We start from the raw sequence: 57671 nt of genomic DNA, 5'->3' as shown, positions 1-57671 counted from the left end.
CCTGACATCGAACATCGGACGGCCTTCCGCCCTCCGGTACAACACGAACACATGGTCCGTGCTCGTCATCGAGTCGAAGACGTATTGGTCCAGCTCCGGAATTTGGCTGCCGAGCTGTTCGGCAAGCTCCGACGGCGAGAAGATGATCCTCGTATCGACCGGCGTCTGAAGCGGCTTCTCCTCCGCCGCCTCCTTCTCGTTCCGGATCGAGTACGTCAAGTCATGCAGCTTCGGCGTCTCAAGCGGAAGCGCGGCGGTCAGCTCGATGCCCTTCTGCTTCATCAGGCTAAGCGTCTCCGCCGGCAGCTCCGCCGTCGTGTTGCTCGTGCTGAGCTGCTCCTCCAGATTGTCCATCAGCTGAAAGCCAAGCAGAATGTTGAGCAGCAGGAAAGCGAAGATCAGCACGGTTTTCGCCCTACCCCAATCCATGCAAGCTCACCTCCGCCTCTCCCGGATCGACGGCCGCGCCCGGCACGCCTTCCGGCGAATCCGTCGCTCCCGGCGTTTCCGCCGGCGCGTTAGCCGCATCCGCGGTCTCGCCGCCCGTTTCCCCCGCCGCATCTCCGCCATCTTCGCCATCTTCGCCATCGCTGTCCTGGCCGGCGTCGTCCGGCTGCGTATTCTCCGTCTCCGGCGGCGTGTAGCCGGCCGGGTACGCCTCCATCAGCATCTGCTGCGTGCCGTCCTTCAGCCGAACCGCCCATACCGGCACGAAAGCGATCTTGCGGCCTTCCTGCAGCACCGCTTGAAACGCCGGATACAGCGACTGCACCTCGGCGCGCTTGTCGTAGGCGTCCAGGGCTGCCGCAAGCTCGTCGCCTCCGGGCAGCCAGCGCGTCGCCCGCTCGTCCGCCTTGTCGGAGAGCGTGATCAGGGACCGGTTGTATTCCGTCACCGCGCCCTGCTGCAGGGACAGCTGCAAGTACCCGTACGGCGCCGCGGAGGATGCGAGAACCGGATAGCTTTCCATATACTGCTGGAACCGGACCACGGTACCGTCCGCGCCGTTCGCCAGCTCCGAGAACCGGTAGCTGCCGTCCCAGCCGCCATGCTGGTTCACGAACTCGACGGCGGCGTAGAAGTTGTCGCTCAGCACATTTTGCCCGCTTTGCGGCGCGGCGGGATCGGTGTAGGATATCCACGTTCCGCCCTGCTGCACTTGAAGCCCTCTTTTGCCGTCGGTATAAATTTGCGAGCCGTTCCGTCCTTCGACCGCGCGCGTCGTGCCCGGATCGAAGAACAGGTTGCGCCGCATCAGCTCCGGCGCGAACGTCTCGTAAGCATATTTCACCTGCACGGAACGGATCGGCTTCACCGGCACGTACAGCCCGTCATCGGTGATCCGGTAACGCGTCTGGTACTTGCCGAAGTTCACGTAGTCCTGCACGTCCCGCACCGTCAAATCCGCCTGAACCGATTCATAGACGGCTTGGCCGTCGGCGCTGAAGAAGAATGTCCGCACCTGCTCCGTGTTCTGCATCTTGAAGATCCAGATCCGGTCGACCGTGTCGCCGAAAAACAACGTGTCCCCTTTCAGCTTCAGCAGCTTCTGCAGCAGCTCGACCGGCACGCCGACATCGTAGCGAAGCTCGACGCCTATCGCATTCTGCCGTATCGCATCCCAGTTCAGCAGATCGGCCGAAGTGCGCCGAAAATCTTTAAATTCCCGTCCTTGGATACGCTCCTTCAAGATCATGTCGTAGAACGACGTTCCGGGATATAGAACGGTATGCTCGTCGCCTCCGAAATGAAGCACCAGCCTATCCGGAAAAACAACGTTCTCCACGCTTAGTTCCGTGCCCATCGGCTCGGTATTGACATAGTCCTGGTCGCTGCTTACCGTAGCTCCGAGCGTCGGAGGGCTGTACATGAGAAAATACGACTGGATCAGGCTCAGCCCGACCAGCACGACGAGCGCAATCGATTTGGCTTTTTCTATCACGCCGATTCGCCCTCCTCTTCTTTCAGCGTAGGAAGCGTAAACGTGACCTTCGTGCCTTCGTTAAGCTCCGATTCCAGCGCGATCGTACCGCCGTGCGCCTTGACGATTTCCCGGGCAATGGAAAGGCCGAGTCCCGTCCCGCCCATATTGCGCGAGCGCGCCTTGTCCACCCGGTAGAACCGATCGAAAATGCGGCTCAAATCCTTCTTCGGGATGCCGATTCCCGTATCCCTTACGCTGATCGCGACGGAGCCCGGATCGGGCGCCGAGGCGCTCAGCTCGATCTCGCCGCCGTCCAGCGTATATTTGATCGCGTTGGATACGAGATTGTCGAGCACCTGATCGATCTGGTCGCGGTCGAGCCACGCGCTTTTCAAGCCGGGGGCCACCTTGACCGTCGCCCGGATCGACTTCTGCCGCAGCTGGAACGAGAACCGGTCCGACACTTCGTCCAGCATTTCCAGAATGTCGGTCTGGCGCCGCCGCAGCTGCGCCTGATTCGAATCGAGCCTGGATAAGTGAAGCAGGTCGGTGACGAGCCGGATCATCCGCTCCGTCTCGCTCTGGATGACGCCGACGAACCGTTCGGACAGCTCCCGCTCCTCCAGCGCCCCGCCGGCAAGCGCCTCCGCGTAGCTTTTGATCGTCGTCAGCGGCGTGCGAAGCTCATGCGACACGTTCGCCACGAACTGGCGGCGCGACTGCTCCAGCTTCTCCTGCTCGGTCACGTCCTGCAGCACCGCGATCATGCCGGTAATGCCCCGGTCTCTGCGGTGAATCGGCGAGAACGTCACCCGAAGCACGCTTTTGCCTTCCGGCAGCGCCTCGTCTTCGTCCCAGCCGCGGGACAGCACCGCCGTCTTCACAGGCCCCTTCAGCATCTCCTGGATCTGCTGCCCGCTTAAGCCGAGCAGCTCCGTCAGCTTGCAGCCTTCGCCGGTATCGAGCCCAAGCAGCTCCAGCGCCCGTCTGTTCCAGACGATGACGCGCCCGTTCTCGTCGGCCGCCAGCACGCCGTCGCTCATATTCGAGAGGACGGAGACGAGCTTCTCGTTCTCTTCCTCGTTGAGCGACAGCGCCTCGCGCAAGCGGGACGTCATATTGTTAAACGCCATGCTGAGCCGGCTGATCTCGTCGTCGCCGTGGACCGGCGCCTGCAGGTCGAACTTGCCCTCCGCCACCGCCGACGCATGGCGCGTCAGCCCTTTGATCGGGCTCGTGATCGTATGGGAAAGCACGACGCCCAGAACGCCGGTCAAGCCGAGCGCCATGAGCGTGCCCGACACGAAGATGCGGTTGACCCGCTCCACCGTGTCGTACATGTCGTTCATCGACGCCACCATGTACACCGCGCCCACCACCTTGTCGTTGTAGATGACGGGCTGGGCGATCATCTTTTTGCGCACGTTGTCGTCGTCGATAATTTCGTCCTCGTTGTCGGTTATGCCCTGAAGCGCGCGGCTGACGGCAAGCGACGTGTTTTTTTTGCCGATGTACGATTGGTTCACCTGCAGCGATGTGGCCACGATCTTGCCTGTCACGTCCAGCACCTGCACCTCCGTGCCGCTGATGCTGAACAGGTTCTGGACGACAAGGCTGAGATCGGCCGTCTGCTCGCTCGGCTCGCCGCCTTGCTCCGGCTTCACGGCGAGGCTTTGCGCGGACAGCTTCGACAGAATATCCGCCTGCTCCTTCAAGTTGTTCGTGAAGCTTTCGGTCAGCGAGCTTTTCACCGTGCCGATGAAATAAACGGCGATCAGCTGCATCGCCACGAGGATGAGCAGCAAATAAATGATGACGAGCTTGACCTGGATCGTACGGGCAAACCGCATCCCTCTCATGAGACGCCGAACCCTCCGGACTTGGCGCCCCGCATCATATAGCCGAGCCCTCGCCGCGTCATAATATATTCCGGACGGCTCGGGTCGTCCTCGATCTTCTCCCGCAGCCTTCTGATCGTCACGTCCACCGTCCGCACGTCGCCGAAATATTCGAAGCCCCATACCGCCTGCAGCAAATGCTCGCGGGTCATCACCTTGCCGCTGTTGCGCGCCATGTAATGGACAAGCTCGAATTCGCGGTGCGTCAGATCAAGCGGCTCCCCGTTTTTGTACACGACGTACATGTCGGTATCGATAAACAGGTTGAACAGATGAAGCCCCTGGCTTTCCCGCTCCTGGTCCTCCGCTTGGCCGTTCGTCTGGGTTGCCGCCTTCTGGCGCCTCAAATGCGCTTTCACCCGGGCCAGCAGCTCCCGCGTGCTGAACGGCTTCGTTACGTAATCGTCGGCGCCGAGCTCCAGCCCCAGCACCTTGTCGAGCTCCGTATCCTTCGCCGTCAGCATGATGATCGGCATTTGCAGCCGCTGCCTCACTTCCCGGCACACGTCCATGCCGTCCTTCACCGGCAGCATCAGGTCAAGAAGCATCAAGTCCGGCTGCTCCTCGAAGGCGAGGCGGACCGCCTCGCCGCCGTCGAAAGCGCATACGACCTCGTAGCCTTCCTTCTCCAAATTGAACTTCAAAATATCCGCAATAGGCTGTTCATCGTCGACCACCAGTATTTTGCCGTGCATCGTTTCACCGCCTGTTCTTGTCCTTGTTTACTGCCCCTATTTTACCATACCGAGCAGCCCGGTTCACAATGGAAGATTCCGATACGGAATCGATCTTCCGGTTCTTGTCAGCGGATAAACCGGGTTCGCCTGCGCTTCTTAGAAAAAAGCCCCGCCGGAGCAAGCGGTTGGGCATGCCGAGCGGAGCTTTATCGAGGTATTCAGCCTATAAATAATTCAGAGGATTCTTGATCGTGCCGTTCTCGTGGATTTCAAAATGCAGATGGACGCCGGTCGAGCGCCCCGTGCTTCCCATAACGGCGATCACGTCGCCCTTCTCGACGATGTCGCCCTCCTCCACGTTAAACGACTTCAAATGGCCGTACAGCGTTTCGTAGCCGTTCTTATGGTTGATGACGATGGTGTTGCCGTAGCCGCTTTTCGTTCCGACGAACTCGACGACGCCGTCGTCCGCGGCCATGATGCTCTTGTCGCCGGTAATGTCGATGCCTTTGTGCGTCCGGCCCCAGCGGCTGCCGTAGGAGCTCGAAATCGTCGCGTCGGATACCGGCCAAGCGAACGTACCCGTCCCTTCGCCGAGCACGACCTTCGTGCCTTTGACGACGATCTTCGAGACCGCTTCCTTGGTCACTTCCTGATCGATAACCTGCTCGCTGACGACCGTTCCGTTCTGCTTGACCACGCGGTACGTAATCGTCTTGGAGCCTTTCACGCCTTCGCGGATCACTTTCGATTCGCCTACGCGCATGGCGCTGTTCTTCTGTATTTCGACGGCCGGCTCGACGGCAACCGTCTCGGTTACTTCCTCCACCGTCTTGACGGTCAGCTCCGGCTGGCGCACCGTCAGGTCGAGCTGATCGCCTTCCTTGATCATATCGTTCTTGATCCACGGGTTGTTCTTATATATCACGTCGGAGGAAATATCGAATTTCTCCGCGATGCAGCCGACGCAATCGCCGGGCTGAACCGTATACGCCGTCGGCTTCACGCTGCCCACGACCAGCTTCTTGTACACGTCTTCGGCATCCATCATGTCGCCGGGATCGGTCTGCACCGGCTCCAGCGAGACGTCCTCGACGAACGACACGCTGTTCAGCGTCGTCCCGTTCTTAGGCTTCGCCGTGCCGCTCTCCTCCTTCTCCTTCGATTCGCCGGCGGTATAAGCGAGCGTCGTGACGGCCGCCGCCTTGTTCTGCTTGGCCGCAAGCTCCGGCGCGTATTTGGCCTGGATCCGTTCCAGAATGGCGTCCGCCGTCTCCTGATCCTTGACGGTGCCCATCGGCTTGCCGTCCACGATCAGCTGGACGCCCGCCGCCTTCGCTTCGATCAAGCCGTCGAGCTTGGCCAGCGTTTGTTCCGTAGCGGGCGCCTCTTTATATCCGCTGTCGCTGAAATAAGTAATCGTACCCGTATCCAGCACCATCGTCAGATCGGGGTTGTCTTTCCGTGCCGCTTCCGCTTTCTCCTTCAGAAGCTTGTCCACGTCGGCCGGGCTTGCGACCGTGCCGATCTCCGTACCGTTCCGGTATACGTGATAATAATCCACCGTGTTCGCATGCACGTATTGGATCGCGCCCACCGTTACCGACGCGAGCACGACGAGCGCTCCGCCCGCGAGCATCGCCGGCTTCTTGCGCCAGAAGGGCGCCGAAGCCGCGCCTGCTTCTTGCTCCGCCTTGCCTTTCAGTTGCGCGGGGAGCAGCTTGGCCATGCGCCCGGTCCATTTCGCCCAGACTTGCTTCCGCTGATCCTTGTCCCTGAAATCGGTCATGATGTACTCCTTTTCCTGTTGGATGTGCTGTATCGACATATATGGCTTGCTTTGCAATGCTTGTCCGGTCTCTGCCGCCGCGGCTCAATTAAACGCCTTCAAAGCGGGACTTTAGACCCTGCTCTTCTCATCATTAAACTAACAAAAAGCGACAATATCCGCCAAGCATCCACGCCAAAAAGGCGAAGATCCTGTCGGATTCATTCGCCTCTTACTGTACCATACCGCAAAATACGGGGGCAACTTTCCTGCCGCCCCCGCCGGATTAATATTTTTTCAGAATCTCCATCATTTGTTTATATTCCTCGGAACTGAGATGCTGTGCCATAATTTGTTCCACGTCCGTAAGCTCCTCGTCCGTCAGGCCGTTCTCCACATAAGCCGAAATGCTCTGCCACGCTTCTTGAGGCAATTTTTCCATCAGCAGGCCGAACAGTTTATTTTTGTCCGCGTCGCTCATCTGGTTTTTGATTTCGGTCATATTGTCCGTCGTAATCGCCACTTCCGTATCGTCGGCCGGAAGCGTCGACGCCGTACCTTCCTCAGGGCTGTCCGGCGACGCGTCCGGCGCGTCCGCCGACCCGTTCGCCGTTCCTCCCGGCGTCTCGCCGCCGAATGCCCCATCCGCAGCCCCCGCGCCGTCCTCCGGCGGCTCCGCGCCTGCCGATGCGCCGCTGCCTCCGCCGATGCCCGTCAGCGGCCCGGGAGACGGCGACGGTTCATTCCCCGCCGAAGAATCCCGCTCCCCGGCTCCCCCCTGCTTCCCGGCCGCGCCCTCTATCGTCCCTTCGGACGGAGAGTCCGGCGTTTCCCGTTCCGCGTCCGTATCGGAGTCCGTATCGGAGGGTGCCTCCGCCGTAACCGGGTCCGCGCCCCACAGCTTGCCCCATACGCCCGACAGCGCCATCGGCTGCGTCTCCAGCGGAATGTTGAACTGCTTCAGCAGCGTCTCCACATAACTGTTGACAACATAACCCGTCGTCCAAATCGACAGGAAGCTTATAATCAGTCCGGCAGCAACCAGCTTGGCCAACCACACCGTCATTCTCCGCATGCCAAATCTCCTTCGCCTATCGCCGCGCCCATACTTCTTCTTCCGAGAAAAGACGCGGCAACCCCGTATTGTTCTTGTTTACATTATGGGCGAAAAGAGACGGCCGTATTCCGAAACGATGGAAACTATTGCATGAAAGCGAAAAAATTGCACACGCTATTCGTGACCGATTGGAGGAGAGATGGGAATGTCTGGAAACGAAAATAGAGGAGACGGCCGCATGCCGGGGCCAATCGACTGGCCGGGCGTCCTTCCTCCCGCCTCTCAAGTTCAGCAAGTATTGGAGAGACAGCGGGAGCTGCTTGCCCGTCCGTTGACCGATAAGCTGGCCGACAATCTGGAGGGGCTTCGGGAGCTGTTTCGGAACGGGTCGGACGTCGTTATCCACGAGTTTTTCATTAAAGACGGCACGGTCGCCGCGCTGATCTATATTGACGGCATATCGGACATTCGCGAGATGGACATGCATATCCTGTCCCCGCTCCAGAACGCCGGCACCGGCGGAGCGACCGATTGGGTATCGGTGCTGGCGCGCGTATCCATCTCCTCGCATACGCAAGTCCGCACGCTGCAGGAAGCCGTCGACCAAGTGACGTTCGGCGACCCGGTTCTGCTGATGGACGGCGCGGAAGCAGGTTTTGCCTTCAGCTTGCAGCAATGGAATTCCCGGGCCATAGAGGAGCCGGAAGCCGAGACGGTCGTGCGAGGGCCGCGCGAAGGGTTCGTGGAGACGCTGCGCCTGAATACGGCGATGGTTCGCCGGCGCCTGCAGACGCCCGCGCTCAAGCTGAAGCCGATCAGCATCGGGCGGTACACGAAGACATCATGCGTCATCGCCTATCTCGAAGGCGTTACCGACCCGAAGCTCGTCGAGGAAATGGAAACCCGGCTTCGCCGCATCGATATCGACGGCGTTTACGACAGCAATGTGATCGAAGAGATGATCGAGGACAATCCGCTGTCCCCGTTTCCGCAGCTGCAAACGACGGAACGTCCGGACGTCGTCTGCGCCAACCTGCTGGAAGGCCGGGTCGCGCTCATGATCAACGGCACGCCCTTCACGCTGATCGCGCCGACGTCGCTGTTCAGCCTGATGCAGTCGCCGGAAGATTATTACCAGCGGTGGTTCGTATCCACGCCGATACGCTGGATCCGGATGATGTTCGCGTTCATCGCCGTGTTCATGCCGTCGATTTATATCGCGGTGCTGTCGTTCCATCAAGAGATGGTCCCGACGACGCTGCTGCTCACGATCGCCAAATCGCGCGAGCAAATTCCGTTTCCGGCGCTCGTCGAAGCGCTGCTGATGGAGGTCACCTTCGAGGCGCTCCGCGAAGCCGGCGTCAGGCTGCCGAAGCAGGTCGGCGCGGCCGTCAGCATCGTCGGCGCCCTCGTCATCGGGCAAGCGGCCATCGCCGCGGGCATCGTCTCTTCCCCCATGATTATGGTCGTGGCGATTACGGGGGTCGCATCGTTCCTTATTCCGAACTACTCGCTTGGGATTGCGCTGCGGCTAACGCGATTCCCGATCATGATCTGCGCGGGGGTGCTCGGCTTGTACGGCATCGTTCTTGCCGCTCTGCTCGTCCTTATTCATATGATGACGCTCCGTTCGTTCGGCGTCCCGTATCTATCGCCGGTCGCTCCGCTGCAAGCCGGACAACTGTCGGACACGCTGCTGCGAAAGCCGCGCTGGATGCTGAAGACCAGGCCGCATTTTACCAGAGCCTTCTGGAACCGCCGCCGGCTTGGGCCGTCCTATCCGGGCAAAAGGAATGATCAGCATTAGACGTTTACGTTTAATCCGAATCCTGCTATGTTGCGCCGCCGCCTCCGGCTCGGCCGTTCTTCTCGCCGGCTGCTGGGACCGCGTGGAGGTTAACGATCTGGCAATCGTCACTGCGGCGGGCTTCGACGCAGCCGAGAACAACCGGATCAAGCTGTCCGTTCAGCTCTTCGTGCCTACCGCCTCTTCGACCACCCAATCGATGGGAGAATCGACCTCGACGGGCGGCGGCACGCAAGTCATCGTCAAAAGCGCGGTCGGCATCAACACGGCCGATGCCGCGTCCAAGCTGCAGCAGCTGTTGTCCCGGCGTCTGTTCTGGGGCCAAGCGGATTCGTTCATATTCGGGGAGTCTCTGGCGCGAAGAGGCTTGAAAGACCCGTATGATTTTCTTATCCGCCACCCGCAGCCGCGCGAGCGGGCCGACCTGTACATCAGCAAAGGGGACGCCGAAAGCGTATTGGCCTGGCAGCCCGCAATCGAGCGAAACAGCTCGGAAGTGCTGCGGGAAATGTCCAATCTGAAGACGGCGGTCAACGTCACGCTGCTGCAATCCGTCGTTCAGTTGACCGACGAGGCGCACACGACGCTCATCCCTTTGGTTTCGATGAAAAAAGTGGGCCAAGAGAAACCGACCATATACATTAACGGCTCTGCAGCGATCAAAGACTTGAAGATGAAACATCTATTCAACACGTTCGAAATGAGGGGACTCATGTGGCTGCGCAACGAAGTCGAAACGACGACCTTGTCCGTGCGGGTGCCGGAGGAGGACGGCGTCGCATCGCTCCGTTTATTGAGCAGCCACACCAGGCTAAAGCCCGCCATCCGTAACGGGGAATGGATTATGCGGATTAAGATGGAAGCGGAAGGCAACATCGACGAGAACTCCACGACCGTCGACGTATCTTCCGCCGAGAAGCTGGAGGAATTCGAAACGTTGTTTGAAAACGAGCTGAAACGGCGCGTCGCCAAAGCCATCGAAAGCGCGCAGCAAGCCGGAACGGACGTAGTCGGGTTCGCGGAGCAATTCAATCACCGTTATCCGCATCAGTGGAAAGCCCATAAAGCGGATTGGGACCGGTTATTTCCGACCGTGAAGACCGAATACGACGTCACCGTCAACATTCTTCGCTCCGGGCTGATCGGCCGGAACGAGGTGTTAAAGCTGTCGGAGGAAGAACAATGACATATATCGATGTCGACTTGGGCGAGCTGCTCGCCATAACTTTGACGATTGCGGCCGTATGGCTGCTGGAGTGGCGCGGCATCAAGGACGGGAAGACGCGGGCGGTATTTGCGTTTCTGCTTATAACATTATGGGTGCTCGGGATGCTGATTTCGCTCATTCCTGATTTACCCGGGCCCCCGCAGTTGATCAAGGCCATGATTGAACCGTTCATGCGAACGGAAATTTGACGAAAGGAGCTGCCGCCATGGGACAAGCGAAGCCGCGCATAACCGGGTATCAGCTGTTTCTCACGGCGTACGTTTCGGCCAATGCCACAGGACTGCTCTCGCAACCGACGATGATGGCGAACGCGGCGGGCGAAGATTTATGGATTCCGCCGCTGCTCGGCTGCCTTGGCGGGTTGCTGCTTTCCTGGGCCGTTTACAAGCTGCATGCGCTATATCCCGGGCGCTCGCTCGTCCAGGCGGCGGAGCTCGCATTAGGCAAGGCGGCGGGGAAGCTCGCTTCCGCTTTCTATTTGTTGTTCATGCTTTATACGACGTCGCTCGTGCTAAGGCAGTTCAGCGATTTTATCAGCCAAAATTTCCTTGTCCAAACGCCGACGGTCGTCGTCGCGTCTAGCCTTCTTGCGGTGTGCGCCATCGCGTCGAAATCCGGGGTCGAGGTCATTTGCCGTATACCGGTCGTCTTTATTCCCGTCTTGTTCGGCTTATTGGCGCTTATATTCGTTCCGACTTTCTCCGCGCCTAACCACTACCCGATTTCCTGGCCGCACAACCCGGGAGGCTGGCTGCTCGGCGCCTACGTCATGCAAGTGTGGAACGCGGTTTTTGTATTCTCGACCTTCTACCTTCCGTTCGTGGCTAAAGACAGCAAGCCGTTTCTATGGACGATGCTGACGCCGGTCGCTTTCGCCGTCACGATGTCGGCCTTGAATTGGGTCGTGCTTCTCGCCATGGGTCAGGCAACCGCCATGTACAACTATCCGTTCATGACGATTTCCCGGAACGTCAGTTTTTTTGAATTTTTCGAGCATCTCGAATCGATCGTTATGATGGTATGGGTCGTTTGTATCTTTGTTCGATTTGCGTTTACGCTGTACGCCTTAGCGGTCGGACTCGCCCAGCTGTTTCAGCTGCCCAGCGAGAAACCGCTCATTTTTCCGGCGGCGCTGCTTCATATTCTGTTCGGCTTCTGGGGGATTAAGAACGTGCAGTTTGCTTCGAAGCTTAACCTGGCCGACCCGACGATTACGGTTCTGGCCGGAATGCTGCTGCCGCTTCTGATCTGGGCCGCCGCCCATGTCCGCAAAGCCGCCGGCTCGAAATCCCGGAAACCGAACCCTACCGCCTAGAAAGGAGCGTTTAGGCATGCGTTACTCGCCTGTATGGACCATCTTGGGGGTTGCCGGCGCGGCGGCCTTGATGCTTTGGGTCGACTATCGCGAATTAAAGGATCCCAAGCAAAAGACGGCCTATTCCATTCTTTATGCGGGAGCGCTGCTTCTCGCCGTCGCTTTGCTTCTGTATCCAAGCTTGCCGGGGCCCTCGCAATTCAATCGATTCCTCTTTAACCCGCTGTCCGAAATGCTGCTGCCGAAGAATGACCAATGAGGAGGGAGTGCCGATATGCAGGATCGGGGCAAAATTACAGCGACTCAAATGGCTTGCGCACTGTTCCTGTGCGTCATTGCCACAGCCGTTCTGGCCGCGCCCATCTTGACCTATAAGTGGGCCGGCAACGCCATGTGGATCTCCTCGATCGCAGCGTCGCTCGTCGCGCTTGCAATCGCCTACATTATGGTCGAGCTCCATCGGTTATTTCCGGGCAAATCGATCGTCGAATACAGCGTAGACCTGTTGGGACGGACGGTCGGCAAGCTGTTCGGCCTCTATTATCTTTTGGCTTGCCTGCAAATGTCCGGAAGCGCGCTGCGCCAATTCGGCGAATTTATGTCCATCTCTTTTCTGAGCCAAACGCCGTCGATCGTTCTGATTCTCAGCATCTCGATCGTAGGAGCGTGCATGGCCCGCTCCGGCATCGAAACGATCGGGCGCTGCGCCGTGCTGTTTACCCCCGTCATCGTCGGCATCTATCTTCTTCATTTGCTGCCGGTCTTTCCGCTGCTGAAGCCGGACCGCCTGCTTCCGCTGCTCGAGAACGGATGGACGGCCATGCTTCAAGGCGCGCTGCAGCTTCAGAACTGGTATCCGCTGTACATGATGCTTACCTTTCTGCTGCCTTTTGTGGCCGATAAGGAGAAGCCCGGAAAGTGGAGTTATGTCTCCGTCCTTTGGACGGCTTCCGCCGTAACGGGGATGATGCTGATTACGATTATGATGTTCGGAAAAGCGACGGGGCAGTTCAATTTCCCGATGCTCGTCATTAGCCGCTACGTGGTCGCTTTGGAATTTTTCGAGCATATCGAGTCTTTGATGATGTTCTTCTGGGTGCTTGACGTGTTCGTTCGCACGATCGTGAACCAATACATCATTTCCGTCGGCTTCGCCCAATGGTTCGGAGCGCCTTCCTTTAAGCCTTTGGTTCTGCCCGTATCGGCTCTGATCGTCTTGTTTACGTATTGGTCCACCCCGAATTATGCGGAGCTCGCGGACATATCTACGACCCATCAACCGATTTACTATATGGTCAATTTCATCCTCTTCCCCGCCCTGCTGCTCCTCATCGCCAAATTCCGCCGGGCGGCGAACGGAAAGCAGACGCAAGAAGCGCCCGCAAACGGATCGTAAGGTTCAATCCGCTGCGGGCGCTTAAATAGTGCCTTCGCTATTCGTTTATTCGCTTATTCGTAAATCGGGCGAACCTGGTTCGTCTGCTCGCGGTTGCGGCCGACGGAGAAGATCGCGATCGGGATACCCGTCAGCTCGGATACGCGCTCCACGTAGCGGCGCGTATTCGCCGGCAGATCGTCCAGCGTCTTCGCGCCGGAAATATCCTCGGACCAGCCCGGCAGCTCCTCATACACCGCTTCGCATTCCGCCAGCATCTTCAGGCTGGCCGGATAATGCTCGATCACTTCTCCGCGGTACTTGTACGCGGTGCAAATTTTGACCGTCTCAAGACCGGACAAGACGTCCAGCGAATTGAGCGACAGCCCGGTAATGCCGCTGACGCGGCGGGCATGCCGAACCACGACGGTGTCGAACCAGCCGACGCGGCGCGGACGGCCGGTTACGGTACCGTACTCGTGGCCTTTGTCGCGGATCAAATCGCCGATCTCATTGATTTGCTCGGTTGGGAACGGACCGTCGCCGACGCGGGTCGTATAAGCCTTCGCTACGCCGATAACCTGCTTGATTTTGGACGGGCCTACGCCGGAGCCGATGCACACGCCGCCGGCCGAAGGGTTCGAAGACGTGACGAACGGGTACGTACCTTGGTCGATGTCCAGCATGACGCCTTGCGCGCCCTCGAACAATACTTTCTTCCCTTCGTCGATCGCGTCGTTCAGCACGACGGACGTATCGGTCACGTATTTGCGGAGGAATTCCGCATATTCCAAGTATTCCTGCACGATTTGTTCGGCGTCCAGCGGCTCGCCGCCGTATACTTGGGCGATCATTTCGTTCTTGTCCGCCACGAGGCGGCGCGCTTTCTCGGCGAACTCTTCGGCGTCCATCAGATCGGCAATGCGAATGCCGCTCCGTGCCGCTTTATCCATGTAGCAAGGACCGATCCCTTTGCGCGTCGTGCCGATCTTGTTCTCGCCTTTCCGCTCTTCCTCCAGTCCGTCCAGGACAAGATGATACGGCATGATGACATGGGCGCGGTCGCTGATGCGCAGGTTGTCCGTCGAGAAGCCGTTTTCGTGAATGTATTTGATTTCCTCGATAAGCGCTTTCGGATTGATAACCATCCCGTTTCCGATTACGCAAGTTTTATTATTATTGAAAATCCCGGAAGGAATCATGGTCAGCTTGTATTTCTTATTATCGATCAGAATGGTGTGTCCGGCATTGTTTCCGCCTTGGTAACGAGCGACGACGTCGGCTCCTTCCGCCAAGTAATCGGTGATTTTGCCTTTTCCTTCGTCTCCCCATTGCGTACCGACAACAACTACCGTTGACATTATAAACATACCCCCATCCGGTGTATTGGCGCACACCGAAAATTACTGTTCTTCGGCAACCGTTCGCTGGAACCTTTACTTCACCGCGAAACGGAAGCTTTGCCGCATCAGCCGGCGACAGCCGTTTACGCTTGACTGCCGCGATAACGCAGCAAAGGAATAGCAGAAGACAGCAATTATAGTGTACCAGCCGCTCTATTAGAAGTCAAACGAAAAAACGAACAATTGCACGGCCGCCCATGCAATTGTTCGGATATTTTCACGTTTTAAATTATGAGGCCTGCGACGGATCGACATGCGTCCGATCCAAGCTTACGAATTTGTTGTAGTTTTTCAAGAACACCAGCTCGACCGTTCCGACCGGACCGTTACGCTGCTTGGCGATAATGATTTCGATAATATTCTTTTTCTCCGAATCCTGATTGTAATAATCGTCCCGGTACAGGAAAGATACGATATCGGCGTCCTGCTCGATCGAGCCGGATTCCCGCAGGTCGGACATCATCGGACGCTTGTCCTGACGCTGCTCGACGCCGCGGCTCAGCTGCGACAGCGCGATAACCGGCACTTCCAGCTCGCGCGCGATTTGCTTCAGCGTACGGGAAATTTCGGATACTTCCTGCTGGCGGTTCTCCCCGGGTTTGCCTCGGCCTTGAATGAGCTGAAGGTAATCGATCAGAATCATGCCGAGTCCGCGTTCTTTCTTCAGCCGCCGGCACTTGGCCCGGATGTCGGCGACGGTGATGCCCGGCGTATCGTCGATATAGATCTGCGCCTCGGACAACGCACCGATCGCCATCGTCAGCTTCTCCCAGTCGTCGCCTTCGAGCTGACCGGTTCTCATCCGGCCGGCATCCACGTTCGACTCCGCGCATATCATCCGCTGCACAAGCTGCGCCGCGCTCATCTCGAGGCTGAATATCGCGACCGTCTCGCGCGCCCGGACGCCTACGTTCTGAGCGATGTTCAGCGCGAACGCCGTTTTGCCGACGGAAGGACGGGCCGCCACAATGATAAGGTCGCTTCTCTGGAACCCCGACGTCATCCGGTCGAGATCGGTAAAGCCCGACGGAATGCCGGTTGTGCCGCCGCGGTTGGAATACAGATGCTCGACCTTCTCGAACACTTCCATCAGCACATCGCGGATGGAGATGAATCCGCTGCTCGAGCGGCGGTTGGCAATTTCCATAATCCGCTGCTCGGCTTCGCTAAGCAGAACGCTGACTTCCTCCGATCCGGCGTAGCCGTCGGTCACAATGTTGGTCGCCGCCCGAATGAGGCGTCTCATCATCGACTTCTCTTCGACGATTTGCGCGTAATAATCGACATTGGCCGCCGTAGGAACGGACGAGGCCAGCTTCGTTAAATAGCTGACGCCGCCGACCTCGTCCAGCAGCTGCCGGTCCTGCAGATGCGCCGTCAGCGTAACGAGATCGATCGGCTGGTTCGCTTCCGCGAGCTCGATCATCGCTTCATAGATGCGCTGATGCGCCGTGCTGTAAAAATCTTCGCTTCGCACCCGCTCCATCGCCGTAATGAGCGCTTCGGCCTGCAGCAGTACCGCACCGATGACCGCTTGCTCCGCCTCCAAATTTTGCGGCGGCACGCGGTCAAAGGCAAGGGCGTTCAGTTCGGTGCTCATTCTTCCTTCGCCTGCACGCTCAGTTTCGCTTTCACTTCCGGATGAAGCTTAACTTCAACCTGCGTCACGCCCAGCGCGCGGATCGGCTCTTCCAGCTCGATCTTCCGCTTATCGATCTTGATCCCTTCTTGCGCCGCAAGCGCTTCGGCGATCTGCTTGCTCGTAATCGCGCCGAACAGACGGCCGCCTTCGCCCGCTTTCGCCTTGATGACGACGGTCAGCTCCTCGAGGCGTTTCCCCAGCGCCTCGGCGTCTTCCTTCTCCTTCTGTTTCCGCTTCTTCTCCGACAAAGCTTGCTGTTCCAGCGTCTTCATATTGCCTTGCGAAGCTTCCTTGACAAGCCCTTTCGGAAGCAGGAAATTGCGAACGTAACCTTCGGACAAATCTTTGACTTCGCCTTTTTTCCCCTGTCCTTTAACATCCTGCAAAAAGATCACTTTCATTCAAATAACCCCTCTTCCTTTTCAATTTGCGCAAGCACTTGCTTCAGCTTCTCCGCCACTTCGTGGACGGTGCCCTCATACTGGCACGCAGCGTTCGTCAAATGCCCGCCTCCGCCGAGCCGCTCCATGACCACTTGCACGTTGATGTCGCCAAGCGAGCGCGCGCTTACGCCGATCAAGCCGTCAGGCCGCTCGGCTATGACGAACGAGGCGAGTATATCGGTCATGTTCAGCAGCGTATCGGCCGCCTGCGCGATCATGAGCTGCGGGTATTTGACGCCCGGCTCCGTCACCGCGATCGAAATATGGTTGTAGACCACTTCCGCATTTTTGATCATTTCGGCCTTGCGTACGTACTCGTCGAGATCTTCCTTCATCATCCGCTGCACGAGCGTTGAGTCCGCGCCGCTTCTTCTCAGGAAGGAAGCCGCTTCGAACGTTCTTGCTCCCGTCCGGAGCGAGAAGCTCTTCGTATCGACGGTAATGCCGGCCAGCAACGCGGTCGCTTCCCTGACGTCCAGCACAATGCGGTCGTGAATGTATTGCAACAGCTCGGTTACGAGCTCGCAAGCCGAAGAAGCGTACGGCTCCATATAGACCAGAACCGGATTGCTGATGAAATCCTCGCTGCGGCGATGGTGGTCGACAACGACGATGCGGTCTGTCAGCGTAAGGAGCTTCGGCTCCTTCACCATCGACGCCCGGTGCGTGTCGACGACGACCGCAAGCGTGGACGGATTGACCAGCTGGAGCGCCTGCTCCGGCGACACGAACCGTTTCATGAACTTCTCGTCTTCGCGGAACAGATCAAGCAGCTTCTCGATGGACGGGTTGTCGCCCTCGAGCACGATCCACGCTTCCTTGCCAAGCGACTGCACCGCCTTCATGACCCCGATCGCCGCCCCCAACGCGTCCATATCCGGCACCTTGTGCCCCATTATGACGACGTTGCCGCTCTCGCGGATCATATCGCGCAGCGCATGGGCGATGACGCGGGCGCGCACGCGGGTGCGCTTCTCCACCGCGCCCGACTTGCCGCCGTAGAACGTCTGCCGGCTGCCGACTTTAACGACCGCCTGATCTCCGCCTCGGCCTAGCGCCACATCGAGGCTCGTTTGCGCCCACGCGCCAAGCTCGACGAAGCTTTCGGCGCCGCAGGCGAAGCCGATGCTGAGGGTGATCGGGATTTTCAGATCGCTTGTCATCTCCCGCACCTCGTCGAGCAGCGTGAACCGGGTCTGCTCCAGCTCCCGGAGCGTCTTCTGGTTCGTAATGAGGAAGAAGCGGTCCGAATTGAGCCGCTTCAGATGAATGCGATGCTGCTGCGACCATTCGGTAATCTCCGTCGTAACCTTGGACAGAAGCGCAGCCCGGTGATTGTCGTCCATGCCTTGGGTCACTTCGTCCAGGCTGTCGATCATGACGATGCCCATCGCCGGCTTCTCTTCCTCTTGCGTCGTGCGAAGCTGCCACAGCTCGGTGATGTCGGTTATAAACAGAATCCGTTCCTTCGGCCGGAACTGAAATTGATACATGCGGCCGTCAATAGCCGCTTCGAAGCCGTTCTCTCGGTCTTTCGCCTGCTGCAGCGACGGGAACAGCTCCGCAAGCTGCATTCCGACGGCGGATTCGCGGCCCGTTATTTGCGCCACATACGGATTGTGCCACTCGACCTGCTTCTCCTCGTTATACAGCACAATGCCGAACGGGAGCTCGCCGATGACGCTTTCTCCCGATTTTTTGATCCGGTAATTGAGCGTCCCCAAGTAAGCTTTAAACTCCTTGCGGTACGTCCGCTCGGCAATGACCGTATACACCGCAAAAACGACGGCGAGCAGCAATCCGACCAGAGCGAGCCGCCATTCATACACCGCCAGAGCGGCCGTTAGAGCCGCGATCAATGCAAGCCCCCACCAACGCTGCATCCCATGCCAACGCTTTAGCAAATACTTCGGCATTTCCTATTCGCTCCCGTGTTATCGTTTCGTAATGGACTTCCGGATTGGAAACGCGGCATCGAGCACGCCCAGCAGACTAAGCGGCGGGAACAACAGCACGATGATGGAAAGAATGACCGGTACAGCCCGGTTCCAGCCGCGCTGATGGGCCAGGAAGAACATGAACCCGATCGCTTGGACGGAGAACGCGAACCGCAGGAGCGGCACCAGATTGAGCAGCGCAACGGCGATGAAGTTCGTGCTGTCGCCCGAAACGAACAGTTGAAGCACGTAAGCGATCAAATAGTACACGACCATAATCCGAGGCAGCTTCCACTCTCTTGCGGGAGCCGCCCCCGGAATGTCGAACCCGCTTCGGATAAGGGCACGGCGCGTCAAATAATGCGTAACGACGGCATATACGAACGAGCCGATCATAAGCGTAAGCGGGATCGAATTGATGGTCATCTGGACGAAATAATCGGTCAGCTCGTCGTCCCATTGTTCCGGCAGAAGCCTCTGCGCGTGGAGATCCGCGACGGTCGTCCGGATCATCTCGCCCATCTCGCCGATCAAGGAGACGCCGAACACAACCTGGAATCCAACCAGCATCAGTATGCTGACGGCCAGAACCGCAACGGTTCCCGTCACGAGAACCTTCGAAGCCGGCGCCCGCTTGCGGTACAAATGCCCCATAACAATAGCCGGTATTAAGAAAAAGATGGCTAGCATAAGCGCCGGCGTGCCGAGCAGCACAAGCGCGACGGCAAGCACGGGTATGACGTGCAGCGCGAACGCTTTCGCGGAAAGCGAGGCGTAGAGCACCGCGAACGGCACAATCATAAGCAGAATCGTCAATAAATTTATTCCGGGCAGAAGCAAGGAAAGCATCAGCAATAATGCAGCCGCGCTCCAAAGCACTGATTTTATACCGGGCTTCAAACTGTTCACCTCTTGTATGTTTTACATGGCTGCGAACGAGCCGCATATTTACAAAACATTATAGCATAAAAGCAATCGATATCATTACAAGCCCGATTCCTTCCTTCGCACCCCGCCCTGAGGCGCGATTAAACCCGACCCGGCCGGCGTCAGCGGCCCGACGGCATGTCGTTCGAGGATTCCTCCAATATAAGCTTCTCGCAATAGTCGATGATTTCGCTTCTTCTTACAATGCCGATAAACCGGTTCATGTCGTCGACGACCGGTACGAAGTTTTGCGACTTGGCCAAAGAAATCAGATCTTCCATATTCGAATTGATGCTGACGGAGCGGCTGTGGAGCCGCAGCGGAACTTCCGACAGCTTCACCTTGTTCGTCTGCTCGAAGCTAAGCCCTGTCCCCTTCATATACCATAACAAATCTCCTTCGGTCACGACGCCCGCGTAAGAGCCGTCGGGATGGATAATCGGAACGGCGGTATACCGGTGATGCTCCATCTTCTCCAGCGTCTGCCGGAGCGTCGCGTCGGAAGAAAGCGTAACGACCTCTTGCTTAGGAAGCAGAAAGAAAGCGATATTCATCATAGTCAAGCCTCCGTTTCATGGATTGAACGCATTCATTTCGGGAGCGCTTATCGTGCATAAACCTCCTTTGTCATTGTAAACGATTGTACGGTTCCGTGGGGTGCCAATTTTTTGCGCGGCCTAACACTTTATTACGGGGCGGAATAAGGAGCTGCTTATCGGAATACTCATGAAAGTGACAACTCAAGCGTAAACGGCTTGCGCCGTCCTCTGGCGGCGAAGCTTGCGTTTCACGGTGAAATATAAGCCAGGCGTTCTTTCGCGATGCGGCCGCGGCATGAACGAACAATAAAGAAAGGAGGTAATGGACTTGGCACCCTATTCCTTCAGGCCGGATCCTTCCTCGACGGGGATCGATCCGAAAACGGCGGGCCTGCTCTGTTATCTGTTCTGGTTCGTAACCGGAATCGTCTTCCTTATCGCCGAGAAGCAAAGCCGGTTCGTCAAATTTCATGCGCTTCAATCGATTGCGGCATCGTTTATTTTGATGGGCGTTCATTTTTTGTTCGGCTGGATTCCGCTGATCGGCGCTATCGTCAGCTTTATTTTGTGGCCGGTGACGGTCGTACTGTGGATTGCGCTTATGGCGCTGGCGCTTCAAGGCAAGGCGTACAAGCTTCCGATTATCGGCGAATGGTCCGAACAGCAAGTCGACAAATTCAATTGACCGATATTTTTGTGCAATAGACCGTGTCCTGCCGCCGCTTGCGGAAGAACCCGGTCTATTGTCGCATTGCCCGCGCCACGGCCCTTCGGAATAGATCGGCGAAGCCCTTTCCGCTGGCATGCGGTTACTTGCCGGACGGAACCTCCTCCGCGTCGGGAGCCTCGGGAGCCTCCGGCTCATAAAGCCGGGAACGCGCCTTAAACCATTCGAACAGGGATGTGACGATAACCTTGAGCACCGCATAGCCCGGCACGGCCAAAATAACGCCCACAATACCGAACAGATGCCCCGACGTCAAAATGACGAACAATATCGTAATGGGATGGACTTGAAGGCTTTTGCCCATAATTTGCGGCGAAATAAACTTCCCTTCGATCAGCTGCACGATCGTCCAGATGACGATCATCTTCAGCAGCATGACGGGCGACGTGACGACGGCCACGATAAGGGCGGGCGTGATCGCGATCGCCGGTCCCAAATAGGGAATAACCGCCGTAAATGCCGCGATGACCGCCAGCACAAGCGAGTATTTCAGCCCGATAATGACATAGCCGATGTAGAGCAGAACTCCAATGCAGAAGCTGACGATAATTTGCCCGCGGATATAAGTGCTGATTTGGTGGTTCATATCTTTCAGCACCCGCCCCGACCGGCCTCTCAGCTTCGTCGGCAGAAAACCGATCATATAGCCGGGAAGCCGCTTGCCGTCCTTCAGCAAATAAAACAAAATAAGCGGAACCGTTACGATCGACAGCACGATTTCCGTCACGGCGCCGACAAAGCCTCTGATCGTCGACCACGAGTTCTGAAGGATGTCGGTTACCTGCCTGCTGAAATCGCTCGTCAGTCCGGCCAGGTTCAGGTCGAATTGCGCCAGCAATTGGCCGAGCATTTGGCTGCCCAGCAGCGACTCGACAAGCTCCTCCAATTGCACCGTATAGACCGGTATATTATTGATGAGCTCCGTCACCTGATCGCCGATAAAAGGTACGACGGCGACGATAAGCAGTACAAGTACGGCCAATATAAGCAGGTACAGCGCCAGAATGGAATAGCCCCGCTTGATCCCCTTCCGCTCCATATAATCGACGACCGGGTTAAGCAAGTAATAACCGACCCCGCTTAGCAGCACCGGCAGCAGTACCGTCTTGAGCAGCACGATGAGCGGCGTAAAAATGAACTGGACTTTCGTAAAAACAAAAATGTTAATTCCGATCAGCAGCAGCACAAGCAAAAAGATGACGAATTTGTTGTTTAAGAAAAACAATTTGAAGCGCTCTGCTCCTGCACGAATGTTGTTCATGGCGCGCCGTTCCTTTCTTGTGATGAGCTTGAGCTTTCGTATGCCGGCCGGCTCCCGCGCCCGGGGGCCGGTTTTGCGAATGCGGCGCCGTCTAACGTTACCGTCGCATGTTTATCGCGTGCCCGGGCCCGTCAATAGCGGCTTGTACCCGTAGTTATACGGCTCTGTTCCGCCGAAGTTCCATTCGGCCGCATACAGCCGCACCGTACGACGGCTTTGCCCGCTTCCGTTCCATGAGGCGGCGGCAAGCCAAAACAAGCAGAGGAGCCTGCCGCATTACGGACAGCTTCTCTGCTTGCCGGGTAACGATTACTTCTTCTCTTGCTCTATTTCTTGCTGCGGCTCCTCGCTTTTCCACGTGCGGACTTCGTCGTCTTCGATGATGCCAAGCGTCACGTCCGTCACATCCGGGTTAGCCAGCAGCTTATCCCTGACCCGGAACTTGATGTCGTCGGCATCGGCGAGCATTAATCCTTTCCGCAGCTCCAAGTACGCATCGACGTGATAAGCCCGCCCTTCCTGAACGATCCTCATCTTGTTAATGTCGCGGACATCCGGATCGGCCAAAATCAGGTCGGCGATGGCCGTTTCCACCTCTTTCGGCGCCGCCACGCCGATTAAGCCCACCATGTTGTCGTAACCGACTTTGAAAGCCACGCCCACCATCAGAAAGCCGATCAGCATCGTCGAAATGCCGTCGAAGGCGGCAAAAGCCGTAAATTCTCCGATAATGACGGCGATCAGCGCAAGAACGGCGCCGCTGGTGGCGACAACGTCTTCGTAGAATACAAGCCGCGTCGGCGGCGCGGCGCGCCCTACGTTCCGGAGCGCGACTCCCCATACCGCCGGCCCTTTCGCTTCCGCCTTCGTTTCCTTCACGATCTCTTTCATCGCCTTGTACAAAATGGCGCCGTCCACGATGATCGCAATGGCAAGCACGATGAAATTGAGCCAAAAGTTCGTCGCATGCACCGGATGCCGAAGAAGATGATAGCCTTCCCGAATCGTTTCGTAAGCCATGATCGTGACGACGATGACGGCCACCATGCAAAAAATATTGACGACGCGGCCGAAGCCGGACGGAAACCGTTTCGTCGGCTGGCGCTCCGCGAGCACGCTGCCCGTAAAGACAAAACCTTGATTGACCGCGTCCGCCACGGAATGCATCGCGGAAGCGAACATTGGGCCGCTTCCGCTGAATGCTGCGGCTACGCCTTTCAATATCGCAATCAGCACGTTTCCCAGGGCTGCCATCCCTGAAGATACGTTACCCTTTTTGACTGCTTGCCAGAAACCGTTCAACCGTTCATCCCCCTCAACGAATCCATATAAACTCCATTTTAGTGTTCCGATCGGGGGTAGTCAAATATTGGATATTATGGCAAAACAACTGCTGCCCATTAGCGCGATTCCGATTCTTCGCAAAGAACGAAGACGCCGAAGCCTTCCAGCTTGATCTCCCCGCTCAGCGTCTCTCCCGTCAGCAAATCGCGCTGGGGCTTCGATAACGTAATGGCAGCCGGATCCTCGTTATAATTAAGCAGGAAGCGAATCTCTCTCCCTTGCTCGTCGCGGCGGATCGCCAGCTCCACCTGCTCGGGGAGGGCGGACGCCCATTCGGCGGCGGGACTTTGCATGCCGATCAGCCCCAACAGATGATCTGCGGCGCGCTCGCTGAACACCGCCCCGAAATACCACACCTGCCCCGCTCCGACGCGGCGTCTGGTCACCGCCGGTTTGCCGGCGTAATATTCTTCGTCGTATACCGCCATCGTATCGACGTCGTCCCGTTCCACGGCCAGCACTTCGTTAAATTCGCCCGCCATGAAGCCGGAAGCGTTATCGTTCCATTTCGCCCGCACCGGCTTCCTTGTCCCTTTGATCCGGGTGAATTCCTCGACGGTAATGCCGCACAGCTCGGCCGCCGCACCGGGGAACGGCTTCATGTAAGCATGGCCGTGCTCGTTCTTGTAGCCCGTTCTGCAGCCGAAGATTAAGATCCCTCCCTGCTCGGCATAAGCGGCAAGCAGCGCCGCCGTCTCGTCCCGCATGATCGCCGGATGCGGGTAGATCAGCGCTTTATAGCGCTGCAAATCTTGAAGCGTCGTCGTTCTCCGCAGGAAGAGATGGTCGTTCGGAATATGGCGGTATTGCAGCGCCTTCGTCCATTCGAGCTGGCTCTTATACGTGAACGGGCCGTGCCACATATCGTATTCCCCGTCCCATTCGTTCTCGTAGTCGCGCAAGATGGCGACCTCCGCTTGGTAACGCGATCCAATAATCCGGTTGCCGATCTCCTGCAGCTCCTTGCCGATGCGTCCCGCTTCCGCAATTCTGCGGTTCGGGCGGTTATGGTAATCGTTCAGGCCATGCCAATAGAGTTCCGTGCCTACCGTCGCCGTACGCCAGCGGAAGAACAGCACCATATCCGCCCCGTGCGCGATCGATTGATACGTCCATAGCCGCATCTGCCCGGGCTTCGGAGAAGGCATATCCATCCGGTTCACCCAGCCGCCCGGCCCGGACTGCTGCTCCATAATGCAGAAGTTCGGCGATACCGAACGGGTCGTCGCAAGCCCCATCACCCACTTCCGGTCCAGCAGCGGCTTCTCTTCCTGCTCGTCATGGAAAATGGTTGAGAACTGCGGATAGGAGTCGTAGCTGAAGAAATCAAGCAGTTCTTCCGTCATCCGATGATTGTCCAGCCTGCCGAAGATGCCGTTCGTCGTAATCCAGTGATGCGGCGCTACTTCCCGAATGATATCGGCCTGGATTCTCGCGAACGAAATCGTATTGTCGGACAGAAAACGCTTCTGATCGAGCACCTGGTGCGGATTGCATTGCCGGGGGGCCGGCGTCGGACGCGGCAGGAATACCTGCTCCCAATCGGTGTAGGTTTGATTCCAAAATCTCGTCCCCCAAGCGTCGTTCAAAGCGTCCAGCGAGCCGTCGTATTTGTTCTTCAACCAATTTCGGAATGCGAGATGATCGGCTTCGGCGTAAGACTCGCTTTTCTCGCAATGGAATTCGTTGTCGAGCTGCCAGCCGATAACCGCCGGATGGTCCTTGTAATGCTCCGCCATGCGGCGGGTAATACGGGCGCTGAATTCCCGGTAAACCGGGCTGCTGTAGTTCGTATGCTGCCGCATGCCCGGCTGCAGCGTAACGCCGTCGTAGGTTACCGCCAGCGTCTCCGGATACTTATGCGTCAGCCAGACCGGCGCCGTTGCGGTCGGCGTCCCGATGATGACCTTCAGTCCGTGCTTATGCGCCAGATCAATCGCTTTGTCGAACAGTTCGAAACGGAAGACGCCTTCTTCCGGCTCGAACACCGACCAAGCAAATTCCGCCACCCGGATCACGGACAGCCCAAGCTCGCGCATTCTTTGGAAGTCGTCTTCCCACATCGATTCCGGCCAATGCTCCGGGTAATAACAGGCTCCGAGCCGAAACGTATCGAGCCCTTTTAATTCGCGCATTTCCATCTTCGAATCCCTCCGTTACGTCCTTTAAGTATGATTTTTTTGCGATTTCGTTCCGTTATTGTTATTGTAAAAGGTGTCGAAACCGGCGTATATAACGCATTATTGCGATTTCTATCCTGATCTTGCGGCGCGGCGGAGGCGTTCGCCGGCTATACCCGTCCGATGAAAGCGAGGCGATTATAATTCTTACGCATTACGTTTTGCCGGCGCCGACGATGAACGGTTATTTGTATTACCCGGAATCCCTCGGCCGGTACGCGGATTTTCCCCGGCACCGCGAACGCCGCGACCACGGCATCCCGTACTATAATCTTCATCTGGTGATGGCCGGCAGCGGTTACGTCATTCACGGCGGGAACCGGATCGCGCTCGGCGAAGGAGACGGCTTCCTGTATCCGCCCGGCGCTAAGCAGCATTACGGCACTTATGCGAACCGGCCTTGGGATGTGCGCTGGATTCATTTCTACGCCGCGGCTTCCTTGCCGCTGACGCAAGCGGCCGACAGCTCCGCAGGCTATTTCTTTTCGTTCGGCGGACGGGAGCGGCTCGTCGAACTGTCGGATACGATGCTTACGCTATGCGAACGGTTCGAGACGCGTCACGAACCCCGGCTGTCCGCTCTCGTTTACGAAGCGCTTGCCGAGCTGTCCGTCAACTCCAAGCCTCTGGAAGGCTCCTTGCCGCTCAGCAAGCAAAGCGATATCCGCGCAATCGCCGACCAAATCCGGAGCCGTTGCGGCGAGCCGTGGTCGCTCGAAAGAATGGCCGCTTTATCGGGCTACAGCTCCTACCATTTTCTCCGGTTGTTCCAATCGGTTATCGGGAAGACGCCCAATCAATATTTGACGTTATGCCGCATCGCGGGGGCGAAACGCCTGCTCGTGACGACGAAGCTGCCGGTCAAAGCGATCGGCGGCATGGTCGGCTTCGCTCAAGCGAGCTATTTTATCCAATTGTTCAAACGGTCCGAAGGGCTGTCCCCGAAAGAATATCGGGATATGTACGGCTGATTGCCCGCGGCGTCTGCGGATATCTGAAATGGGTACGGCCATGACGGCAGATGAACGAACGGAAGTTTACTGGGGAACCGGCAAACCGGGATATAAAGGGTTGTCTGTCCGGAGAACAACGGAAATATTGTGGAGCCGTTACCGGCGGAGAAATTCAGCTTGGTTATAGCCTGGAGCGAAACTGCGGAGCAAAAACCTGATGCATAGTCCTGCATCCGTTCAAATAAAAAAAAGCATCCCGCCTCCCGATAAAGGAAGCAAGGATGCTTTTTTCCGCTTTGCGCCTAACGATTATTCCGTCGTGTAAGGCAGCAGAGCCACTTGACGAGCGCGTTTGATCGCGATCGTCAGAGCGCGTTGATACTTCGCGCTCGTGCCAGTTACACGGCGAGGCAGGATTTTACCGCGCTCGCTGATGAACTTTTTGAGCAGATCCGTATCTTTATAGTCAATGTGCGTGATTTTGTTCACCGTGAAGTAGCAAACTTTGCGACGCTTGTTGCGGCCGCCTTTACGGCTGAACTTGCGTTCTGGACGTTCGCCGCCTTCTTCTCTCGCTTTAAAGCTCATTCTTGTCCCATCCTTTCATTTAAAATGGCAAATCATCTTCGGAAATATCGATCGGTCGTCCATCATCCGAGAACGGATCACGGTTGTCGTTACGTGTTGAATTCCCGTATCGGCTTCCTTGGCCGCCAGCTCCGTAGGAAGAGCCGCCGCCTCCGAAAGAACCGCTGCCGCTGCCGCCGCCTCCATATGGAGCGCCGCCGCCATTGTCCTCGCGCGCGTTGTCGCGGTTGGATTCCAAGAATCGTACGTTATCGGCAATCACTTCGGTTACATACACGCGCTTGCCTTCGTTATTCTCGTAGTTGCGCACTTGAATGCGCCCCTCTACCGCCGTCAAACGCCCTTTGCGCAAGTAGTTGGCACAGGTCTCAGCCAACTGCCGCCATGTGACGATCGGTATGAAATCCGCTTCGCGTTCTCCGCCGCCGCTTGTAAATGGCCGGTCAACCGCCAGCGTAAATTGCGTTACCGCAACGCCGGCCGGAGTGTACCGCATCTCAGGGTCCCTCGTCAATCTGCCAATCAATATTACGCGGTTCAACATCGTTAGACCTCCCAATCAAGCCATACTGAGGAAAATTAAGCAACGTCTTTGACGATCAACGAACGGATAACTTCGTCCGAAATCTTCATGATACGGTCAAGCTCGTTGATAACTTCGGTCGTTGCCGTAAAGTTAACGAGAACATAATAACCGTCACGAATCTTGTTGATCTCATACGCAAGACGGCGTTTTCCGATCAGATCTTGCTTCGTGATCTCTCCGCCATTGGCGATGATGCCATTAAACTTGTCAACGGCTGCTTGAACCTGTTCTTGATCCAGCTCCGGACGCAGGATGTACATCACTTCGTATTTGCGCATTAGGGTTCACCTCCTTTTGGACTAACGGCCCCCTAAGTGGGAGCAAGGAGCGAGACAAACAGAAACGACATCGTCGTTAGTATCTAAATCTCGCATACTTATATACTATATCAAATCGGCATATGCCTTGGCAAGCGATTCGGACTTGTCCGGCTTGGGATTTTCCCCCTGCAGCCCGGTCGCGCTGAAGATCCGCTTCCACCTTTCCCTGCATTCCCCGATTATGAGCGGCAATCGCCCGGACCATACTACGTAAAAGGCGAACGAAGCGCGATCCGCGATGCGATCCCTTCGTTCACCCGACTACAAGCGGAGGTGAAGCGCATGGGCGAATGGACGATTTTCTCGCCGGGCGACAAAGCGCCAAACGACGGCACTTATATTGAAGAAGGCGTTAATTCTTATCATATGGGCATCGAGCATCCGAAAAAAGTACGTTTGCGCAAAGGGGAACGGTTCCCGGAGACGACGAACCACGAGCGAAAGTGGAAACGCCTCGGGAAGCGTTAACGCCTCGCAATTAAATTGATCGGATGCATGCATAACCCGGTCCATATACGGACATCATATTTATCGACGGTGATCCAAGAGAGGTGTGGTTCCATTGAACCAATTGGTGAAGGAAACACAGGAGGAAGTCATCCACTAGCTTGGAAGCGAGGGGTTGTGCTAAAGACACGCGTCTGTAACACACATCATTCGTAATTGCGAATGCCGAGATCGTTTTGTCAGCTATTGTGCGATAAACAGACTCTGACCATCAATCATCACCGTCGGGAGAGCTCGCAAGAGCTCTCTTTACGTTGGTCGCAAGCAGGAACGGCTTCTTTCCTTTGTGAATGAAGCCTTCGCGTGAAAAGAGTTAGGCTGGGTGAAACCAGCACCCTGCAAACGGATACTGATTTCACCCAGTCTTACTTGCGCAGCCAAGGTTTAGGCTTTCCGTTTTTTTTCTTGTTGATCTTGAAGGAGCTTTGTCCTCCCTGCTCATCATTCTTTTTACCGGCGATACCGCTTCTGCCATTACCGTTTGCAAACTGAGACTTCTTATTTTGAGTCCGGCCGAATATCGCGTTTTGCCCGCCTTGGGTAGCCGTAGCGCCTACATTCCGGTTAATTTGGCCGCCGCCTTCCGCGCGCTGCTCGTTAAAGTAAATAAAATTGTTTTTAAAAATAATGACATTGATGGTTGTCCCGTCTTTTTTTAACTTTTTGCTCATAATACTTCCTCCTTCCTGTTTTACACATTATGTTTTCGCTTCGATTCGTCTGCTTATGCGGTTGTCCATGATAGTGCCAAAATCCGCAAGCGCTAGCTTTAATCCTGGATCATACAACAAAAAAGCCGCCTGCATCTTCATGCAAACGGCTGAGTGGTTATGTATGGCGGAGAGGGTGGGATTCGAACCCACGCACGCTTTGACACGCCTAGCTGATTTCGAGTCAGCCCCCTTGGGCCTCTTGGGTACCTCTCCATATAATTTTCAAGACAAAATAGATCATATCATACGTAGGCGAGTTATGCAAGGGGATTGTCCAAAAAAAATTTCGGATCCCTTCGAGAGCGAACCTCGCCGCGTTTAAAAAGCGCCCTTTATCGGCATGAGAAATTTACAGCCGGTTGTCAATAAAAGGCCGAAGAGAGGATTCCCTCCCCTACCATCGGCCGTTCTGATCCGGGACGGCCAAGGCGTATATCCTAGCTTTGCAGCGCATTCCTATACCTTGACGGGACCCCGATAATCGCCGTTCCCGAGCGACGAGCCTTATGTTTCGGCCCTCGAAAGGAGCGCCATCGACAAGCCTGTCGCCCGAATTCGTCATTCCCCTTGCTGCTCCTGCTCCGCTTTGGAACGCAGCACTTTCTTCATGTTTTTCTCGAACTTCACGCGCGGAATAAGTACGCTATGCTTGCAGCCGACGCATTTGATCCGGATATCCATGCCCATTCGGATGATCTCCATTTCATTCGTACCGCACGGATGCGGCTTCTTCATTTGGACAATATCCCCCAGTTCAAACTGCTTACGCTCCACTTTTTATACCGCCCTTCTCCTTGCGCTGATACGATACCATACGCGTATACGGGAATTCGATGCCGTGCTCGTCCAGCGCCTTTTTCATCTCCGCATTGATTTTGCGGCTTACGACTGCGTTCATGGCCGGCAAGCATTCCGCCGTTATTCTAATCGTAACTTCCGAAAGGCCGATCGTTTGCACGCCAAGCACTTCCGGTTCTTTGACGAGATTTTCGTCCTTAAAGGAAGCAAGGCTTTCCCGCATGACCGCGATCGCCCGCTCGACATCTTCCTCGTTCGCAATCGCAATATCTACAACGGCCAGCGAATTTCTTAACGAGAAGTTCGTCACTTCGCTAATCATCCCGTTCGGAATGATATGAACCTCGCCTGTCCAGCTAAGGATGCGCGTGGCGCGAAGTCCGATCACTTCCACCGTTCCCCGGTACGTTCCCGTTTGGATGACATCCCCTACGGCGAATTGATCTTCCAAAATAATAAAAAATCCGGTTATGACGTCCTTAACCAGGCTTTGGGCGCCAAACGCTACCGCGAGTCCGATAACGCCCGCGCCGGCCAGCAGCGGCCCAAGCTGAATGCCAAACTCCGACAGAATGAGAAGTCCGCCGATGAAATAAACGAAATAACTGGTAACGTTCTTGAGCAGCTTGCCGACCGTGTTCATCCTTCGCGCATGGCTTTGCAATTGAACGAGCTCCCGCTGCAATATAAACCGGTCGATCGTTCGATGCACAAGCCATTTGACGAAAATGCCGATGATGACGATCAGCAAAATGCGAATCGCCGCTTCGCCGATGCCTGCCCATGTTTCGGGACTTGTCAGCGATTGAAACATGCTTTGAAACCAGTTTACTCCATCTTCGATCGTCTGAACATCCCCTACCGTTTGTCCCTCTGTTTGTTCATTCATGTTGTACACCTCTTTAGATTGCAACTTGCTCATAACCTTGCTCTGCAGGTTTGAATATACCTCGAATTTCGACCTGTTCGTCCCGTATGACTCGTACGACTTGTTCCAGGTCTTCTTCTCCGAAATGAATGGACAACGCGCAGCCGGCCGTAATTTCTTTCGGCGTCGGGCATATGTCGATGTCGATCTCGACATATTCGAGAAGCATCTCCGCCCGAAGCGCCTGCTGCGTCGAATCAAAAGCAATCAGCATACTGTTCCTCCGGCCCGACTTGCAGTCGGGAACGCATTTTTAACCTCTAAAACGGGAATGAAAATATCTTCTATCGAACTTCCCTCGCGGCTCGGCACCCCGTTTAACGGCTATTTTTTGCTCCAATAAAGATTTCGGTTTTCACGGTGCAATAGTCGCCAAGTTTTGATGAGATAAAAGAAAACTTCATTTTGGTGCAAGCTTCTATAAATGAATGCTAGTTTGCATGTATAAAGCGGCTATCCCATCCATATACTAGTACCATATCCGTTCAGTGGAGGGGTCGCTATGAAACTCTCTTTTTTAAAAGAAACGCCTCTGAAAGTTTTCTATTCGGAATCCAGCGCCGCTCAACTGTTAATTACCCGCCTGACGGCGATGCTGAATGAAATGGCCGGCGATCGGCCGATTGTCATCGTATGCGTAGGTACCGACCGTTCGACCGGCGATTCGCTGGGACCGCTTGTCGGGACATCGCTTATGAAAACCCGCAGCCCTCACTTCACGTTATATGGTACCCTGGAAGAGCCTGTTCATGCCATGAATTTGGAAAACACGCTGAACACGATCAACCGGCAGCACCGCAAACCGTTTGTCATCGGAGTAGACGCTTGTTTGGGACAAGTCGCCAGCGTAGGCTGCATACAGGTCGGCGTCGGCCCCGTCCGCCCCGGTGCAGGCGTTAACAAGGATCTGCCTCCCGTCGGCGATATTCATATTACGGGCATCGTTAACGTCGGAGGATTCATGGAATATTTCGTCCTGCAAAATACAAGACTTCATCTCGTCATGAAGCTGGCCGACCTAATCTCGACCTGTCTATTCAGCGCCATTGTCCAGAGCTGCGCCGTATCTTCGGACTCGCGAAGCCAAACGGCCGCCTCCGACACCGGTTATTAACCGCTGTTTATTTGGCATCCTCCATCGCTTTGCGTTCTTCCGGCGACAACGGATATACGGATTGCCCGTTTTCGATCGGCTTGGCATACACATAGGTGTTGTCCCGATTGTAAATGCCGGTCACGACATAACCGTCCTGCATCTCGTTTAATACCGCGATCGAAAAGCTTAAATTGTTCCCTTGCTCGGAAAAAGCGTTATACCGATGGATGCCGACTTTGCCTTTCGTTAACCGAAGCTTGTCGCGCAATGCTTTGATTTCTTCCTGCTGGCGTTCGATCGTCGCCTGCTGGGCCATCACAGAGCCTCTCAACGAAGCGATGACCTCTTCCATGTTGGATGTGCCGAAACTGCCCATAACCTCCACATACTGCTTGCGAAGCTTCTTCAATTTGCGTCCCAATGCCGCTACCCATGTGACCATCACGATAATTCCGATCCCGATGACGGCTGCTGCCCCTACTGCAGGGTCCGATACCCATTGTTCCATGTTGTTTAATCGCTCCAGACTCTAATGCAATTGGCTTATTATTCGTAATGTTTGCTTATTTCTTGAACTGCCGTTACAAGCGCATCGACATCCGCTTCGGTCGTGAAGCACCCGACGCTGGCCCGGATGGCACCGGTTCCCGTCGTTCCGGCACTCTCATGCGCCAACGGCGTACAATGAAAACCGGCCCGAACGGCTATGCCGTAATGTTGATCCAATATAAAGGACATTTCCGAAGGATCGACGCCCTTCAGCACGAACGATACGATGCCTGTGCGCGGTTTCCCGAGTCCGGGTCCAAGCAATCGGATTCCGTTTACCGCCGACAGCCCCTCCATCATCCGTTGGGTCAACGTCCATTCCTTTTCGTAAATGGCCGCGACCGTCTCCTCCAGCACATAGGTTACGCCTGCGCCAAGCCCCGCTATTCCAGGCGTATTCAGAGTGCCTGCTTCATAGCGGTCGGGGCGGACATCCGGCTGTTCCGGCGCTTCGGACTGGCTGCCCGTTCCGCCGTGCATATGCGGCTCCAGACGGATCGACGGATGAATATACAATCCCCCCGTCCCTTGCGGTCCAAGCAGCCCTTTATGCCCCGGGAAAGCCAGCATATCGATGCCCATCGCTTCCACGTCTATTGGCAGCAGCCCCGCGCTTTGCGCCGCGTCGACCAGCAGCTTCACGCCATGCTGGCGCATGAGCGCCGCAATCTCTTCGACCGGCTGTATCGTGCCTAACAAGTTCGAGCTGTGATTCACGATAGCAAGCCGCGTGTTCGGCCTAATCGCCTCGCGAATGTGGTCCAAGCTTACTTTGCCTTCCGCATCGGCTTCCACGTATGTCACCTGGACGTTCAAAACTCGTTTCAAATATTCGAGAGGTCTTCTGACGGCATTATGCTCCACGGCGGTTGCGATTACATGATCGCCGCTGTCTACAAATCCTTTGATCGCCAGATTTAAGGCCGCCGTCGTATTGGCAGCAAAAGCAATATCGTTCGGATTTTTAACTTGGAACAGCTTCGCCAATCCCTTCCGCGTTTGAAAGATGACACGGCTTGCCTGAACGGCCATCCGGTGGCTTCCCCTGCCCGGATTCGCCGATTCATAGAGCAGCGCGTGCTGTACCGCTTCAATGACCGGCTGCGGTTTAGGCCATGACGTCGCAGCATGATCCAAATAAATAACCGGTGGCTGTTGTTCCATCATTTATGCCCGCCCCTTCTTTACCCGATTAGATTTATCTCTCGCAGCTTAGAAAACTACATTCTTTAATGCGACAGCACTTGCTCTTTCGTTTTGAAAGCGAATTTGCTTTGCACGCATTCCATTCTTTCACCATGTAAGAGCTCCCGATGACGTTATCTTTCGTCGTTGACCGGACGATCGTATCCGTTTTGAATTGCGGTGCCGTAAGCTGCGAATAACAATAGCATACCTAAGTTTAATCCCTCGAATGGAAGATTACAACTTAAGTATGCTAGTTTTTGGACTGTTTTTTGAAACGTTACCGAGCGCTCTTTTTACAGCGGTTTAAAGTTCGGATTACCCGGTGAGATAACCTTCTTTCGAAGTGCTTCGAGGCAGTACGGCCTTGTTTCAGCGGTAGTTTTTATCGCCAATCGGAAAGCGAGTTTTTCGAGTTCAAAAACTTTATACGTTCCGATGCGGCAACAAAGACAAGCCTCCTTCATTCAATCCGTGTTTACGGCTCTGTTAGCCCAAGCTCTGCAACAGCTCCAACAGCCGTTCCAAGTCCTGCTTGCTGTAATATTGAAGCTCGATTTTCCCTTTATCCTTCTGCTGCGGCTTGATGCGCACCGTCGTTTTGAACCGTTCGCGAAGCGTATCCTCAAGACTTTCAATATAAGGATCCCGTTTTTTCAGTTTCGATTTGTCGGCCTTCTCTTCCTTCGGTCGCGAATCCAGCTTCTGAATCGCATCCTCCAGCTCGCGAACGCTCCACTCTTGCGCTATCACCAGTGCTGCAAGCTCTTTCTGAGTAGCCGCGTTTTTCACTCCCGCCAAAGCGCGTGCGTGACCCATCGATAATGTTCCACGTGAAACATAATCTTTGATTTCATCGGGCAAAGATAATAAACGAATAAAGTTCGCAATATGGGAACGGGACTTCCCGACTTTCATCGATAACTCTTCTTGCGTCAGCTTAAACTTCTCCATCAGCGATTGATAAGCGATCGCGACTTCGATCGCATTCAAATCTTCCCGCTGCAAGTTCTCGATCAACGCGATTTCCATGACCTGCTGATCCGAGAACGCCCGAACGACTGCCGGAATCGATGCGTTTCCGATCAACTGGGACGCCTTAAATCGCCGTTCGCCGGCAATAATCTCGTAACCTTTTAGAACCGATCTGACGATGATCGGCTGAATAACGCCATGCTGCTTAATCGATTCGGCGAGTTCCTTAATCGATTCGTCATCGAAATGTTTGCGTGGTTGATAAGGATTAGGCCTGAGCTGCGAAAGCGGAATTTCCACCACTTTATCGTCTTCGCTTACCGACAGCGAAGGAATAAGAGCATCCAATCCTCTACCTAGCCGCTTGCTCATACATAATCACTTCCTTCGCCAATTCAAGATATACTTCCGCCCCTTTGGATTTTGGATCATACGTAATAATGGCTTCGCCATGGGACGGCGCCTCGCTAAGCCGAACGTTTCTTGGAATAATCGTCTGATACACCTTGCTTTGGAAATACTTCTTCACTTCTTCGATCACTTGAATGCCCAGGTTCGTTCGCGCGTCAAGCATGGTCAGCAATACGCCTTCAATCTGCAGCGATGTATTCAAATGCTTTTGCACGAGCCTAACCGTATTCAACAGCTGGCTAAGCCCTTCAAGCGCGTAATATTCGCATTGAATCGGAATGATTACCGAGTCGGCCGCCGTTAACGAATTAATGGTGAGCAGTCCCAGCGACGGAGGACAATCGATCAGAATATAATCGAATTGATCCTTTACCAGATGAAGCGACTTCTTCAATCTTAATTCTCTTGAGATCGTCGATACGAGTTCAATTTCGGCACCCGCCAATTGGATCGTTGCGGGGATTACTTTCAAATTATCGATATTTGTATTCAGCATCGCATCCTTCGGATGCACTTCATTGATAAGTACATCATAAATGCAATTGTCAACATCCGCTTTATTAATGCCGATGCCGCTTGTCGTATTTCCTTGCGGATCGATATCGACCAGCAGAACTTTTTTACCGAGCGAAGCGAGACAGGCTCCTAAATTGACTGACGTCGTCGTCTTGCCGACACCGCCCTTCTGATTCGCAATAGCTATTATTTTTGACAAACCGCTCACCTCTATATGTAACAATCTTAATGAAGCGTAAAAATGAAGTCGTGATTCTGCTAAAGAGTTTTAAAATCGTAAGGCTCTCCCCTATCGCAAAAGAACCATCAAGTATCTAAAATCCAAACCTAAAATGACAGTCGGCGGCCGCCCAATCTCTATGCTCCGTACGTATCCTTATCTTCTGAACAAAAAGCAGAGATTAACGCGTGAACATCGTCGCAAAGCCGATCGCTCAAGCTGAAACACCGCGCAGACATCAAAAGGATGCGAATTCGGTCCGAGCATCCAAGTCTACCTTCTCATAATACGCCGGACATATCAGCAAACCCAAAGCGATTCCGCTTAGCATCCGAAAAGGATACCCGAACCTCAGAATGCCGGGTCGAAAATCATCCCGGCGGTGCTGGCGGTCATCTGAAAGCGAAGCCCGGAACCAAGGATTGCGACCAAAGCTGCATTAGTCATGAAGCTCCACGATCTCTTCCGTCCCGTAGTAGACGCGGAAACGGGAACCTCTGATCATAACGGATTGCGACCATACGTTCATTCTCGAAACAAGAAAGCGACGTTATGGATCGGCAACGCTGCTTCCGGATTGGGCCCAAGATGATCGATTTGAGACAAGCCATGCAAGTTCCCGGCATACTTATTGAACGGTGCTGATATCCTCCAAGGTGTCCATAAGCGAATTATTCTGCTCTTTACCTCTCGGAAGCCTTTGCATCGCACCCTCCATGCTTTCGCAAGACGTCACAAGCGCCGGCCTAAAACCGTGGAAACGGTTTAATTGCGACAAGTCATTCATGCTCCAATGACGTTGTCGGGACCCATTCCGTTTCAGATAGGAGTCCCGGCACTTCTCGAACAAGCCGTCCCTCAATCGGATTAATACACGATCGCTACCGGTTTATCGTCTCCGATCAAACCAAGTCGCAATCCATGTTATTCCGGACTTCTCGTTATCCGATTGCTTATCGCTTCAACATCCTTATCCGTAGCACCCACTCAACAATGCTTCCGTTGGAATCCTCTTCGGATCGTCACCTTCAGCTCGCCATTCTCCGAACGCAAACGGAATAGAATTGCCCCTCTATAGCGATCTACCATTTCGATTTGGGTATATTCCTATATTAGCAGAAAAAAGGTATCGCCGTCTCCCTAATGGAAGACGGCGACCGAAGATTTATCGATTAAATTTTGTTTACTATATAAGAAACGATAAGTTTTCGCTAATCGGAAACCCGGAATTTTTATTGGCGATATAACTTGTCTGGTTACCGAAGCGATTCTGCTCCGCAAACATTACCGGTCGTGGATTTATGTATCGTTTATGAGTCCTTCTTAACGTTTCGGAATTTGAATGACGATCTCGTAGTGATCGTCGTAGTCCTGCTCGTTGGTCTTGATTTGCAGGCCCGATCCCGCAACCATATTGATCGACTGACGAATCGTGTTGATCGCAAGCCTCGTGTCTTTCGTAAACGAAAACCGTTTAGGCTTCTTCGTTTCCTTCGCCGCCTCTTTTAAGAAAGCGATTCGCGCTTCGGTTTGCTTTACGTTTAACTCCTTGGTTATGATTTCTTCCAGCACCTTAACCTGCTGTTCCCCTGTCTCTAAGCCAAGAAGCGCGCGGGCATGGCGTTCGGTTATTTTACGCTCGATCAGCGCATTTTTCACTTGATCGCATAAGCCCAATAACCGAAGCTTATTGGCAATAGTCGATTGGCTTTTTCCCAATCGCTGTGCCAAGCTTTCTTGCGTCAATTGATGCAATTCAATTAGCTTCTGATAGGCAATGGCTTCTTCAATGGCCGTCAAATTTTCGCGTTGCAAATTTTCGATCAGCGCAATCGAAGCCGTCTGCGAATCGTTGAATTCGCGGACGATCGCCGGAATGGTTTCCATCCCCAGCTTCGTGACGGCACGCCAGCGCCGTTCTCCGGCAATAAGCTCATATCGGCCGTTGCGGATACGCACCACAATCGGCTGGATGACGCCATGCGTCCTAATGGTTTGGCAAAGCTCATCGATACGCTCATCATCAAATACCGTACGTGGCTGATAAGGACTGGAATCAATTTCATGTACCGGTATTTGCTTTACCTCTTCTTGTCCGCTGCGCGAATCCGAAAGGCCAAACAAACGTGAAAATTGTTCTTTCATACGTTTTCCATACCACCCGATCCGGAAGCTTCTGCTTGCGCATTCCGCTTCAAAGATGTGTTGTTGCAATTCCGATGATCTGCTAATAACTCACAAATTTGTCCAAAAACAAGCTGCATACCTGCAAACGAAACGGCGGCTACGACTTCATTCATACTGGCCGATTAATGACATTCGTTGTCCTTGCGTGAAAGACGAATAGGTTTTACGAGAACGATATGGCGATTTATAATGACGAACCTTATAACTTTTTGATAGTTAAACGACAGCTTTTATCTCTAATCATTATGCCGCTAAGCGACCTAACCGTTCCCCATAAAACGGGATTGGCACGCCGAATTTCATTTCTTTCTTAAGGAAGATTTCCTTCTGCCCCTCGGCCGTGTCGCTCCAGCCGGTCACGCCGCAATCTGCGACAGTGTCTCGATTCGGACCAACCTCAAGCCTGGATTTCCTTTTCTGTTCGGCTAATCCGCCTTCCTATCAATTCGACCAGCAAGCATAAATTTCCTGCTTGACAACAAGCCGTTCCACGCAAAAAAAGTAAGCACGACTCCTATCTGATTCACTCAAAGAAGGCGGACCAATAGGTTTCGTAACAAACTCGCTTTCACGTCAATTCGAATTGGAGTTCGGAAACTTATAAATTGTTATGTAGTGACCATAATGTTTCACGTGAAACATTATGGTCTTCGAATATTCCGCTTCCGCTCCCGCAATGAGTCCATCGACCGATTCCTCCGCCTCCACGTTATACGATCGGCTGTTTTAGAGGCGTTCCCGCCTTGCGCGGATAAGCGCGGGGCGTTCTGTCCAGCTTCGAAACGAGAATGATATGCCGTTCGCTTTGCTCAAACGGAAGCTTCAGCTCATGCTGAGCGACAACCTTCCCTTTCAGCAACCGAAAGCTTGCAGCCGCTTCGGCAACCTCTTCATCGCTTTTCGCACCCTTCATCGCCGCAAACAAGCCTCCTTGCTTGACGAACGGAAGACAAAATTCATTCAACACGTTCAATCGTGCAACGGCCCTCGCCGTTACAACGTCGTAAGAGTCTCGATGCTCCGGCAAACGAGCGATATCCTCGGCACGACCGTGCACGCAATGAACATCCTTCAGCTTTAACTGTTCGGACAGATGCTTCAGGAACGTAATCCGTTTGTTTAACGAATCGACAATCGTAACCTTTAAGTGCGGAAACATAATTTTCAGCGGTACGCTTGGAAACCCCGCTCCCGAGCCGATGTCGGCCAACGAATTGATCTTCGCCGGATCGACGTAAAATGCGAGCGATACCGAATCGAAAAAGTGCTTCTCGTAAACGGCATCCTTTTCGGTAATGCCCGTTAAATTCATTTTTTCGTTCCATTCGACGAGAAGCTCATAATAACGTTCGAATTGCTCGAGCTGTTCGGGGCTGACCGGCAGCCCCTTCTGCTCCAGCAGCGATTGAAACCAATCCCATGTTTTATCCATCTATGCTCTAGCCGCCGTTACCCGATTATAATGTTCCAAATAGACAAGCAATATCGAAATGTCGGCCGGCGTAACGCCGCCGATCCGGGACGCTTGCCCGATCGTCAAAGGCCGAACGACATCAAGCTTCTGCTTCGCTTCCGAAGCAAGCCCTTTGACGTCCGCATAGACAATATCGTCCGGAATCCGCTTTTTCTCCATCTTGTTCAGCCGTTCCACCTGGAGAAGCTGCTTCTCGATATAACCCGCGTATTTGATTTGAATTTCCACCTGTTCCTTCATTTCATCCGTTAATTCAACCGGAGACGGAACAAGCTTCTCGATCATGCCGTAGCTGATTTCCGGACGGCGAAGCAGCGTAAGCGCGTCTACCGTGTTGGATATCGGAGCCGATTCGGCGGCCGCAAGCATTTCGTTCGCATCGTCCGGACGAATTTTCGTCACGCGCAGCCGTTCGATTTCATCCGCTACCAATTGTTTTTTCCTCAGGAAAGCCTCGTACCGGTCGTCGCTGATCAGGCCGATTTCGCGGCCGATCGGCGTAAGGCGCAGGTCGGCATTGTCATGGCGAAGCAGCAGACGGTATTCCGCGCGGGAAGTGAGCAAACGATACGGATCGTTTGTTCCCTTCGTCACCAGATCGTCAATCATGACGCCAATGTAGCCTTGCTCCCGTCCGATAATGACCGGCTCTTTCCCTTGCACCTTGCGGGCAGCGTTAATGCCGGCCATAATGCCTTGGCCCGCCGCCTCCTCGTAACCTGAAGTTCCGTTGATTTGACCGGCGGTAAACAAGTTTTTGATCACCTTCGTTTCCAGCGAAGGCCACAGCTGCGTAGGCACGACCGCATCGTATTCGATCGCGTAGCCGTTTCGCATCACTTCCGCCTTTTCCAGTCCCGGAATCGACCGCAAAATTTGAAGCTGTACGTCTTCCGGCATGCTGGTCGACAGCCCTTGCACATAATATTCCGACGTATGCATGCCTTCCGGCTCCAGGAAGATTTGATGCTTCGGCTTATCCGCGAAACGAACGACTTTATCCTCGATCGAAGGACAATAGCGCGGCCCCGTCCCTTCGATGGCGCCCGAGAACATCGGCGCGCGATGCAAATTGTCGTTAATAATTTGATGCGTCGTTTCCGACGTATAGGTCAACCAGCAAGGAAGCTGCTCGTTGTCCGAAGAAACCGTCTCGTAGGAGAAAAACTTCGGCTGGTCGTCTCCCGGCTGTATTTCCGTCTTGGAGAAATCGATCGAATCTTTATGAACGCGCGGCGGCGTTCCGGTTTTGAACCGCACAAGCTTCAAGCCGAGCTCCTTCAAGTTTTCGGCGAGCTTCAGAGACGGCTGCTGGTTGTTCGGGCCGCTTTCGTACATCAGCTCGCCCATAATGATTTTGCCGCGCAGATACGTTCCGGTTGTCACGACGACCGCTTTCGCGCGATAGATCGCTCCCGTCTTCGTAACGACCCCTTTGCATTGTCCGTCTTCGACGACAAGCTCCTCCACCATGCCTTGGCGAAGCGTCAGCCGCTCCGTCTCTTCGAGCGTCTTCTTCATCTGATGCTGATAAGCGAATTTATCCGCCTGAGCCCGCAGCGCATGGACGGCAGGCCCTTTCCCGGTGTTCAGCATCCTCATTTGGATAAACGTCTTGTCAATATTGCGGCCCATTTCGCCGCCAAGCGCATCGATCTCCCGAACGACATGGCCTTTGGCCGGGCCGCCGATCGACGGATTGCAAGGCATGAAGGCGACCATATCCAGGTTTATCGTAAGAATCAGCGTTTCGCAGCCCATCCGTGCCGCCGCAAGCGCCGCTTCAACTCCAGCGTGCCCCGCGCCGACGACGATCACGTCGAATTGTCCCGCTTCGTAACCCATCTCGATTTCCCTCCTTGAAATGAAACGACTTCTACTGCCCATCTATTAAGTTGAAATTCACCACGATCGCCTGCCAATCCATTCCGAAAGGGGTGCCCTTATCCATTTCATTCGGTTTGGCCGGGAAGTTCCATTGTTCAACTAAAATAACATGGGTCATAACATAATGTCGCTTCTTGATACTTTTGTTGCCAATCTCTATATCATTTGAACTAAAAGCTTGTTATGCCGCCGTTTCCGCCGGCTCTGCCCGTAATTTTATTTTCCTAAGCAGAACTGGGAGAAAATTTGGTCGATCAACGAATCGCCCGCGGTATCGCCCGTAATTTCGCCAAGCGCTTCCCATGCCGACCGGACGTCGATCTGAATGACATCGATCGGAATTCCCGCGTCGGACGCCTCGATCGCATCCAGCAGCGATTGCTTCGCCTGCTTCAGCAGCGCGATATGCCGGACGTTGCTGACATAGGTCAAATCGCCCGAATCGAGTTCGCCTTCAAAGAACATCCGGCTAATCGCTTCCTCCAGCCGGTCCATTCCTTCCTCGGCGACGACGGACATCCGAACAATCGTCTCTTTTCCGAAACGTTCCTCAATCTCGCTCATGTCCAGGCGGCCGGGCAAGTCGGTTTTATTGACGATGACGATAACCGGTCGGCCTTCCACCAGCTCCATCAGCTTCCGGTCGTCCTCATGCAGCGGCTCGTTATAATTGAGCACGAACAGGACAAGATCCGCTTCTTCCAGCGCGTTCCGGGAACGCTCCACGCCGATCCGCTCGACCACGTCCTCCGTTTCCCGAATGCCCGCCGTATCCATCAGCTTTAGCGGTATGCCGTTTAACGAGACATATTCCTCAATGACATCGCGGGTCGTACCGGGAATATCGGTTACGATCGCCTTATTCTCCTGCGTAAGCACGTTCATAAGCGACGACTTGCCGACGTTCGGCCGGCCCACGATGGCCGTCATAATGCCTTCTCGTAATATTTTGCCTTCATTCGCCGTTTTTAGCAGACGATCGATCTCTTCTATTGCGTTGCCGCATTGCTCCCGAATATAACGGGCGGTCATTTCGGCGACGTCGTGCTCCGGATAATCGATATTGACCTCGATATGCGCAAGCAGCTCGATAACGGTCTGCCTGAGCGCCTTAATCCGCTTGGACAACGTCCCTTCCGCTTGTTTCCGGGCAATCGAGAAGGCTCGGTCCGACTTCGAGCGAATAAGGTCAATGACCGCTTCCGCCTGCATCAAGTCGATTCTGCCGTTCAGAAAAGCGCGCTTCGTAAACTCGCCGGGCTCTGCAATCCGTATCCCGTCCAGCTGCAGCACGGCGTCGAGCACTTTCTTCACCGCGATCACGCCGCCGTGCGTGTTGATTTCGACCACGTCTTCCGCCGTAAACGAACGCGGTCCGCGCATAAGCGTAACGATCACTTCTTCTATTTTATCACCCGAATGCGGGTCCACGATATGCCCGTAATGCAGCGTATGCGAATCGGCATCCTGAAGCGGCGGTTTGGAGCGGAATATGCGGCCGATGCCGGCAATGGCGTCCGGGCCGCTTACGCGGATAATGGCGATGCCGCCTTCCCCGACGGCGGTTGCGATCGCCGCAATCGTATCGTTATTCATGTCGTATTTCACACCTCTCTAAATCGAAAAACAGCAATGACTGCGAGAGCCATTGCTGCAACTATTCGAATCCTCCCGCCGCTCCAGGACTAGCCTTCCGGCTGCGGTTACGACTTCAGCGTAATGACCACATGCCGATTCGGCTCAACGCCTTTACTGTACGTTTTCACCCTCGGATGATTCTGAAGCTGCGAGTGAATCAGCTTTCTTTCATGCGCAGACATCGGCTCCAGCACGATTTCCTGCTTCGTGCGGACAACCCGTCCGGCTAGCCTTTCGGACATTTCCTCCAATGTCCTGCGCCGTCTCTCGCGGAAATCTTCTGCATCAAGCTCAATACGAATATGACTGTCCGAATAGCGATTAGCAACAATATTGACCAAGTATTGCAAAGAGTCCAGCGTCTGACCTCGTCGTCCGATCAGCATCCCCATATCGCCGATGCCGGTTAACGATAAGTAATAGCCTTCCTTCGTCTGCTTCCGATGAACATTAACAGTTAATCCCATCGTACCGGCCACATCCCGGAGGAACCGTTCCGCCTCTTCGAGCGGATCGGGTATAAGCTCAAGCTCCACCTTGGCTTCCTTGACGCCGATCAGGCCGAACAGCAGTCCTTTGGAGGGCTGCTCCAGCACCTTCACCTTTACGCGTTCCTCGGGTACGTTCCATTGCGACAATCCATGACGAACAGCATCGTCTATCGTTTTGCCTGAAGCAACGATTTTCCTCATTTATTCGCAGGGGCTCCCTTCTTTTTGCCACTGTTACTTTTACCCGTATTCGCTTTTTGGCCTGCCGGTTTCTTGTTGCCTTTATTGCCATTGCCGCCTTGCGCGTTGCCTTCGCCGGTCTTCTTGTCTTTCCGGTTAGGGAAAATGTACAGGAAATAGTTTTGGACGATCGTGTACAAGTTGCTGAACACCCAGTAAAGCGGCAGCGCCGCCGGGAAGTTGATCGCCATAACGAAAATCATGACCGGCATGATGAGCAGCATCGCACCCATGCCCGGCATCGGTTGCGTTTGCGTTTTTTGCATCATTTTCGACTGTACGAAAGTCGTAATTGCCGCAATGATCGGCAAAATATAAGTAGGATCCTTCTCTCCGAGCTTCAGCCACAGGAACGAGTGATCCCGGATATCGGGATTCCAATAAATCGCATTGTAAAGCGCGATGAAAATCGGCATTTGAACGATAAGCGGTAAGCAGCCGGCCATCGGGTTCACCTGATGGGTCTGATACAGCTTCATCATTTCTTCCTGCATTTTTTGAGGGTTATCTTTGTATTTCTCTCTAACCTTCATAATTTCAGGCTGAATCGCCTGCATCGCCTTGGAGCTCTTGTACTGCTTAATCGTAAGCGGCAATATAATCGTCCGAACCACGATCGTCAGCAGCAAAATCGCCAAGCCGTATTCTCCGCCCATCCATTCGGCGAACTTGTCCAATGTTAAGGCAAAATAATAAACGACGTTCTTTTCCCAGAAGTTCCCTTCCGTTCGCAGCTGCTCCGTGGTCGCCGTATGATCAACCGGCGCGCCGCACCCGGCCAGCACCAGCATCATGATGGCTAACCCGGCAACGACCAGCCATTTCCGATTCCATTTCTTTCGAAAAAACACGCGAAAACTCCTCTCTGAGAGCCATTACATACCAATCCTAACTATACCACAAACGGGGGACAATAAACAATTATCCACACCCGCTTCATTGCACTTCCGGCTTCGCCTTAACCGCTTTCGCGGACCCGTCCTTCAGCAGCCCGGCCTTCTTCAGCACATGCAGGACGCTTCGCTCGAGCTCCTTCGTTTTCATGTCCGCCGCAGGCTTTCTTACTATTAATATAAAATCGACGTTCGGAACGATCCGCTCCGCGTTCAGCCGGACGATTTCCTTGACGACGCGCCTCATCCGGTTGCGGACGACGGCGTTTCCGATTTTTTTGCTGGCCGATACGCCAAGCCGGAAAGGGTCCGCAATCTTTTGCTTGGACCAATAAACGACAAACTGCCCGTTGGCAAACGATTTGCCGCTCCGGTAAATCCGGTTGAAGTCGCTGCGGTTTCTCAAACGCAGTTTCCTATGCATGTTCAACGCCCACCGTTCTTCTCATCCTGTCTCCCAGTATTGCCTATAAACCGCCGGCTTAACAGGCTTTCCTCCTCTAATTCGCACCGCAAAGCCGATTGTTGGTATAAAAAAAGACCACCTGACGTGGTCTTCACAATTACGCGCTAAGAACTTTTCTTCCTTTTTGACGGCGTGCCGCCAGCACTTTGCGTCCGTTCTTCGTGCTCATCCGCTTGCGGAATCCATGCACTTTCTTGCGTTTGCTCACATTCGGTTTGAATGTAGGTCTCATTCGTATGCACCTCCTCTTTCTGCCATACTCCTCCTCGGAACGACCCCGTCCCCTGGAGGACGTACCGGTTCCATAGAAAAAAAGCCTTTTTCAATTAAACCACGCAAGCGACCAAAAGTCAATGCCGAACGGCCTTCTCCAAATATTGCAGATTCCCCGCATACGGTTCGGCTTGCCGTCCCCTTGTGGACAACCGGCTCAAGGAGCTTTTCCGGCAAAAACTAATAACATGTGAATAATTTCGAGGCCGTTCGGATCGAACCGTGTCGAAACTTAACAAGTTATAAACAATATGTAGTGTTGTCGATAAGTTTTATGCACAACCTATTGACATTGTGGATAAATTCTGGAGACTCGTTGAAATACAAGGGATCTTTTGCTATGATAAATATGTTTTCGGTGTGGATGGAAGGTCATTTCCGCACAGTTTATCAACATCCTGTGGATAACAATGTGAACAAAATTGTTCCCCTATTAATAACTCATCCTGTTGAACGTCTTCATATTGTGGATGATTTTCGGTATATCCTGTTGTTTTTCGACAATACCTCTAGCATTCAGCCTTTTTTTTGAAATATAAGCAAGGGTAAGTTTTAATCTTATGCTGGCTTATATTTTTGACGAAACGCTTTGTCCTTTGACCAAGGACGAGATAAGTCGTTTCTTCTCAAGCAATCGGATAGGAGTGAAAGTCTGTGGACAGCCATACTTACGATATATGGCAGCAAGTGTTGTCGATCATCCAGACGAAGCTGAGCAAACCGAGCTTCGACACCTGGTTTAAAGCGACCAAAGCTTCCTTCGTGAACGAATCGCTTCTGGAAGTGACGGCGCCGACGACATTTGCGGCGGAATGGCTGGAAGGCCGCTATACGAAGCTGATACGAACGACCCTGTTTGAATTTCTAGGCAGGCAGGTGGACGTTCGTTTTTCAATTGAAGAGAACCGGAGTATCGAGCCGGCTCCGCAGGCGATGCCGCAGATCGAGCTGCCAACCGTTCAGGAAGAGCCTTTTGCGAATATGCTGAACCCGAAATATACGTTCGATTCGTTCGTCATCGGGGTCAACAACCGCTTTGCGCACGCGGCGTCCTTGGCCGTGGCGGAAGCGCCGGCGAAAGCGTACAATCCGCTGTTCCTGTACGGGGGCGTAGGGCTCGGGAAGACGCATCTGATGCATGCGATCGGCCATTACATTAAAGAGCACAACCCGCGGACGAAGATCATGTATATCTCGTCGGAGAAATTCACGAACGAATTCATCAACGCCATCCGGGATAACCGCGGGGAGAGCTTCCGCAACAAATACCGGAATATCGACGTGCTGCTTATTGACGATATCCAATTTCTCGCCGGCAAGGACGGGACGCAGGAGGAGTTTTTCCATACCTTCAACGCCTTGCACGAGGAACGGAAGCAGATCGTCATCTCCAGCGACCGGACGCCGAAGGAAATTCCGACGCTGGAAGAAAGGCTTCGCTCCCGCTTCGAATGGGGACTGATAACCGATATCCAGGCGCCGGACCTGGAAACGCGGATCGCCATATTGCGAAAGAAGGCCAAGGCCGAAAATCTCGATATTCCGAACGAAGCGATGATCTACATCGCCAGCCAGATCGATACGAACATCCGCGAGCTGGAAGGCGCGCTGATCCGCGTCGTGGCGTACTCTTCGCTCATCAACGAGGACATTACGTCCCACTTGGCGGCCGAAGCGCTGAAGGACATCATTCCGACAAGCCGGCCGAAAATGATTACGATTCAGGACATTCAACAGAAGGTCGGCGAGTTCTACGGCCTGCGGCTAGAGGAATTCAAAGCGCGCAAACGGACGAAAGCGGTCGCCTTTCCCCGCCAGATCGCGATGTATCTGTCGCGGGAGCTGACGGACAGCTCGCTTCCGAAAATCGGCGAGGCTTTCGGCGGCCGGGACCATACGACCGTCATTCATGCGCACGAGAAAATTACGCAGCAAATAAGCCAAGACCCCGATTTGTACAAGATCATTCAGAACTTGACGGAAAAAATCCGGAATCATACGTGAGATATCGAGACTTTTCAAAGGTAAAAATTCTATTGCGGCAAAAAAGCAATTGTTGAATCATACGAACAACGAAGCAAGCCTATGCACACGCTATTCACATGTGGATAGGCTTGCTTTATCCGTGTTCTTGCGACTTATCCACATATCCGGCGCACCTACTGCTACTACTACTGTTTTTTTTAAATAAACATCATCATAAGCGGAAACGACTTCGTCGTCCCGGATAAAGGACGAACCGTTTTTTCGCCGAACGCGACGAACTTATAGGACATTTATTCGCTATCAAGGAATTAGGAGTGAATCAACCGATGAAATTAACGATTTCCAAAAACGAATTAAACGAAGCGATCCAGCATGTCGCCAAAGCCGCATCCCCCAGACCGACCATTCCGATCCTCGGCGGCATCAAAATCGAAGTCACCTATCAAGGCATTACCTTAACGGCCAGCGATACCGATATATCTATTCAAAGCTTTGTTCCGATAGAACACGAAGATACCGTTTATGCACATGTGGAAAAGCCGGGGAGCGTCGTTTTGCCGGCGAAGTTTTTTGTGGAGATCGTAAAAAAGCTTCCTTCGGACCAAGTGGAAATCGAAGTCAACTCCCAGTTCCAAACGCAAATCCGCTCCGGCTCCACCGACATTCAAATGGTCGGGCTCGATCCGGAGGAGTTTCCGGTGCTGCCGTCGATTAGCGGAAACGAGTCGTTTTCGATTCCGGGCGATTTGCTGAAAGCGATGATTCGCCAAACGGTGCTGGCCGCTTCGACGAACGAGCAAATGGCGATTCTGACCGGCGTGCTTTGGACGCTGAACGAAGGCAATTTGAAATTCGTTTCGACCGACCGCCATCGCCTGGCCAGCCGGAACGCCGTCGTAAACGCGCCGCAAGACATGCGCTTCCACAATGTGGTCATTTCGGCCAAGACGCTCGTCGAGCTGTCCAAGCTCGTTCCCGAGCATCACGGCGAAGTCGAAATCGTCGTTGCCGACAACCAGGTTTTGTTCAAAATCGACAACATTCTGTTTTTTACCCGCGTGCTGGACGGAACCTATCCGGATACTTCCAAGATTATTCCGCAGACGTACAAAACAGAACTTGTTCTCGATACGAAAAAATTGACCGACGCGATCGACCGCGCCTACTTGATGAGCCGCGAAGAAAAAACGAACATCGTACGGATCGTCACGCTCGAAGACGAGTCGATCGAAATATCGTCGAGCTCGACGGAGCTCGGCCGCGTTACCGAACAGCTTGAAGTCGGCCGCATGAGCGGCGATCCGCTGCGCATCGCGTTCAACTCCAAATATATGCTGGACGTGCTTAAAGTCATCGACAGCGAGCAAATTCTGATCGGCTTTACGGGCGCTATGAGCCCGATCGTCATCAAGCCGACCGATCACGACCACAGCACGTATATCATTTTGCCGTACCGGACGACCGGCTGACGCAAGTCAAGCGAAATAACGAAAGGAACGGGACTGACTGTGAAAGAGATACAGATTCGAACCGACTATATTCAGCTCGGCCAGTTTTTGAAGCTGGCCGATTGCATCCAGACAGGCGGACATGCTAAGTTTTTTTTGCAGGAGAACGAAGTGCGCATCAACGGGGAGCCGGACGACCGGCGCGGCAGGAAGCTGTACGCCGGCGACCTTGTTGAAGTTGAAGGCTGCGGCGTCTTTAAGATCACGAAATCGTAAGGCGCTCGGCATCGGGAGGTCCAAATGTGTTTTTAAAGCAAATCCATCTGCGCAATTACCGCAACTATAAACAGCTTGAGCTGCAGACGGAAAATCAGGTTAACTTGTTTGTGGGGCCCAACGCGCAAGGCAAAACGAATCTGCTGGAATCCATCTTCGTGCTCGCTTTGACCAAATCCCACCGCACGTCGAAGGATAAGGAGCTGATCGGCTGGCAGTCGGACGCGGCCGGCGTGCACGGCGAGGTGGACAAGCGTTACGGCACGGTCAAGCTGGATTTGTCCTTGTCTTCGCAAGGGAAAAAGGCCAAGATTAACGGCCTGGAGCAACGCAAGTTAAGCGATTTCGTCGGCTCGCTGAACGTGGTCATGTTTGCGCCGGAGGATCTCGAAATCGTAAAAGGAACGCCGGGCGTACGGAGACGGTTTCTCGATATGGAAATCGGCCAAGTACAGCCCGGTTATTTGCATACGCTGCAGCAATACGGCAAGGTGCTGGTTCAACGGAACAACTATTTGAAGACGTCGGGCCCCGGCGGTTACCAGCAAGCGATGATGGATGTATGGAACATGCAGCTGGCCGAGTTCGGTGTTAAAATTATGAAAAAAAGGAAACACTTTATTCATAAACTGCAAGGCTGGGCCGAACAGATTCATGCCGGCATAACCGGAGGCATGGAGCAGCTGCGCATTGATTACAGGCCGTCGCTTGACGCCGGCGAAACCGAAGATGAAACTGTTTTATTCGATCAATTTATGTTAAAGTTATCACAGGTGAAAGATCAGGAGACCCGCAGAGGAATTACGCTGGTCGGGCCTCATCGGGACGATCTTGCTTTTTATATAAACGATAAGGAAGCGCATGTGTACGGCTCCCAGGGCCAGCAGCGCACGACGGCCTTATCTCTTAAGCTTGCGGAAATCGAGCTGATTCGCGAGGAGATCGGCGAATATCCGCTTCTTCTGCTGGACGATGTGCTGTCCGAGCTGGACCAGCACCGGCAGACGCAGCTTATTGAGACTTTCCAGAGCAAGGTTCAGACATTCATAACGACGACCGGGATCGAAAGCGTCAATATCAACAAGCTGCACGATGCCGGTATTTATCATGTGCGGGAAGGCCAAGTGACACGCTAGGACACTTCCTTAAGATGCGGAGGCGGATGCTATGTATATTCATTTAGGCGGAGAGAAAATCATTCGCGCTGCCGAACTGGTGGCGATTTTCGATATATCGATCGAGCAATCCTCCAAGCTGTCCAAGCAATTTGTCGCGGAATCCCGCAAACGCAAGACGGTGGAGACGATCGGCGAAGAAGATCCGAAATCGATCGTCGTTACCGAAAACAAAATTTATTATTCGCCGATATCTTCTTCCACATTGAAGAAAAGAGCCAACCATTTTGCGGCCAACGGATAGAATCGAAACTTACGATCAGGAAGAGCAGTCGAGAGGAGCAGTGAGCAGGCATGTCTTTGAATCAAAACACGTACGACGAGAGCCAGATCCAGGTGCTCGAGGGGCTGGAAGCCGTTCGCAAGCGGCCGGGGATGTATATTGGCTCCACTAGCGCCAAGGGCCTTCACCATCTCGTATGGGAAGTTGTCGACAATAGTATTGACGAGGCTTTGGCCGGCTATTGCAACAAAATCCAGATCATTATTCACGAAGACAACAGCATTACCGTTATCGATAACGGCCGGGGCATTCCGGTTGGGGAACATCCGAAGCTGAAAAAATCGACGCTTGAGGTCGTCATGACCGTTCTTCATGCCGGCGGCAAGTTCGGCGGGGAAGGCTACAAAGTGTCCGGCGGCCTGCACGGCGTCGGCATTTCGGTCGTAAACGCGCTGTCCGAGAAGGTCGTCGTCAAAGTCAAGCGCGACGGCCATATTTTCCAGCAGGAATATCGCCGCGGCACGCCGCAATACGACATTCAAATCGTCGGCGATACGGAAGAGACGGGCACGACGACGACGTTTCTGCCGGACCCGGAAATTTTTACGGATACGACCGTTTACGACTACGACGTGCTGCAATCGCGCGTGCGGGAACTCGCTTTCCTGAACAAAGGGATCGAGCTTTCGCTAACCGACGAGCGCACGGGCGTTTCCAATACGTTCAAATACGACGGCGGCATTATCGAATTCGTGGAGCATCTGAACCGGAACCGCGAAGCGCTGCACGAATCGCCGATTTACGTGGAAGGCACGAAGGACAATATTCAAGTCGAGGTGGCGCTGCAGTACAACGACAGCTACAGCGAAAACATCTATTCCTTCGCCAACAACATTCATACGCACGAGGGCGGCACGCACGAATCCGGCTTCAAGAGCGCTTTGACCCGGATCATTAACGATTATGCCCGCAAGACGGGCGCCATCAAGGACAGCAACTCGAACTTGACCGGCGACGACGTGCGCGAAGGACTGACGGCGATTATTTCCGTCAAAATTCCGGAGCCGCAGTTCGAAGGCCAAACGAAGACGAAGCTGGGCAACAGCGAGGTGCGCGGCATCGTCGAGTCGCTGTTTGCCGAGAAGCTGCAGGAGTTTCTGGACGAGAACCCGTCGATCTCCAAAAAAATCGTGGAGAAGGGCTTGTCCGCTTCCAGGGCGCGCGAAGCTGCGCGCAAAGCCCGCGAGCTGACGCGCCGGAAGAGTGCTCTGGAAGTAAGCTCGCTTCCCGGCAAGCTGGCCGACTGCTCCTCCAAGGACGCGTCGATCAGCGAGCTGTATATCGTCGAAGGGGATTCGGCCGGCGGCTCGGCCAAGCAAGGACGCGACCGGCACTTCCAGGCGATTTTGCCGCTGCGCGGGAAAATATTGAACGTGGAGAAAGCGCGCCTCGACCGCATTCTGTCGAATGCCGAGATTCGCGCGATCATTACCGCGCTCGGCACCGGTATAAGCGACGATTTCGATCTGTCGAAGGCGCGCTACCACAAAATCGTCATCATGACCGACGCCGACGTCGACGGCGCCCATATCCGCACGCTGCTTCTGACGTTCTTCTTCCGCTACATGCGGAAAATCGTCGAAGCGGGTTATATTTACATCGCGCAGCCGCCGCTTTTCAAGATCGAGCGCAATAAAGTGATCCGCTACGCGCAAACGGAGAAGGAAAAGGACGAAATTATCGCCGGCTTCGGCGAGGGCGCGAAATATACGGTGCAGCGGTATAAAGGCTTGGGCGAGATGAATCCGGAGCAGCTGTGGGAAACGACGATGGATCCGGAAAGCCGTACGATGCTGCAGGTCACGATTGAAGACGCCATGGCCGCGGATCTTCTGTTCGACACGCTGATGGGCGACAACGTCGAGCCGCGCCGCGAATTCATTCATCAATACGCCAAAAACGTCAAAAATTTGGACATTTGATTGTTTTCAAGCCGAAAACGACTTCGTCGTCTTATCGAGGGACGGATCGTTACAGCGAGAAATATAAGGCGATTTATAAGCGCAAACGAGCCGCCGTTATCGGGCGGCTTTTCTTTTGCGGAAGCGGCCGTAAGCGGCGGCGTAACGATAAATTTTGGAGAATACCGCTTTGTCTTTCAGCTTTCTAAAGATGAACGGGTCAGGCAGCGTGTTGACCTCGAGAATCCACGGCTTTCTGCCGGTATCCACGGCGATGTCGATGCCGATTTCTTTCAAACCGGGATATGCGGCTTGCAGCTGCTCCGCGACGAGGACGCCAAGCTTTCTTAGCTTCGAATCGAAATCGAGCTGTTCGGCTTCGGATAAATGACCGCTCATCAAGATATGGTGGTCCATCGGCGTTCCTCCGCTGTGATAGTTGGTGACGATGCGCCGCGGATGGGCCAACCTGCCGATAATGCCGGTCGTCTCCCATTGGGAGCCGTTCTTTTGAACCATGACCCGCAGATCAAAGCGGCGGCCCGCGTGACGCAGCAGCTCGATGCCTTGCTGGACAAGGAAGGGCCTCCCTTGTATCCGGCGCCTCAGCTCGCGGTACAGCTCTTCGAACGAACGGCAGGCGACAAGACGGGTTCCTTCCTGAAACGTAAAGGAGCGGCCCGTGTCCGGATTGTGCTGTTCCACGCGAATGACATGTTTGCCGAAGGTGCCGTTAACGGGTTTTACGTAAATCATGCCGAATTGGTTAAGCGCCGTTTGCAGAGACGATTCGCTGAATTTTTTCGTAACCGGAATATAGCCGCGCAGCTGCTCCGATTGCAGCAGCACGACCGTTTTTGCCCATTTGCTGCGAACGCGTTGAATGGCCACGCCTTGCTCTCCTTTCGACAGACTTCGCCCTGTTCGGGCGTACGAAGATTAAGCCTTGCAGGAGACAGAGTTTGGAATGAGTGGTATAATGAAAGTTGGGTCTGTTTATCTTATGCGCCGTTTGAGCAAAGGAAAGAGATAGAGGCCCATTGGTTTTTCGATTAGATTTTCGATAGGTTTCACCCGAAGCCGGTAGTCCTTAAGTCATAAGCGTCTTAAGTGGCTGCGGCTTGGAAATGAATATAATGGACGATCGCGTCCTGCATCGGCTGTTCGGCCGGTTAAAGCATGCTGCAGAAGACGTCAGGGAGGTAGAACATGGCGGAAGAACAACAACATTCGCAAATAATAGATCGGGATATAAGCACAGAGATGCGCGACTCCTTCATGGATTACGCAATGAGCATTATCGTGAGCCGCGCTCTTCCGGACGTACGGGACGGGCTTAAGCCGGTGCACCGCCGCATCTTGTATTCCATGTCGGAGCTCGGCATGTCGCCGGACAAACCTTACAAGAAATCGGCGAGGATCGTCGGCGACGTCATCGGTAAATACCATCCGCACGGCGACAGCGCCGTTTACGAGACGATGGTCCGCCTTGCGCAAGATTTCTCGATGCGCTATATGCTCGTCGACGGCCACGGCAATTTCGGCTCGATCGACGGCGACGGAGCGGCGGCGATGCGTTATACGGAATCCCGTCTGGCGAAGATCGCGATGGAAATGCTGCGCGATTTGAACAAAGAGACGGTCGATTTCGTGCCGAACTACGACGGCGAAGAGAAGGAACCGGCTGTATTGCCCGCGCGTTTCCCCAACTTGCTTGTCAACGGTGTAACAGGGATTGCCGTCGGTATGGCGACCAATATTCCTCCGCACAATTTGGGGGAAGTCATTGACGGCGTTCAGGCGTTGATCGACAATCCGGACATTACTCCGGTTGAATTGATGGAATACGTGAAAGGCCCGGACTTTCCGACAGCCGGCTTCCTGCTCGGGCGCAGCGGCATTCGCCAGGCGTATTTGACCGGACGGGGCACCGTTACGATGCGTGCCCGCGCCGTAATCGAAGAAAACGGCGGCAAAGCGCGCATTATCGTCAACGAGCTTCCGTATCAGGTCATTAAAGCGCGGCTCGTAGAGAAAATCGCCGAGCTTGTGCGCGACAAAAAAATCGACGGCATCACCGATCTTCGCGACGAGTCCGACCGGAATGGCATGCGGATCGTCATCGAGCTGCGCCGCGACGTGAATCCGAGCGTCGTACTCAATAATTTGTACAAGCAAACGCAAATGCAATACAACTTCGGCATCAACATGCTCGCTCTTGTGAACGGAGAGCCGAAAGTTCTCAACTTGCGCGACATTCTTTATTATTACTTGCAGCATCAGATTGAAGTTATCCGCCGTCGTACGGAATTCGATCTGAAAAAAGCGGAAGCGCGCGCGCATATTTTGGAAGGCTTGCGGATTGCGCTTGATCATCTGGACGAAGTGATCGCGCTGATCCGTTCGTCGCAGACGACGGATATCGCAAGAGAAGGTTTGATTGAGCGTTTTGCGCTCAGCTACGATCAGGCGCAAGCGATTCTCGATATGCGTCTGCAACGGCTCACCGGTTTGGAGCGGGAGAAGATCGAAGCCGAATATCAGGAGCTGCAGCGCAAAATCGCGGAATACAAAGCGATACTGGCCGATGAGCGTCTCGTATTGAACATCATTAGCGAAGAATTGAGCGAAATCAAAGAAAAATTCAACGACGAGCGGCGTACGGAAATTACGCTGAGCGACGAGGAAATTATGGATGAAGACCTCATTCCGCGCGAAGATGTCATTATTACGATTACCCATACCGGTTATATTAAACGGCTGCCGGTTTCCACTTACCGCGCCCAGAAGCGGGGAGGCAAAGGCGTCGTCGGGATGGATACGAAGGAAGACGATTTCGTCGAGCATCTGTTCGTCTCCAACACGCATCATAACCTTCTGTTCTTCACGAACAAGGGCAAGGTGTACAAGCTGAAGGCTTACGAAATACCGGATCTTAGCCGTACGGCCCGGGGAACGCCGGTCATCAACCTGATTCAGATCGAACAGGGCGAGACGATCCATGCGGTCATCCCGGTCGAGAGCCTTGACCCGGATAAATATTTGTTCTTTGCGACCCGCCAAGGCATAGTCAAGAAAACGTCCCTTGAGGAGTTCAGCAATATCCGCAAAGTCGGCCTCATTGCCATTTCGCTTCGGGAAGATGACGATCTGATCGGCGTCAAGCTGACGGACGGCACGAAGGAAATCATTATGGGCACGGCGCAAGGGATGTCCATCCGGTTCCCGGAACAGGACGTTCGCACGATGGGCCGCCCGGCAACGGGGGTCAAAGGCATTCAGCTCGACGAAGGCGATATCGTCATCGACATGGATATCGTCGATCCGGCGAACGACGTGCTGATCGTAACGGCCAAAGGATACGGCAAGCGGACCCCGGTCTCGGAGTACAGGACGCAAAGCCGGGGCGGCAAAGGCATCAAAACGATGAACATTACCGAAAAGAACGGTCCGGTCGTCAGTCTTAAAGTTGTTGTAAACGACGAGGATTTGATGATTATGACCGCTTCGGGCACGATGATTCGGACAAGCATGGAGGGCATCTCCACCATGGGCCGTAATACGCAAGGCGTGAAGCTGATCAATACGCGCGAAGACGATACGGTTGCAACGGTTACCCGTGTAGCCCGCAGCGATGATTCGAGCGAAGAAGGCGCGGCGGAGGAGAACGATTCGCAAGACGACTCGGCCGGGGGCACGGAAACGGAGTAGAATAGATTTACGCTAGACCGGGATATCGCCAATGTCCAACCATCAGGAGAAGGCGATGTTCCGGTTCTTCTTATAATCATCCTAATGAAACGGGGAAACTTAAAGTGGGAGCTGTGACATTATCTCAATTAAAGCTTGGCGATAAGCTTGCGGAAGACGTTCTGACTCCGCTCGGCAGCGTTTTGTTTCATAAAGGACATATTATACAGTCACGTGAGCTTGATATTTTACAGGCATTTCTGATCCGGCAAGTCGAGGTTAGCGACCCTCCGGGCAAACAGGACGCGGCGAAGCCTGCCGCGAAGAGTGCGGCCGATAAAGCCGGGGCTGCGGTAGCGCAGCCGAAAGAAGCGGCCGGAGCCGCTGTTACGTCGTTCGAAGCGGAGTACGACCGGCTTGTTCTGTTATTGAAGAAGTCTTTTCAATCCGTGTCCGCCGCTTCGGCATTGCCTGTATTGGATTTGCGCAAACAGCTCGAAATCGTGCTAAGCCTTATTTCGCAATACAATCCGCTTACGTTTGTGCCGAGAAGCTTTCAAGAATCCGATTATTGGTACCACAATAGCGCCGCTTCCGCTTTGACGTCCTATCTGATTGCGCAATGGAGCGGTATACCGCAAAAGGATTGGATGCAGCTTGCGCTCGCCGGACTGCTTCACGATATCGGCAACGTCAAGCTCGACCCGAGCATTCTTCACAAGCCGTCGAAGCTTACCGCGGAAGAAACGGAAGAAATGATGCGCCATACAAAGATGGGTTATCAGCTTCTCAAAAACGTAGCGGCTTTAAACGAAGGGGTTAAATTGACGGCTCTGCAACATCATGAGCGCGAAGACGGAACCGGTTATCCGCTTAATATTATGGCGGAAAGCATTCATCCTTATGCCAAAATCGTGGCCATAGCCGACATATTCCATGCCATGACGATGAGCAAAGCATACCGGAAAGGGCAATCGCCTTATTTGGTGCTGGAACAGATCAAGAGCGACGCGTTCGGCAAGCTCGATCCCGGCTTCGTGACGGTATTCGTGGACAAGGTGACGCAATTCGTGAATGGAACGAAGGTACGTTTAAGCGACGGCAGAGTGGGGGAAATCATCTTCTCCGATCGCGTATATCCGACGAGACCATGGGTTTCCGTAGGAGGGACCATCGTAAACCTGACGGTTGAGAGACAGCTTTATATATTAGAGGTATTGAAATAATGATGTTATAAGCGACGAACCTGCCTGAATGAGGGGGTTCGTTTCTTTTTTATATAAAAGCTTATAGTAGTTCCGTTTATATACGACTTATGTTTCACCGCAAAACATCAGTTTGCGTGCCGCCAGAGGACGGCGAAAGCCGTTTAAGCTAAGGTCGCAAACTTTTTTTAAAAAAAAGACTTGCAATAGCCTATATGTCTATGATATATTATAAAAGTCGCCGATGAGAGACGTGGTGATAACGAAAGAAACGATTGTTCTTTGAAAACTGAACAACGAGCGAAACTGCCCCGTTAATCCTCGGATTAATGGAAAAGCGATAAAACAAATGAGCAAGTCA

At 54.2% G+C, this 57671-nt stretch carries 54 protein-coding genes and 1 tRNA gene (1 of these 55 running past the window's edge); 18 read left to right on the top strand and 37 right to left on the bottom strand.

Features of this window, described 5'->3' with window-relative positions; all coding sequences use genetic code 11:
* The 6 genes from yycI to ACFSW5_RS18705 all read right to left on the bottom strand — a co-directional run.
* Nucleotides 1–429 carry the 5' portion of a two-component system regulatory protein YycI gene (gene yycI / locus ACFSW5_RS18730; protein ID WP_379276351.1) on the bottom strand. Its footprint begins 315 nt before the window's first position, so the window shows 429 of its 744 coding nt (coding positions 1–429); the start codon lies at nucleotides 427–429; its stop codon lies beyond the left edge, outside the window.
* Nucleotides 416–1942, bottom strand: coding sequence for a YycH family regulatory protein (locus ACFSW5_RS18725; protein WP_379276348.1), 1527 nt, complete (start codon nucleotides 1940–1942; stop codon nucleotides 416–418). The genes yycI and ACFSW5_RS18725 overlap by 14 nt, the downstream gene beginning before the upstream one ends.
* Nucleotides 1939–3783 (bottom strand): cell wall metabolism sensor histidine kinase WalK, encoded by a 1845-nt coding sequence (walK, locus tag ACFSW5_RS18720; RefSeq protein WP_379276346.1) that lies wholly within the window; start codon nucleotides 3781–3783, stop codon nucleotides 1939–1941. The genes ACFSW5_RS18725 and walK overlap by 4 nt, the downstream gene beginning before the upstream one ends.
* Nucleotides 3780–4517: a response regulator YycF gene (gene yycF, locus ACFSW5_RS18715; RefSeq protein WP_379276341.1), complete on the bottom strand. Its 738-nt coding sequence runs from the start codon at nucleotides 4515–4517 to the stop codon at nucleotides 3780–3782. Before yycF ends, walK begins: the two co-directional genes overlap by 4 nt.
* Before the next feature lie 205 nt (nucleotides 4518–4722).
* A complete protein-coding gene (locus ACFSW5_RS18710; protein WP_379276338.1) occupies nucleotides 4723–6288 on the bottom strand; it encodes a peptidoglycan DD-metalloendopeptidase family protein in 1566 nt (521 codons plus the stop codon).
* Nucleotides 6289–6553: 265 nt separating this feature from the next.
* Entirely contained in the window at nucleotides 6554–7342 is a 789-nt protein-coding gene (locus ACFSW5_RS18705; protein ID WP_379276336.1) for a hypothetical protein, read from the bottom strand.
* Between the two features lie 187 nt (nucleotides 7343–7529).
* On the opposite strand from ACFSW5_RS18705, the gene ACFSW5_RS18700 reads away from it, so the two are divergent.
* The 6 genes from ACFSW5_RS18700 to ACFSW5_RS18675 are packed head-to-tail and all read left to right on the top strand — an operon-like array spanning nucleotide 7530 to nucleotide 13070.
* Nucleotides 7530–9131 (top strand): spore germination protein, encoded by a 1602-nt coding sequence (locus tag ACFSW5_RS18700; RefSeq protein ID WP_379276334.1) that lies wholly within the window; start codon nucleotides 7530–7532, stop codon nucleotides 9129–9131.
* Nucleotides 9118–10317, top strand: coding sequence for a Ger(x)C family spore germination protein (locus tag ACFSW5_RS18695; protein ID WP_379276332.1), 1200 nt, complete (start codon nucleotides 9118–9120; stop codon nucleotides 10315–10317). The genes ACFSW5_RS18700 and ACFSW5_RS18695 overlap by 14 nt, the downstream gene beginning before the upstream one ends.
* Nucleotides 10314–10547, top strand: coding sequence for a hypothetical protein (locus ACFSW5_RS18690; RefSeq protein ID WP_379276330.1), 234 nt, complete (start codon nucleotides 10314–10316; stop codon nucleotides 10545–10547). The genes ACFSW5_RS18695 and ACFSW5_RS18690 overlap by 4 nt, the downstream gene beginning before the upstream one ends.
* A gap of 17 nt (nucleotides 10548–10564) precedes the next feature.
* Complete coding sequence (locus ACFSW5_RS18685; RefSeq protein ID WP_379276328.1) at nucleotides 10565–11674, top strand: GerAB/ArcD/ProY family transporter; 1110 nt, start codon at nucleotides 10565–10567, stop codon at nucleotides 11672–11674.
* 16 nt (nucleotides 11675–11690) lie between these two features.
* A complete protein-coding gene (locus ACFSW5_RS18680) occupies nucleotides 11691–11933 on the top strand; it encodes a hypothetical protein (RefSeq protein WP_379276326.1) in 243 nt (80 codons plus the stop codon).
* 15 nt (nucleotides 11934–11948) lie between these two features.
* Nucleotides 11949–13070, top strand: a complete 1122-nt coding sequence (locus ACFSW5_RS18675) for a GerAB/ArcD/ProY family transporter (RefSeq protein ID WP_379276324.1) — start codon at nucleotides 11949–11951, stop codon at nucleotides 13068–13070.
* Nucleotides 13071–13123: 53 nt separating this feature from the next.
* On the opposite strand, the gene ACFSW5_RS18670 is transcribed toward ACFSW5_RS18675, so the two are convergent.
* The 6 genes from ACFSW5_RS18670 to ACFSW5_RS18645 all read right to left on the bottom strand — a co-directional run bounded on the left by ACFSW5_RS18670 (nucleotide 13124) and on the right by ACFSW5_RS18645 (nucleotide 19955).
* Entirely contained in the window at nucleotides 13124–14410 is a 1287-nt protein-coding gene (locus ACFSW5_RS18670) for an adenylosuccinate synthase (RefSeq protein WP_379276321.1), read from the bottom strand.
* 271 nt (nucleotides 14411–14681) lie between these two features.
* A complete protein-coding gene (dnaB, locus tag ACFSW5_RS18665; protein WP_379276318.1) occupies nucleotides 14682–16052 on the bottom strand; it encodes a replicative DNA helicase in 1371 nt (456 codons plus the stop codon).
* The gene (gene rplI / locus ACFSW5_RS18660; RefSeq protein ID WP_379276316.1) at nucleotides 16049–16495 is read right to left on the bottom strand and encodes a 50S ribosomal protein L9; all 447 of its coding nucleotides are present in this window, start codon (nucleotides 16493–16495) and stop codon (nucleotides 16049–16051) included. Before rplI ends, dnaB begins: the two co-directional genes overlap by 4 nt.
* Nucleotides 16492–18453, bottom strand: coding sequence for a DHH family phosphoesterase (locus ACFSW5_RS18655; RefSeq protein ID WP_379276314.1), 1962 nt, complete (start codon nucleotides 18451–18453; stop codon nucleotides 16492–16494). Before ACFSW5_RS18655 ends, rplI begins: the two co-directional genes overlap by 4 nt.
* Before the next feature lie 18 nt (nucleotides 18454–18471).
* Nucleotides 18472–19383 (bottom strand): DUF2232 domain-containing protein, encoded by a 912-nt coding sequence (locus ACFSW5_RS18650; protein ID WP_379276312.1) that lies wholly within the window; start codon nucleotides 19381–19383, stop codon nucleotides 18472–18474.
* 140 nt (nucleotides 19384–19523) lie between these two features.
* Nucleotides 19524–19955 carry a CBS domain-containing protein gene (locus ACFSW5_RS18645; RefSeq protein ID WP_379276379.1) on the bottom strand — a complete coding sequence of 144 codons (432 nt, stop codon included), beginning with the start codon at nucleotides 19953–19955 and terminating at the stop codon, nucleotides 19524–19526.
* A 313-nt stretch (nucleotides 19956–20268) separates the two neighbouring features.
* Here ACFSW5_RS18645 and ACFSW5_RS18640 point away from each other — a divergent pair, with 313 nt between their 5' ends.
* Nucleotides 20269–20625, top strand: a complete 357-nt coding sequence (locus ACFSW5_RS18640; RefSeq protein ID WP_379276310.1) for a DUF4870 domain-containing protein — start codon at nucleotides 20269–20271, stop codon at nucleotides 20623–20625.
* A gap of 124 nt (nucleotides 20626–20749) precedes the next feature.
* Here the strand turns inward: ACFSW5_RS18640 and ACFSW5_RS18635 are convergent, their stop codons facing one another.
* From ACFSW5_RS18635 to ACFSW5_RS18620, 4 genes are all read right to left on the bottom strand, one after another.
* Nucleotides 20750–21928, bottom strand: a complete 1179-nt coding sequence (locus ACFSW5_RS18635) for an AI-2E family transporter (protein WP_379276308.1) — start codon at nucleotides 21926–21928, stop codon at nucleotides 20750–20752.
* A gap of 111 nt (nucleotides 21929–22039) precedes the next feature.
* Nucleotides 22040–22186, bottom strand: a complete 147-nt coding sequence (locus ACFSW5_RS18630) for a hypothetical protein (protein ID WP_379276306.1) — start codon at nucleotides 22184–22186, stop codon at nucleotides 22040–22042.
* Nucleotides 22187–22237: 51 nt separating this feature from the next.
* A complete protein-coding gene (locus ACFSW5_RS18625; RefSeq protein WP_379276377.1) occupies nucleotides 22238–23182 on the bottom strand; it encodes a cation diffusion facilitator family transporter in 945 nt (314 codons plus the stop codon).
* Nucleotides 23183–23328: 146 nt separating this feature from the next.
* Nucleotides 23329–25407 carry a beta-galactosidase gene (locus tag ACFSW5_RS18620; RefSeq protein WP_379276375.1) on the bottom strand — a complete coding sequence of 693 codons (2079 nt, stop codon included), beginning with the start codon at nucleotides 25405–25407 and terminating at the stop codon, nucleotides 23329–23331.
* 221 nt (nucleotides 25408–25628) lie between these two features.
* On the opposite strand from ACFSW5_RS18620, the gene ACFSW5_RS18615 reads away from it, so the two are divergent.
* On the top strand, nucleotides 25629–26423 hold the full coding sequence (locus ACFSW5_RS18615; protein ID WP_379276304.1) for a helix-turn-helix transcriptional regulator: 795 nt from the start codon (nucleotides 25629–25631) through the stop codon (nucleotides 26421–26423).
* Between the two features lie 291 nt (nucleotides 26424–26714).
* Here ACFSW5_RS18615 and rpsR read toward each other — a convergent pair whose 3' ends face one another.
* From rpsR to rpsF, 3 genes are read right to left on the bottom strand one after another with little or no spacing between them, the layout of a single operon-like run.
* Nucleotides 26715–26993 carry a 30S ribosomal protein S18 gene (gene rpsR / locus ACFSW5_RS18610; protein WP_379276303.1) on the bottom strand — a complete coding sequence of 93 codons (279 nt, stop codon included), beginning with the start codon at nucleotides 26991–26993 and terminating at the stop codon, nucleotides 26715–26717.
* A gap of 19 nt (nucleotides 26994–27012) precedes the next feature.
* Nucleotides 27013–27537, bottom strand: coding sequence for a single-stranded DNA-binding protein (ssb, locus tag ACFSW5_RS18605; protein ID WP_379276301.1), 525 nt, complete (start codon nucleotides 27535–27537; stop codon nucleotides 27013–27015).
* Between the two features lie 35 nt (nucleotides 27538–27572).
* Nucleotides 27573–27857 carry a 30S ribosomal protein S6 gene (gene rpsF, locus ACFSW5_RS18600; protein WP_379276299.1) on the bottom strand — a complete coding sequence of 95 codons (285 nt, stop codon included), beginning with the start codon at nucleotides 27855–27857 and terminating at the stop codon, nucleotides 27573–27575.
* A gap of 324 nt (nucleotides 27858–28181) precedes the next feature.
* Between rpsF and ACFSW5_RS18595 the strand changes: the two genes are divergently transcribed.
* A complete protein-coding gene (locus ACFSW5_RS18595) occupies nucleotides 28182–28367 on the top strand; it encodes a YjzC family protein (RefSeq protein ID WP_379276297.1) in 186 nt (61 codons plus the stop codon).
* Nucleotides 28368–28771: 404 nt separating this feature from the next.
* On the opposite strand, the gene ACFSW5_RS18590 is transcribed toward ACFSW5_RS18595, so the two are convergent.
* The 5 genes from ACFSW5_RS18590 to ACFSW5_RS18570 all read right to left on the bottom strand — a co-directional run bounded on the left by ACFSW5_RS18590 (nucleotide 28772) and on the right by ACFSW5_RS18570 (nucleotide 31059).
* Nucleotides 28772–29077 (bottom strand): hypothetical protein, encoded by a 306-nt coding sequence (locus ACFSW5_RS18590; protein ID WP_379276295.1) that lies wholly within the window; start codon nucleotides 29075–29077, stop codon nucleotides 28772–28774.
* Between the two features lie 164 nt (nucleotides 29078–29241).
* Nucleotides 29242–29332: transfer RNA gene (locus ACFSW5_RS18585), tRNA-Ser, on the bottom strand.
* A 345-nt stretch (nucleotides 29333–29677) separates the two neighbouring features.
* A complete protein-coding gene (locus tag ACFSW5_RS18580) occupies nucleotides 29678–29893 on the bottom strand; it encodes a DUF951 domain-containing protein (protein WP_379276293.1) in 216 nt (71 codons plus the stop codon).
* A complete protein-coding gene (locus tag ACFSW5_RS18575; RefSeq protein WP_379276291.1) occupies nucleotides 29883–30806 on the bottom strand; it encodes a mechanosensitive ion channel family protein in 924 nt (307 codons plus the stop codon). Before ACFSW5_RS18575 ends, ACFSW5_RS18580 begins: the two co-directional genes overlap by 11 nt.
* A 13-nt stretch (nucleotides 30807–30819) precedes the next feature.
* Complete coding sequence (locus tag ACFSW5_RS18570; protein ID WP_379276289.1) at nucleotides 30820–31059, bottom strand: DUF3343 domain-containing protein; 240 nt, start codon at nucleotides 31057–31059, stop codon at nucleotides 30820–30822.
* Between the two features lie 288 nt (nucleotides 31060–31347).
* On the opposite strand from ACFSW5_RS18570, the gene yyaC reads away from it, so the two are divergent.
* Complete coding sequence (yyaC, locus tag ACFSW5_RS18565) at nucleotides 31348–31959, top strand: spore protease YyaC (protein WP_379276287.1); 612 nt, start codon at nucleotides 31348–31350, stop codon at nucleotides 31957–31959.
* 7 nt (nucleotides 31960–31966) lie between these two features.
* Here the strand turns inward: yyaC and ACFSW5_RS18560 are convergent, their stop codons facing one another.
* The 12 genes from ACFSW5_RS18560 to rpmH all read right to left on the bottom strand — a co-directional run bounded on the left by ACFSW5_RS18560 (nucleotide 31967) and on the right by rpmH (nucleotide 45305).
* Nucleotides 31967–32449, bottom strand: coding sequence for a DUF4446 family protein (locus tag ACFSW5_RS18560; RefSeq protein WP_379276285.1), 483 nt, complete (start codon nucleotides 32447–32449; stop codon nucleotides 31967–31969).
* Nucleotides 32450–32487: 38 nt separating this feature from the next.
* The gene (locus ACFSW5_RS18555) at nucleotides 32488–33654 is read right to left on the bottom strand and encodes an aminotransferase class V-fold PLP-dependent enzyme (RefSeq protein ID WP_379276283.1); all 1167 of its coding nucleotides are present in this window, start codon (nucleotides 33652–33654) and stop codon (nucleotides 32488–32490) included.
* Nucleotides 33655–34164: 510 nt separating this feature from the next.
* Nucleotides 34165–35022 carry a ParB/RepB/Spo0J family partition protein gene (locus tag ACFSW5_RS18550; protein WP_379276281.1) on the bottom strand — a complete coding sequence of 286 codons (858 nt, stop codon included), beginning with the start codon at nucleotides 35020–35022 and terminating at the stop codon, nucleotides 34165–34167.
* Nucleotides 35003–35776, bottom strand: coding sequence for a ParA family protein (locus tag ACFSW5_RS18545; RefSeq protein ID WP_379276279.1), 774 nt, complete (start codon nucleotides 35774–35776; stop codon nucleotides 35003–35005). Before ACFSW5_RS18545 ends, ACFSW5_RS18550 begins: the two co-directional genes overlap by 20 nt.
* Before the next feature lie 1344 nt (nucleotides 35777–37120).
* Complete coding sequence (gene noc, locus ACFSW5_RS18540) at nucleotides 37121–37942, bottom strand: nucleoid occlusion protein (protein WP_379276276.1); 822 nt, start codon at nucleotides 37940–37942, stop codon at nucleotides 37121–37123.
* A gap of 751 nt (nucleotides 37943–38693) precedes the next feature.
* Nucleotides 38694–39416, bottom strand: a complete 723-nt coding sequence (gene rsmG, locus ACFSW5_RS18535) for a 16S rRNA (guanine(527)-N(7))-methyltransferase RsmG (protein ID WP_379276274.1) — start codon at nucleotides 39414–39416, stop codon at nucleotides 38694–38696.
* Complete coding sequence (gene mnmG, locus ACFSW5_RS18530; protein ID WP_379276271.1) at nucleotides 39417–41303, bottom strand: tRNA uridine-5-carboxymethylaminomethyl(34) synthesis enzyme MnmG; 1887 nt, start codon at nucleotides 41301–41303, stop codon at nucleotides 39417–39419. It abuts the gene before it with no gap.
* 258 nt (nucleotides 41304–41561) lie between these two features.
* Nucleotides 41562–42941, bottom strand: coding sequence for a tRNA uridine-5-carboxymethylaminomethyl(34) synthesis GTPase MnmE (gene mnmE / locus ACFSW5_RS18525; protein WP_379276269.1), 1380 nt, complete (start codon nucleotides 42939–42941; stop codon nucleotides 41562–41564).
* Nucleotides 42942–43048: 107 nt separating this feature from the next.
* Nucleotides 43049–43675, bottom strand: a complete 627-nt coding sequence (jag, locus tag ACFSW5_RS18520; RefSeq protein WP_379276267.1) for an RNA-binding cell elongation regulator Jag/EloR — start codon at nucleotides 43673–43675, stop codon at nucleotides 43049–43051.
* Nucleotides 43672–44508: a YidC/Oxa1 family membrane protein insertase gene (locus ACFSW5_RS18515; protein ID WP_379276373.1), complete on the bottom strand. Its 837-nt coding sequence runs from the start codon at nucleotides 44506–44508 to the stop codon at nucleotides 43672–43674. The genes jag and ACFSW5_RS18515 overlap by 4 nt, the downstream gene beginning before the upstream one ends.
* 142 nt (nucleotides 44509–44650) lie before the next feature.
* Nucleotides 44651–45031: a ribonuclease P protein component gene (gene rnpA, locus ACFSW5_RS18510; protein ID WP_379276264.1), complete on the bottom strand. Its 381-nt coding sequence runs from the start codon at nucleotides 45029–45031 to the stop codon at nucleotides 44651–44653.
* A 139-nt stretch (nucleotides 45032–45170) separates the two neighbouring features.
* Nucleotides 45171–45305, bottom strand: a complete 135-nt coding sequence (gene rpmH / locus ACFSW5_RS18505) for a 50S ribosomal protein L34 (protein WP_068778604.1) — start codon at nucleotides 45303–45305, stop codon at nucleotides 45171–45173.
* Nucleotides 45306–46000: 695 nt separating this feature from the next.
* Here rpmH and dnaA point away from each other — a divergent pair.
* From dnaA to gyrB, 6 genes are all read left to right on the top strand, one after another.
* The gene (gene dnaA, locus ACFSW5_RS18500) at nucleotides 46001–47350 is read left to right on the top strand and encodes a chromosomal replication initiator protein DnaA (RefSeq protein ID WP_379276260.1); all 1350 of its coding nucleotides are present in this window, start codon (nucleotides 46001–46003) and stop codon (nucleotides 47348–47350) included.
* Nucleotides 47351–47658: 308 nt separating this feature from the next.
* Complete coding sequence (gene dnaN, locus ACFSW5_RS18495) at nucleotides 47659–48801, top strand: DNA polymerase III subunit beta (protein WP_379276257.1); 1143 nt, start codon at nucleotides 47659–47661, stop codon at nucleotides 48799–48801.
* Between the two features lie 39 nt (nucleotides 48802–48840).
* Nucleotides 48841–49056, top strand: coding sequence for a S4 domain-containing protein YaaA (yaaA, locus tag ACFSW5_RS18490; protein WP_379276254.1), 216 nt, complete (start codon nucleotides 48841–48843; stop codon nucleotides 49054–49056).
* Between the two features lie 26 nt (nucleotides 49057–49082).
* Entirely contained in the window at nucleotides 49083–50192 is a 1110-nt protein-coding gene (gene recF / locus ACFSW5_RS18485; protein WP_379276251.1) for a DNA replication/repair protein RecF, read from the top strand.
* A gap of 31 nt (nucleotides 50193–50223) precedes the next feature.
* The gene (gene remB / locus ACFSW5_RS18480; protein WP_379276249.1) at nucleotides 50224–50475 is read left to right on the top strand and encodes an extracellular matrix regulator RemB; all 252 of its coding nucleotides are present in this window, start codon (nucleotides 50224–50226) and stop codon (nucleotides 50473–50475) included.
* 50 nt (nucleotides 50476–50525) lie between these two features.
* Nucleotides 50526–52436, top strand: coding sequence for a DNA topoisomerase (ATP-hydrolyzing) subunit B (gene gyrB, locus ACFSW5_RS18475; RefSeq protein WP_379276247.1), 1911 nt, complete (start codon nucleotides 50526–50528; stop codon nucleotides 52434–52436).
* A gap of 96 nt (nucleotides 52437–52532) precedes the next feature.
* Here the strand turns inward: gyrB and ACFSW5_RS18470 are convergent, their stop codons facing one another.
* Nucleotides 52533–53306 (bottom strand): YheC/YheD family protein, encoded by a 774-nt coding sequence (locus ACFSW5_RS18470; RefSeq protein ID WP_379276245.1) that lies wholly within the window; start codon nucleotides 53304–53306, stop codon nucleotides 52533–52535.
* A gap of 318 nt (nucleotides 53307–53624) precedes the next feature.
* Here ACFSW5_RS18470 and gyrA point away from each other — a divergent pair, with 318 nt between their 5' ends.
* Nucleotides 53625–56126, top strand: a complete 2502-nt coding sequence (gyrA, locus tag ACFSW5_RS18465) for a DNA gyrase subunit A (RefSeq protein ID WP_379276243.1) — start codon at nucleotides 53625–53627, stop codon at nucleotides 56124–56126.
* 104 nt (nucleotides 56127–56230) lie between these two features.
* Nucleotides 56231–57331, top strand: a complete 1101-nt coding sequence (locus ACFSW5_RS18460) for an HD-GYP domain-containing protein (RefSeq protein WP_379276241.1) — start codon at nucleotides 56231–56233, stop codon at nucleotides 57329–57331.
* Nucleotides 57332–57671: the final 340 nt, after the last annotated feature.

Source organism: Paenibacillus thailandensis, assembly GCF_042685365.1.
In the GTDB taxonomy this organism is placed as follows: Bacteria; Bacillota; Bacilli; order Paenibacillales; family Paenibacillaceae; genus Paenibacillus_AP; species Paenibacillus_AP thailandensis.
The sequence above is the reverse complement of the archived record's forward strand: the minus strand, read 5'-3'. Positions and strand labels throughout refer to the sequence as shown.

Bases quoted from the DNA above. Each gene is read 5' to 3' on its own strand.
- ACFSW5_RS18615 (WP_379276304.1), top strand. From the start codon at position 25,629: ATGAACGGTTATTTGTATTACCCGGAATCCCTCGGCCGGTACGCGGAT.
- rplI (WP_379276316.1), bottom strand. From the start codon at position 16,495: ATGAAAGTGATCTTTTTGCAGGATGTTAAAGGACAGGGGAAAAAAGGC.
- rnpA (WP_379276264.1), bottom strand. From the start codon at position 45,031: ATGCATAGGAAACTGCGTTTGAGAAACCGCAGCGACTTCAACCGGATT.
- ACFSW5_RS18655 (WP_379276314.1), bottom strand. From the start codon at position 18,453: ATGCCGAAGTATTTGCTAAAGCGTTGGCATGGGATGCAGCGTTGGTGG.
- ACFSW5_RS18575 (WP_379276291.1), bottom strand. From the start codon at position 30,806: ATGAATGAACAAACAGAGGGACAAACGGTAGGGGATGTTCAGACGATC.
- ACFSW5_RS18550 (WP_379276281.1), bottom strand. From the start codon at position 35,022: ATGAGCAAGCGGCTAGGTAGAGGATTGGATGCTCTTATTCCTTCGCTG.
- rpmH (WP_068778604.1), bottom strand. From the start codon at position 45,305: ATGAGACCTACATTCAAACCGAATGTGAGCAAACGCAAGAAAGTGCAT.
- ACFSW5_RS18635 (WP_379276308.1), bottom strand. From the start codon at position 21,928: ATGAACAACATTCGTGCAGGAGCAGAGCGCTTCAAATTGTTTTTCTTA.
- ACFSW5_RS18625 (WP_379276377.1), bottom strand. From the start codon at position 23,182: ATGGCAGCCCTGGGAAACGTGCTGATTGCGATATTGAAAGGCGTAGCC.
- yycF (WP_379276341.1), bottom strand. From the start codon at position 4,517: ATGCACGGCAAAATACTGGTGGTCGACGATGAACAGCCTATTGCGGAT.
- ACFSW5_RS18700 (WP_379276334.1), top strand. From the start codon at position 7,530: ATGTCTGGAAACGAAAATAGAGGAGACGGCCGCATGCCGGGGCCAATC.
- yyaC (WP_379276287.1), top strand. From the start codon at position 31,348: ATGAAACTCTCTTTTTTAAAAGAAACGCCTCTGAAAGTTTTCTATTCG.
- ACFSW5_RS18590 (WP_379276295.1), bottom strand. From the start codon at position 29,077: ATGAGCAAAAAGTTAAAAAAAGACGGGACAACCATCAATGTCATTATT.
- ACFSW5_RS18705 (WP_379276336.1), bottom strand. From the start codon at position 7,342: ATGCGGAGAATGACGGTGTGGTTGGCCAAGCTGGTTGCTGCCGGACTG.
- ACFSW5_RS18685 (WP_379276328.1), top strand. From the start codon at position 10,565: ATGGGACAAGCGAAGCCGCGCATAACCGGGTATCAGCTGTTTCTCACG.
- ACFSW5_RS18515 (WP_379276373.1), bottom strand. From the start codon at position 44,508: ATGATGCTGGTGCTGGCCGGGTGCGGCGCGCCGGTTGATCATACGGCG.
- ACFSW5_RS18595 (WP_379276297.1), top strand. From the start codon at position 28,182: ATGGGCGAATGGACGATTTTCTCGCCGGGCGACAAAGCGCCAAACGAC.
- ACFSW5_RS18710 (WP_379276338.1), bottom strand. From the start codon at position 6,288: ATGACCGATTTCAGGGACAAGGATCAGCGGAAGCAAGTCTGGGCGAAA.
- ACFSW5_RS18670 (WP_379276321.1), bottom strand. From the start codon at position 14,410: ATGTCAACGGTAGTTGTTGTCGGTACGCAATGGGGAGACGAAGGAAAA.
- mnmG (WP_379276271.1), bottom strand. From the start codon at position 41,303: ATGGGTTACGAAGCGGGACAATTCGACGTGATCGTCGTCGGCGCGGGG.
- remB (WP_379276249.1), top strand. From the start codon at position 50,224: ATGTATATTCATTTAGGCGGAGAGAAAATCATTCGCGCTGCCGAACTG.
- rpsR (WP_379276303.1), bottom strand. From the start codon at position 26,993: ATGAGCTTTAAAGCGAGAGAAGAAGGCGGCGAACGTCCAGAACGCAAG.
- ACFSW5_RS18645 (WP_379276379.1), bottom strand. From the start codon at position 19,955: ATGAATATCGCTTTCTTTCTGCTTCCTAAGCAAGAGGTCGTTACGCTT.
- rsmG (WP_379276274.1), bottom strand. From the start codon at position 39,416: ATGGATAAAACATGGGATTGGTTTCAATCGCTGCTGGAGCAGAAGGGG.
- ACFSW5_RS18690 (WP_379276330.1), top strand. From the start codon at position 10,314: ATGACATATATCGATGTCGACTTGGGCGAGCTGCTCGCCATAACTTTG.
- noc (WP_379276276.1), bottom strand. From the start codon at position 37,942: ATGAAAGAACAATTTTCACGTTTGTTTGGCCTTTCGGATTCGCGCAGC.
- ACFSW5_RS18695 (WP_379276332.1), top strand. From the start codon at position 9,118: ATGATCAGCATTAGACGTTTACGTTTAATCCGAATCCTGCTATGTTGC.
- ACFSW5_RS18560 (WP_379276285.1), bottom strand. From the start codon at position 32,449: ATGGAACAATGGGTATCGGACCCTGCAGTAGGGGCAGCAGCCGTCATC.
- ACFSW5_RS18570 (WP_379276289.1), bottom strand. From the start codon at position 31,059: ATGCTGATTGCTTTTGATTCGACGCAGCAGGCGCTTCGGGCGGAGATG.
- jag (WP_379276267.1), bottom strand. From the start codon at position 43,675: ATGAGGAAAATCGTTGCTTCAGGCAAAACGATAGACGATGCTGTTCGT.
- mnmE (WP_379276269.1), bottom strand. From the start codon at position 42,941: ATGAATAACGATACGATTGCGGCGATCGCAACCGCCGTCGGGGAAGGC.
- gyrA (WP_379276243.1), top strand. From the start codon at position 53,625: ATGGCGGAAGAACAACAACATTCGCAAATAATAGATCGGGATATAAGC.
- gyrB (WP_379276247.1), top strand. From the start codon at position 50,526: ATGTCTTTGAATCAAAACACGTACGACGAGAGCCAGATCCAGGTGCTC.
- ACFSW5_RS18620 (WP_379276375.1), bottom strand. From the start codon at position 25,407: ATGCGCGAATTAAAAGGGCTCGATACGTTTCGGCTCGGAGCCTGTTAT.
- ACFSW5_RS18680 (WP_379276326.1), top strand. From the start codon at position 11,691: ATGCGTTACTCGCCTGTATGGACCATCTTGGGGGTTGCCGGCGCGGCG.
- dnaN (WP_379276257.1), top strand. From the start codon at position 47,659: ATGAAATTAACGATTTCCAAAAACGAATTAAACGAAGCGATCCAGCAT.
- ACFSW5_RS18555 (WP_379276283.1), bottom strand. From the start codon at position 33,654: ATGGAACAACAGCCACCGGTTATTTATTTGGATCATGCTGCGACGTCA.
- walK (WP_379276346.1), bottom strand. From the start codon at position 3,783: ATGAGAGGGATGCGGTTTGCCCGTACGATCCAGGTCAAGCTCGTCATC.
- dnaB (WP_379276318.1), bottom strand. From the start codon at position 16,052: ATGAGCACCGAACTGAACGCCCTTGCCTTTGACCGCGTGCCGCCGCAA.
- ssb (WP_379276301.1), bottom strand. From the start codon at position 27,537: ATGTTGAACCGCGTAATATTGATTGGCAGATTGACGAGGGACCCTGAG.
- rpsF (WP_379276299.1), bottom strand. From the start codon at position 27,857: ATGCGCAAATACGAAGTGATGTACATCCTGCGTCCGGAGCTGGATCAA.
- ACFSW5_RS18675 (WP_379276324.1), top strand. From the start codon at position 11,949: ATGCAGGATCGGGGCAAAATTACAGCGACTCAAATGGCTTGCGCACTG.